The organism is Spirillospora sp. NPDC000708, from assembly GCF_040299565.1.
In the GTDB taxonomy this organism is placed as follows: domain Bacteria; phylum Actinomycetota; class Actinomycetes; order Streptosporangiales; family Streptosporangiaceae; genus Spirillospora.
This window is the reverse complement of sequence record NZ_JBEPCJ010000036.1, coordinates 1-57,671: the sequence shown is the minus strand read 5'-3', so window position 1 is coordinate 57,671 and position 57,671 is coordinate 1. Positions and strand designations below refer to the sequence as shown.

The following is a 57,671-nucleotide window of genomic DNA, read 5'->3' as shown; positions in this document are numbered from 1 at the left end:
ACGGCGATCCTGGCCTCCTGCTTGAACTTGCTGAGCCACACCGGCCCGGCCTCGGCCACGTCCCGCCCCAGGAACTTGATCGCCACTTCCTGGTCTCTCAGCAGGTCGGTGGCCCGCCAAACCTCTCCGAACCCGCCACGCCCCAGCACGCCGACCAGCCGATACCGCCCCGCAACCTCGTCGCCGACCAGCACCGCGCTCCGCCCGTCTCCACGACTCCAGACACCGCCATTCTGACGTCCCCAGCCTGGAACCAGTCCCGAAACAGCGATCAGGCATGCCGGCCCGACCGCCGCGTCAGGTCACCTACGGCCTGCACCCGAGATGGGTCCGGGCTCTCGAATCGAGGTGACCGCCGCCAATCTGGTGGTGGCCACGAGCACTCTTGTGGGCTGGACAACAAGCGGCTCCCTTTACATTGTAGATTTCGAACGCCGGTCTGCGCCGGGCGGTCGTCCGGTACGACCCTGCGGAATAGGGCTGGCATGGAGATGGCAGGCCCCGGACGGGCTTGGCGTCCGGGCCCTGCCACTCGCCGTACCGGATCACCTGCGGGTCAGCAGTTGCCCTGCACTGCCTTGCCGGTGAAGCGGTCGTTGAGGAACTTGGTGACGTCCTGGGCGGCGTTCCAGTCGGTGGACAGGTGCTCGGCGGCGTAGCCGGCGTTCCAGGTGGTGTTGATGCCGGCCTTGCAGTAGGCCGCGCGCGTGTCGTTCTCGGTCTCCTGCGGGATGATCTCCTCGAGCGCTCCGCGGTACTGGAAGACGGGGAAGCCGATCTCGTACTTGGCGCCCGACCCCGCCGGGCCGATGCCGACGCCGAGCTTCTGCCGGTCGACGATGTCGCCCCAGGTCGTGCCGTCCGGCCCCTTCAGCGCGTAGAGCTGGTCCAGGGAGAGCTTGCCGGTGGTGAAGTTCTCGACCTTCGCGCCCAGGAACGAGGCCAGCGTGCCCATCAGGCAGTTGCTCTCGGCCGTCTTGACGGCCTGGCGGCCCTGGTCGTTCATCAGCTCGTCGAAGGGCATCTCGGGATACTGGGCGTTCAGCCCGACGAGGGCGTCGGCCAGGAAGCCGGCGAACAGGCTCCCGTTCAGCGCCTTGGCCGTGACTCTCAGGTCGCCGGGGACGCCGCCCGCCGCCGCCCCGACGACGTTCAACTCAGGAGCGTAGGACTTGGCCAGCTGCGCGCCCCAGAGAGAGGCGGCGCCGCCCTCGGAGTAACCGGAGATGCCGACCTTGCCGTCGTCCTTCAGGCTGCCGCCGGGGATCTGGCGGGACGCGCGCACGACGTCGAGGAGGGCGTGGCCCGCGTCGGCTCCGTTGACGTAGGGGTGGACCTTCCCCGCGATGTAGCCGAGACCGTCGGTGGCGGCGACGGCGTCGCCCGCCTTGAGGAACGTGGCGATGTTGTCGCCCTCGTACATGTCCTGGTACTGGCCGGTGAGCTGCTTGGAGAAGGCGCACTGCGGCCCCGACCCGAGCGTCCCGGGGTTGAACGCGACGGTGGGCCGCGAGCCGCCCTGGGACCACGCGTCGGTGGGCACCGCCACCGTCCCGGTCACCGCCACCTTGGCGCCCTTGGCGTCGGTCGAGACGTAGCGGATCTTCCAGGCCTTGTAGCCGGGCGGGTTGGAGACGCCCGGGAGCTGGACCTGGCGGCAGCCGAGCAGGTCCCCCGGATCGCCCTGGACGTTGCCGTCCGCGGCGTAGATGTCGTTGTCAGAGGAGAGACAGGCGAACGGTGCGGCCGAGGCCGGCTGGCTCGCGATCACGGGTGCCGCCAGCGCGGCTCCCAGTGACGCGGCGGTGAGCATGGAGCGGTATCGCATCGGCGCCTCCCGAGGCAGGGGGTGGACAAGAAGCTGGTGCACCTTGCCAGGCCCGATGCCGCTCCCGACATGAAGTCGAAGACGAAGACGCGCGCGGTGATTGGCAGCCGGGCCACAACGAGACGGCATTCTTGGAGGCCCGTGGCGCCGCGTCACTGCACATGCGCGAGCCCGAGCATCAAGATGCGCGCCGGTACGGAACCGCGTTCGCACCTATGAGTCTGTGCGGTCAGCTTCCAGCAGCCTGCTGGAGACCCTGGGCGATCGCGTCGAGGACGGGTTCGGCCGTCGCGGTCGTCCCGGTCACGGCGAAGTGGCTCATCGGCTGCCAGCCCGCCGTGCAGTAGCCGGGGGCCCAGGGACGCACGCCGGACAGGGGGCCGCCGGCGACGCCGCCCCACGCCACGAAGTCGCGGACGAAGCCGTGGGCGCCCTGCGGCGAGATCAGGTAGCCGGGCAGCGCGCTGTTCCAGGCATAGGGATCGGACAAGGTGGCGGACGGGTAGCCGAGCTCGGCCACGAACACCTTCTTGCCGAAGGTGCTCCGCAGGGAGGTGGTGGCGGCGAGCAGGCGGCCGACGTGGGGCCACAGGTGGGTCCGTAGCCAGGTGATGCGGTCGTCCTCCGCCATGGAGATGAAGCCGTAGAAGTCCATCTCGCCGATGGCCGGGTCGACCGCGTCCGGCGGGCTGTAGGTCCAGCCGCCGGACCGGGTGACCAGGCTCCGGATCGCGACGCCGGCCACCCCGAACTCGACCTCCTTCCCGAGGTCCCACGTGTTGACCTGGGCTCCGGTCAGCAGGTTCTGCGCGGCGACCGGGGCTCCGTAGCGCCGGAGGACCGGAACCATCCGGTCGATTGCCAGGGATGTCCTGGTCGAAGCCATGCTGCGCGTCGCCCGACTGCGCCTGCCGGCGGGTCGCGATGCCGGCGTAGACCTCGGTGGCGCCGTGTGCTTCGAAGAGGCGCTGGACGTCGGTGACGGTGCTCGCGGTCCGTACGCCGTCGGTGAGGGAGACGCTGCCGAGCACCTTCTCGGTGAAGGGGCTGACCGACAGTGCCGTCAGGAAGGGCTGCTCGCGGATGCCGGGCCGGCCGCGGCGCGGGCGGCCGTGAGCGGGACGGCCGCGGCGATCCCGGCGGCGGCCGAGGCCAGGAGGAAGCCGCGGCGGTCCCAGGGACTCTCAGTGCTCGATGTTTCTCATTCGCTGAGCCGAGGGAACTCAGCGGAGAGCGTGCTGCGGATCTCCACAGCACGCTAGTGAGTGGTGAAGCCGCCAATGAAGCCGCCTGTTCCGGCCACGCCGGTTCCGCCCGGCCAGTACGGGTCGGGACGCGCCGGCTCGGACGGCGGGCTGCACGGCATCGGTCGCCCGCCACGCTTGGCGGCGTCCCGAAGCCTCGTGCGCTCGTCGTCGTACGGGCTGAGCCCCGCGACGTGGCCGCGGAGGTGCCGTCCGTCGGGGTCGGCGGCGTCGTACCGATCCCACTGGCCGGTTCGGTACAGGAAGAGTGCCAGGTCGCGGTGATCGTTGGGCACAGGCACCAGGCCGCTCTCGGCGACGACCCGAACGGCGACGTCTACGCCGTCCACAGCCATCGCGCAGAGTCGGTTGCCGGCGGCGCCGGGGCCGATCGCGCGGAGGGCGGCGAGAGCGTGCTCGCGGGCGTTGTGGGGGATGGGGTCGTGTGCGGTGGCGGGGTGCGGATGTGCGTCCAACTCCAGCATCCGGACGAGCCCGTCGAAGCCCGGGTCACTGTCCCCCCGGGCGATGTAGTCCCGCAGGCGGTGTCCGTCCGGATCGGCGGCCGCGAGTCGCTCCCATTGCCGGGTGAGCATCAGGAACAGCGGCACCAGGTCCGGGTCGGTGGGGAGGTAGCCGGCGTCGGTCACGGCCGCGACGGCGTCGTTGTCGGCGTCCTCCATCGCGGCCTCACACAGGATCTCCCGTGCCGGGCCCTCGTCGAGGGCTCGCAGGGCCCGGCGGCAGGCCGCGTCGGCGGGTGTGCCGGGCCGTTCCTCCGTCACCGTCAGCATCTGATGGATCAGCCAGCCCGGCGGGAAGTCCGCGAGGAGGTCGAAGCGGCCGTGCAACGCCGCGAGCACCGCTGAGTAGGAGGTCCCGCCGCCCGACTCGGCGCCGGGTGGCCGAGGGACATGTGGATTGCTGAGCAGCAGGGACAGCAGCGGCGTCGGTGTGCCGTCGTCGCTCCACAATTCTGGTCGCTGCCCGAGGATCAGTTCGCCGCGGAAGGTCCTGCAGTTCACCCAGAAGTCGAACGCCCGGGAGAAGACGTTCTCCAGCGCGTCCAGGACGTGTGGTTCGTCGGTCTCGGCCACGATGGCGGCGCACCGGTCGCGAAGGGCGGGGTCGTCCGCGCGGAGGGCCAGGTCGAGCAGCAGTTCGGCCTCTGCTGCCGTGCCGAGGCCCAGGCCGGTGACCAGCCGGATCCGCGGGACGCGGGGGCAGTCGGGGTCGGGGCCGAAGAGGAAACGCTCGGCTGTCTCGGGAAGGTGTATCCGGTCCCCGGCTCGGGAATCTGACCGCCTGACGCCGGTTCCCGAGACTCGCGATACGCCCGCGGAGCCGTCTGCCACCTTCGTCCATTCAGAGAGGTGGCGGTCGGTGCCGTGAGGCCCGAATGGGGCGGTGATTCGCTCCCGGAGCAGCCACCAGATGACCTCCCGGCGCTCGGGCTCGCCGTCCCAGAGCGCCTCGATCCGCGCTGCCGCTCTCCGCCTGGCTCCGGGGTCGCGTGCGGAGAACGCCACGGCGAGCAGCGCGTCCGGGGCGGCCCCGGTGTCCCAAGGCGGTGGTGCGGCGGACGCCGGGCGCAGGAATGGCAGGGCCAGTCGCCCCAGTGGCCGATGGGCCTTGAGTGCCAGTGCGCGTGCCAAACCCATGCTTCGATGATGCCCGGGGAAGTGACAGAAGACGAGAAGTTAAAAACCCGCCGCGTGGTCTACTCGTAGTCTGCGGTGCCGTTCAGTTCGGTCAACAGGCCATCGGGCGCAGTTCGTAGAGTTCTCCCAACCATCGGTGGGCCTTCGGTGTCCCAGATCCGGTAGCCACCACCTGGCGCTCCCCGAGCACTTACCGTCTCCTATTCATTGACCGCCTCTGAGCCCTCGGAAGGGCGGTGGAGGCGTCCTACTTCCCCCGTCCTGCTCGATATGCCACAGCATCCATGCGTGCCCGTCAGAACCTGTGGTGTGCCAAGGCCCGCTCATCGGCCGTCCGGCCGGCACCTGCTGGACGAGGGGACACGGTAGGGCGGTCCCCGACAGGTTGTGGCGCAGCAGCGCGGCCACTTCCCACTCGTACTCGGCGTCGCGACGCCTCAGGCCGCTCTGCCATCGCGGTCACGATCTGCCGCGAGGACCTGCACGAACCGGTGCGCCCTGCACAGCGTCTCCCGCTCTGCTCGGTCACGCGGTAGAACCTACTGGAAGCCTCCCAGGAAAGGTCGGTGCATGGAGCCGCTGAAGCCCGACGATCCGCGCAGCATCGGCACCTATCAGCTCAAGGCTCGTCTCGGCGCCGGCGGCATGGGCCAGGTCTATTACGCCCACTCGCGGGGAGGACGGCCGGTCGCCGTGAAACTCATCCGCTCCGATCTGGCCGCTGATCCGGGCTTCCGGCGACGGTTCACCGCGGAGGTCGAAGCCACTCGCCGCGTCGGCGGATTCTTCACCGCCCATGTGGTGGACGCCGACCCGGACGCGGACCCGCCCTGGGTCGTCACCGCCTACATCGCGGGGCCATCGTTGGGAGCGGCGGTCGAGGAGAAGGGGCCATTGCCCGTCGAGGCGGTCCTCACCCTCGGAGCCGGGCTCGCCGAAGGGCTGGCCGCGGTGCACCGGGAGAACCTCGTACACCGCGACCTCAAACCGGCCAACATCCTGCTCGCCGATGACGGGCCGCGCATCATCGACTTCGGCATCGCCCGGGCACTCGAGGGCACGACACTGACGGAAAAGGGTGCGATCATCGGCACCCCCGCCTTCATGTCACCCGAACAGGCAATGGGCCACGCCGTCGAGGCACCCAGCGACATCTTCTCTCTCGGATCGGTTCTCGCCTTCGCCGCGACCGGTCACCCGCCTTTCGGAACCGGGCCGCACGCCGCGATCCTTTACCGCATCATCCACGAAGATCCCGACTTGGTGCACGTCCCCACCCCACTTCTGCCACTCATCCAGCAGTGCCTGGCCAAGGACCCCGCCGAACGCCCGACCCTCGGCGCACTGCTCGACCTCCTGGACACCACGACCCGATCAACCGCTCCAGGCCGAGCCGCCCCACCGGAAGCCACCACTCCTCTCCGCTCGCGCGCGCAGAGCGAGGTCGCTTCCACTCGGAAGACTTCCGGGTCGCCGACGGCTCGAATGCCGCCGGCCATCTCCTTCCAGCCACCGCCCGCGAACTACCCCAAAGAAGCCGCCATCGGCGCGGCGGCTTGTATCGTCCCGCCGCTGATCACCTGGTACTTATGGGGTCCCCCGGCCGGCTTCTTCACCTTTCTACTCGCCGGCTTTTTCTGTATTCTCGCCTTCGTTGGACTGATCTGGGGCGCCCGAATGGAACTCGTCATCACCTCGGACGGCATTGAGACGGTGCTGCATAGGAGAGGGCGGGAGGACACGGTCGAGATCTATCCCTGGGATTCGATCCAGCGGCTCACTGTCAAGAATCCGCCGGATCGAACCGGCTTTTTTCTCACGGTGTGGAGCGGAGGCGGCGCCGGGGAACCTCAGGAAGGGAAGGTGCTGTGTCGGCTTGATGGGCCGGGCATGCCCCGCGACAAGATCTACGAGGCGATCGCCGGCCATAACCCGTCCGTTGTGGACCCGAAGGATTGGTGACGCGAACGGTGACCCGGCCGGCGCCGGAACATCCGAACTCGCTGAAGCACCCATACCTGCTGCACCGACCAGCGGCGGCGGACCCGACGATCTCAAGACCAGCCTCCTCGTACATGTTCGCCGCTGTGGTCTTGAGTCCGCAGGAGCCGCTGACCGTAAGCCCGCGCTCACCTGTCATCGCGGTCACCGACCCGGCTTCGATCCGTCGGCCAGCTGGACCGGCGTTGTCAGAGGCGCGGTGAAGTATGTGCCGGGACCGGCATGGCGGACAAAGGAGCGATCGCGGTGGCTGTGACGAACCAGAAGGTGCTCGAACACGCACTCCTCACCGAGATGTACGACGACGGGTACTACCCCGATCACCTCGTCGACAAGGGCAAAGCGATCTTGCTGAGTCTGTGCGAGCGGATCGAGGCCGACCAGCCCGCCGACCTGACCGCGCTCTACACACTGACGCACGCCGCGACGGAGGAGTTCAACGCCCTGCAGACGGAGTTCGAGGCGGCCGGCAGCGAGATCGAGACGGTCGCACGCGACGCGATCGGCGAAGATTTCTGGTTCGTGGCCACCGCCTACGGCTTCGACAAGGCCGACATCGAGGAGCTGATCGCCACCCGCGACTGGTGACACCACACCCCCCAGCTTCGCTCCCGACCGCTGTTGCGGGCGGCTTTGGCTTCTGATCGGCGCGGTGCACAGCAAGTGCGGCTTTCAGCCGCGCGGGTACCTGCCTGGACAGACCTAAACAGGGCCCGCCTTGTTCAGGGCGGTGTTGGGCGGTGAGGGTGGTCCTCCCGGCGGCGCGTTGGACGTCGGCGGCCAGGGCGCCCGCATGCTGAGGCGCCGGGTGCGGTGACCGAAGTGGTCACCGTGGTGATGCGGTCGCGATGGCGCGGCGGTGCGTAGTTGTCGGGCTAGACGGCGGGCGACAGCCTGCTCGGCCGGTTGCTGGGGGCGGTTGCCGGTGATGGCGGTGGGTCCGCAGGGTGGCGGGGGTCGTGCTGGGCGCGAACACCCGTCGCGTCGGAGACGTCACGTGTGCCAGGTGGCGGGGTCCGTGCGGGTTGGTCGGGGCGGGTGTCGATGATTCCGCGCCAGCGCCGCCCGAGTCGCCATGCCTGGCCTCGACACCACAGCCGCACCGGCATCAGTCCCGACCGGACTATGACCGGGTGGTGGGCCGCCGCTGGTGGCAGGCGTACCCGATGCATGGCTTGGAGCGGCGCTGGGCGGAGAGCGAGTGTTGAGGTCCAGGTGGGGGTGAAGAAGTCGGCGAGGACGAGGCTGCTCGCGGCAGCGTGCAGCCAGGGCCGGTCAGCGGGGCGGCGGCAGATCTCTGCCGCCTTGTTCCGCGACTCCTCCAGCGCGAGGCCGCGTCGATCGTGGTGGCGGGCGCGCCGGTCGGCCTGCCAGTGGAGGGAGTCCAGCGGGTGTGGGGGGCGTGCGGTTCCTCGTGTACCAGCACGTCCCACAACACCAGGTGGCGGTCGGCGGTTGAGTGGGGTCGCTGGTCTCGGGTCGCTGGCGGAGGTGGGTGCCGTCGAGTTCGGCCAGCGCTGGCACGAAACCCTGGCGCGCCCTGCCCAAGCGCGGGCGGCCGACTGCGATGACGCGCTGGGGAGGGCGAGCTGCCCGACCCGCGCCCGCACGGGCCGCGGTGACCGCCGCGTCCGCTGAGGCACGTCGAGTGGTATCTGGATCGGCCGCCTCGGCCGCCGTCCGGTGACGAGGAGGACGTCTGGGTGGTGGACCGCTCCCCCCATGCCTGACCGAGGCGGCTGGCCGGGCGGTGGGTCAGGCGGGGGCGTGGCCGCGGGCGTGCAGGGCGTCCTTCTTGGCGCGGTTGCCGCATGTGTTCATGGAGCACCAGCGGCGCGTCCCGGGGCGGGAGGTGTCCAGGAACAGGGCGCCGCAGCGTTCGCCGGCACAGGCGCGGACGCGGTCGAGGGCGGCTGAGGTGACCAGGTCGAGGGCGTCGCGGGCCAGGACGGCGAGCATCGCGGCGGCGGGTTCGGCGGCGTGGTGGCGCAGCCGTCCGGCGGGGTCGAGCGCGGGGACGGGGACGGGCCGGGCGGCGGCGGCGTTGACCAGGTCGCGGGACGCGGGGTCGCAGGCGGCGGGGCCGCCGTCGAGGGCGGCGGTGACGAGCCGGTGGATCGCCTCGCGCAGGGCGCGGGCGGCGAGCAGGTCGACCGTGTCGGCACGCCCGCCGTCCCGGCCGGCGCCGCGAGCCGTCCCGTCGGAGGGCATGTCGTAGGGACCGAACTGGCGGATCCAGGCGTCCAGGGCGGCGGGGTCGTCGAGTTCCTCGACCGCGCCGGGCGTGCCGCGGTGGCGCAGGGTGCGGATGAAGTCCAGGCAGAGCCGTCCGGCGCCCTGGCGGAACGGGGCGGGCGGGGCGGAGGCGGTCATGGCCTCGAGGATAGCCGCGAACCGGTTTAACTGGTACCGTCCTGAACCGCTATAACCGGTTCTCCAGTGAGGTGCATCCGTGCCCCCGACTCCCCCCGGCGGCCTCTCCCCCGCCCCGCCGTCCGGTCCCTCCGCCGCGTCCGATGAGGCGGTCCTCGGGCCGCGGCTGACCTGGTTCCTCGCGCTGACGTGCGGGGTGACGGTCGCCAACATCTACTTCCCCCAGGCGCTGATCCCGCTGATCGCCGCGAGCCTGCGCGTGTCCGAGAGCACGGCGGCGCTGGCGGCGACGTCCGCGCAACTGGGGTACGCGGCGGGGATGTTCCTGCTGGTGCCGCTCGGGGACCGGATGCCGCACCGGCGGCTGATCGCGACGCTGACGGCGCTGACCGGTGCGGGGCTGCTGGCGGCGGGACTGGCGCCGGACGCGCCGGTCCTGATCGCGGCGGGCGCGCTGGTCGGCGCGACGACGTCGGTCCCGCAGATCATCCTGCCGATGGCGGCGGGGTTGGCCGGTGAGCGGCGGCGCGGCGCGGTGACCGGCACGCTGCTGAGCGGGCTGATCGGCGGGATCCTGCTGGCGCGCGCGTTCGGCGGGGTGGCCGGTGCGCAGCTGGGGTGGCGCGCCCCCTACCTGATCGCGGCGGTCGTGGCGCTGCTGCTGGCACCGGTGCTGGCGGTCGTTCTGCCGGTGACGGCGCCGGCGTCGCGGGAGCGGTATCCACGGCTGCTCGGCGAGGCGGTGCGGCTGCTGCGCGAGGAGCCTGATCTGCGGCGGTCCTGCCTGTACCAGGCGGCGATGTTCGGCGGATTCAGCGCGGCGTGGACGGCGGTGGCGCTGCTGATCAGCGGTCCCCCCTACGGGCTGGGCGCGCAGGCGGTGGGGCTGGTGGCGCTGGTGGGCGCGGCGAGCATGCTCTGCACACCGGTGGTGGGGCGCCGGGTGGACCGGGCGGGGCCCGACGCGGTCACCCCGGTGTGCGCGCTGGCGGCGCTCGCCGCAGCGGCGGTGCTGGCGGGCGGATCAGCGGGCGGCGCCGCGGGGCTGGCCGCGCTGGTGGCGGGGATGCTGCTGCTGGACGCGGCGGTGCAGTCGGGGCAGGTCGCCAACCAGTCGCGGATCTTCGCGCTGCGGCCGGACGCCCGCGCGCGCCTCAACACCGCCTACATGACGTGCTCGTTCCTGGGCGGCAGCGCGGGGTCGTGGCTGGGAGTGCGCGCCTACGAGCGGTTCGGATGGGCGGGGGTGTGCGGCCTGGTGGCGGCGCTGGCCGCGCTGGTGCTGGCCCGGCACGTCCTGCGCCGCCCCTCCCCCTCCCCGGCGTCCGCCGCGGTCCCGCCCGGTTCGCCCTCCGCGGCGGGCGGGACGGTCAGCGGCGCGGTGGAGGAGCGGGCTCCCTCGCGGGGGCCGTTGCGGCGTCGGCGGTGACCGGCGCATTCCGGTAGACGGTGCCGTGGGGCCGCGGGCTTCGTGGGGCTCACGTGGACTGTAAGGACGATGTCGTCGACGTCGCGGTGTCGGTGACGTGCCAGGCGTCCAGGGCCCGCGTGGTGAGCGCGTCCAGCATCTCGGCGGTCAGGCTCGGCCTCGGGGTGGCTGATGGCCCCTCAAACGGTGCGCCAACTTCGGGTGATGATCGGCGGCTGAACAGGGAGTATGCGGCGCGGGCGTGAAATGGTGTTCGGCGGGTCGGCGGACTCCCCGGGGGTGGGGGCGGCGGGATCGTTGGGCGGCTGGGGGCCTGGGAATGGGTGGTGCGGGCGAGCGCGGTATGGGGTGGCTGGCGCTGGAGGCCTTCGATCCGGCGCCGGTCGCGGTCGCGTTGACGATCGGGCCGGACCACCGTCTGGTGTACACCAACCTGGCGTTTCGGGCGTTCGTCGGGGACCGTCGGCTCGGCGAGCCGATCGGACGGGCGTTCGGTGCCGCGGCCAAGCAGGACTACGGCGAGCTCTTCGATCGTGTGCTGGCCACCGGTGAACCGGTCAGCCTGGTCGAGGCGCCGGTGAAGCCCGCCGATGCGGACGCCGGCGATGCCGAGCGGTACTTCTCCTTCACTCTCTCGCGGTTCACTCACGAGCGGCCCGGTGTCCTGGTTGTGGCCGCCGACGTGACCGAGCAGGTCGCGGCGGTCCGGCGAGCGGATCGGGCGACCGAGGAGCACAGGCGCTCGCGCCGCCGGTTCGAGAGCATGGTCTGGATCAACGCGCAGGTCGTGTGGGTGACCGATACCGCCGGGAAGGTGATCGAATCGAGCGGGGGCTGGGAGCGGATCACCGGGCAGAGCCGACAGGAGTTCCTCGGCGACGGCTGGACGCAGGCGCTGCACCCCGACGACCGCGAGCCGACGCTGCGGTCATGGGACCGGACGCGCCGGGCGGTCCGCCCGTGGCGCCATGTCTACCGGGTCCGCACCCGCGACGGCGAGTACCGGCACTTCGACGTCCGGGCCGCGCCGGTGGTCGAGGACGGCACCGTGGTCGAATGGATCGGCACCTGCTTCGACATCGAGCTGGAGTGGCAGGCGCGGCAGCGCCGCGAACTGCTCGACCGCGCTGCCGCGGCCGCCGCGGAGCGGCCCGCACTGACCGAGATGTTCGCCGCGCTCGCCGAGGTGCTGGTTCCCGCGCTCGCCGACGGCTGCGGCGTGCACCTGCTCCCCGACCTCGGCGACCGGCCCGCCGGCGCCCCGATCGTCGTCCAGCGTGTCGCCACCGCCGCGAGCAGCGGTATGCCGCGGCGACCGCCCGGCGGCGAAGAGCGGTTCGCCGCGGGCAGCGGGTTCGCCCGTGCGCTTGAGCGCCGCCGCCCGCTGCAGCGCACCTTTCCACCGGGCCGGCCACCGGCCGACCTGCTGCCTAGCAGCACCACCGAATGGCTGACCCAGACCGGCGCCACCAGCGTCGTGCTGATGCCGGTCGTCGTCGACGGCGCCGTGGCCGCCGCGGTCACCGCCGCCCGGCGTCGTGGCCGCGGACCGATGAGCCGCGACGACATCGCCCTGTTGCGGCAGGTCTTCGAGCACACCCACGACGCGCTCAGCGGCGCTGTGCGGCTTCACCGCACACAGCAGGTCGCGCTGGCCCTGCAGCACGGCCTGCTCGCCGAACCCCCCGAGCACACCGAACTGCAGATCGTCGCCCGATACATGGCCAGCCCGACGGCCGCCGAGGTGGGAGGCGACTGGCACGACTCCTTCGTGCTTCCCGACGGCGCGACCGTGGTGGCCATCGGCGACGTCGCCGGGCACGATCTGGCCGCCGCCGTCGAAATGAGCCAGCTCCGCAACATGCTGCGGGTCCTCACGGCCGATCGCCTCGCCCCGCCCGGCGAGATCCTGCGCCGCCTGAACAACGCGATGGAAACGGTGGCGCCCGAGGCGACGGCGACCTGCGTCCTGGCCCGCGTCGAGCAACCAGCCCCCGGCCAGTGGCAGTTCAACTACGCCGTGGCCGGGCACCCGCCGCCGCTCCTGGTGACCCCCACAGGCGACGGCCGTTTCCTGCAAGAAGCCGCCAATCCCCTGCTGGGCTTCCCCTTCGACCAGACCTACCGCAGCTCGACCGAACCGCTCCCGCCCGGCTCCACCCTGCTGCTGTACACCGACGGCCTGGTCGAACACCCCGGCGAGCACCTGGACACCGGCCTGAACCGGCTCCGTCACCACGCCTCCGCACTCGCCCACCAGCCGGTGGAGGACCTATGCGACGGCCTGCTGGACGACCTGCCGACCACCGGCACCGACGACATCGCCATGATCGCCGTCCGAACACCCGACAGCTGACCACCGTGACGCTCCGCCCCTCTAGTCCTCGGGCCGGGCCCGAGGAACAGCCGCCCACCGACCCACTGCTCAAGCCGGGCCATCCCGGCGCGGGGCCCGCAGTCGGCCACGGCCACGCCCACCAGCACGCCAATCGAACTTCTTGCCAGGACTCCGCTTCACTGCGGCCCCCTGCCGGTGCCCAGTGACCCAGCGCAATGCCGACGGCGATGCAGTTCGCCGCGAACCCGCCAGGCCAGAAGGTGTTCCCAAGGGGTCGTGCCAGGCGCAGTTGTGGGTCACACACGCCGCCCTGCCGACGGGCTACCAGAACCGCCACCCCAACGACTGGATCGACATCCCCGCCGCCGATCCGTACCTGCCCGGCAACCTGGCCTGGCTTCTGCCCCAAGCCGATCGCCAAGAGGATCTGGCGCCGCTGCTCATCTGGCTGAGCCGGATGCACCTGCCCATCACCACCGCAGGTCTGCCCGACCTGATCAGCGACTACACCCACGCCAGTCACCCACATGCCCAGGCGATCCGCCGCATCCTGATGAAGTCAACACCCGTGCTCACCAGCCCCGGCCCCACGCTCCCCGCCCCTTGACCAGCCAGGTCTCCGGCCAGCTCATGGGGCATGCCGATCCCGACATCGCCACCTAAACCGCCACCCTGCCCCATGCAGGCCCACGGCTAAAGCCGTCCACCCCGGCGCCCCCGTCCATGCGGATCACCCGCTCGAACTCGTCATCACCCGCTACAACGGCCCGGTGTTCGCGTTCAGCCCGGACGGCACTTGCACCCTGACCAGCAGCGGCAACAACATGGACCGGTGTGGTCCGCTGCGAACGGACGTGAGCCGGCGACCTGCTCGCAGTGGTCGGCGGGGGGCCGATTGCCGAAGCCGACTGACCCCGGGACCAGCCGCCGAGCTTCACGGGCTTGGCGCCTGCGCCCCGGCGCCGATGATGATCCGCCGGGCCGCCGCTTCGTGCCGGACAGGGCGTCCGCCGAACCTTGAAGGCGGCCACCGGGGCTGGGACACTGGACCGAACCGGTCACCGACCATCATCGAGGTCGTTCGATGGCGACTCGAAACCCGCGCCACGGTGGAACGTCGCTCGACGAGCTCATCCCCGCGATCGTGTCCCTCGTCGCCCTGGTGATCTCCATCTGGTCCGAGATCCTGATCTTCACGGACTCCGCCGGGGACGACATCCACAAACGCGTCTACACCGGGATCTTCTACGGCTTCTTCGGCCTGGGCGGACTCGTCGGCCTGGTCAACGCGTTGCTCGGCTCGCCGACTCAGAGTGTCGGCCAGGCCCCGCCCGACGACGGCAAAGAGATCGGCTTCGACCCGGGTGACGTCCACGACACGGACTGACCGCCCCTGGCGGAACGTGCCCGCCCCTACGGCTCCTAGCAAGCGGTTTACTCGCTGTTCCGCCGCTGGCAACGCGACGGCCCCGGTGGCGAACAGCCTGGCCCGGCTGCAAGCACGGGCCGACGTCACCCGGCTGATCGGTCGGCAGGTCGGGGCGGACTCCACTGTCATGCGCGCCCCATCAGCACACGGCCGGAGCCCGTCGCCACAGCGAGAAACAGGCCGAACCGCCCGGCGGGACCGGCAGCGGGGCGACGCACACAGTTCGAGGCCGTCATGGCCGAGATCCGGCTCGTCCGCATCGGCGGCGGGCACCCGAGCACCAGGCCCGAACGGGTGCGCAGGGAAAAGGCGTCACCCTCCAAGGCGATCCGAGCTCACCTGCGGCGGCAGAGCATCGCGGCCACGATCCCCGAACCGGCCGACCAGGCTGGCCACCGGCTGCGCGGCTGGGCCCGCGATGGTCGGCCCGCCCAAGTTCGATCCGGTCGACTACCGACAGCGCCACGCCGTGGAGTGTGGCATCAACCGGCCCAAACACCATCGCGCCGGTCGCCGCCAGGTTCGACCAGCTCACCGTCCGCTACCCGGCCACACTCCACATTGCCGCCATCAACGAATGGCCCTGATCAACTTTGAAACAGGCCCAAGGTTTCGTACTGGCCCGCAGGCTCGCCGGATCCCCGGACGACGACCTGAAACTGAAGGAAGAGCGGCCTTCGTGGCCACTCTCCCACTCGGCTGACCGCCCGGCGAAGATCTTTCGACGCCGTCCCGCTCGGCCTCGCGTCCGGAGCCGGGACGCGGGCCGCATTGAACCTGGCCACCGCGCCGTCGGGATCACACCCCGGCACATCCGCGAGTGTGCGCGCCCTGACGGGCGCCCCTCGAGCCTCTCGCCACACGTTCGGTTAGAGGTCGTGACAAATGGTGAAGACCACCCCGACGTCCTCGACTCGGTCCACGGGGGGTGAGGCATGGCGTCGACCGGCACTCAGAGCACGACCATCGCGCTGCCGGGCAGTGCGGGGCGCCTTGCCGCGGCGTGGCCGGACCTCGTGATTCCGGGGGTGGTCACGCTCTGTACGTGCATGTGGCGGATCGGCGTGCCCTCGTACTGGCGTGACGAGTCGGTCAGCGTGGTCGTCGGGCACAGCGGGCTGGGCACGATAGCGAGCTTCACCTCCCGCATCGATGCGGTCCACGGCCTGTACTACCTGCTGATGCACCTGGTGACCGGGCTGGGGACGAGCGAGGTGATCACCCGGACGCCTTCGGCGGTGGCCTCCGGCCTGGCCGCTCTGGGGATCGCCGCCATCGGCAGGCGGCTGTACTCGCCCAAGGCCGGTCTCTACGGCGGCCTGCTGTACGGGCTGCTGCCGATCACCAGCCGGTACGGTCAGGAGGCCCGCCAGTATGCGCTGGTCAGCGCGGGCGCCGTCCTGGCCGCGTACTTCCTGCTCCGGGCGCTGGAGGATGCGCGTCCCCAGATCAGGTGGTACGCCGCGTACGCCGGGACGATGGGGTTGCTGGGATGGCTTCACCTCTACGCGCTTTTCCTCCTACCCGCCCACGCCGTGACCGCCGGCCTGTGGAGGCATCCCCAGTGGCGGCGTCGCCACCGCGCGAGTTGGGGGTTGGCCGCCCTGGCGGCGATGGTCCTGGTGTCACCGCTCGTAGTGATCGCACACGGTCAAGAGGCCGCCCAGGTGTCCTGGTTGCAGCGCCCCGGACCCAGAGCGCTCTACGACCTCGGCCTGCGGGTCACCGGTGATGGACGTGTGCTGCTGCTCGCGCTGGTGGTGGCCGTCGTGGTGGGGACTGCGCTGCTGCTCGCCCGCGACCACCGCAATGCCGCCGCGCTGACCGTCCCGTGGATGTGCGTACCGTTCACCTTGGCGTGGAGTGTGTCGCAGATCCATCCCGTCTATCACCCTCGCTACATCCTCTACTCAGTCTGCGCCCTGGCGCTGCTGAGCGGGGTAGCGCTGGACACCGCGGCCGTGCGGCTGTCTGCCGGCCGGCCGTGGTTGGCTGTGGCGTCCGCAGTCACCGTCCTGGTGGTTCTGGCGTTGGCGACGCTCCCCGCCCAGCTCGCCGAGCGTGGGCCGCGGAGCCGTCCAGACGACCTCCGCTCCCTGGCCGCCACCTTGCGGCAGCACTCGCACCCGGGGGATGCGGTCCTGTACCTGCCCGCGGACCGGCGGGCCTTCGCGACCGCCTACGCCGGCGCCTTCGCCCGGTTGAACGCGACGGCCCTGCAAGACCACGAGACGAACTTGCAGCCCGGCTCTTTCCGGTCCGCTCTGGCAACCGAGTCCCGGGTCTGGCTCGTCCAAATACCCCCGCACGACCACCGGTACCGCAGCGCCGCGTCTCCGCGCGATCTCGCGATCCTCAAGAACGACAAAGGTTTCCGGGCGACTGACTCAAGGTGGTTCGGGAGCGTCAAGCTCACCCTGTACGTCCGCCGCACGGCCGGAAGCTGACATCCGCGTCCGGTGAGGCGAACTCCTCGGGCCGCCGTGGGACGCCCAGGAGCGGCGTATGGGCGACGGTGCACCCGTCCTCGCTGACGACCGGCTCCAACCGGAACCTATGCCGTTCGTACTAGTCGATGAGTTCGAGCAGGCAGGTGTCGTGGTCGCCCGTTATGGGCTCGACACGCAGACGCAGGTCGAGGCGCAACCGGTCGGCCATCGCGGCGATGTCAGCGAGCGCGGCCTCGGCGAAGCGTTGGCCTCGGTGATCCGGCGTCCTACTCCCCGTAACTGCCTTGAGCCCCAAGGTGGAGTCGTCAGCGCAGGTCACGCCATGTACACAGGGGTAGGGCCCGCCCTCGCCTGACTGCTTGTCGGAGGACCCGGGGCGATTTTGATGCGCCATCCTGTGAGCGACAGTCGGAGCGTGAACGCGATTCGGGCATGCTGGTCACCGTGCGCGGTAATGGCGTGCGGCGGTGTCGGGGCTGAGGTTCAGCACGGCGGCGAGTTCGTCCCAGGTGGAGCCAGCGGCCCGCGTCGGCAGCGGTAGCACGGCGTCGATCGTGGCCGGCGAGCACCACCCGCGCGTAGTGGATCAATACTCAGTGGCGGGTGTGACCGGTGCGCTCTCCGCTCCGGCAGCCGGCGCCGCCGATGTAGTACGCGTTGAGATAGTTCGGACCTGCGCCCGGTAGCTGGGTGCGGCCAGGGCTGACACAGAGGTGATAGTCATTCGCACTACCGCCCCCTCTGACGTCGACGTGTATCCGCACCGTCGTCGGGCCGCAGTGGTTGTACGCCGCGAACTCGGACGCGCGGACGCTGTAGCGGAAGAATCCGCAGGGAGGAGCGGCAAACGCGTCCGCACCCGCCTGACGCACATCCGGGCCGCGCCCGAACTCGGCGTGAGCCGGACCCGAGAAGGCCGTCACGGTCAGGGCAGCACCTGACGCTGCCGCCAAGGCGGCTCGCACTGGGCGAGGAGAGAGCTTCATGAACACTCCTTGAGGTTCGGGCCATGACGATTGAGACCAGATGATCTGCCCTGCCTGTAACTACGACGCCTCTCGTGCACTGCGCCGACCGCGCAAGTGTAACTCTCTGTCCACATATCGTGTCCGCAGGTAACCGGATCGGATAGTGGGTTGGGTTCGGTCGGATATAGCCGCGACCTGCGGTTGATGTCTGTCTAGATGTGGGGCGTTCGCGTGGATCGAATCCGGCTCTCTCACGCTCGTCTTGCTTTCTCGGCGGTGTTTTCCTCTACTTCGACCCGATTGCGTGGCGTGGGTTGGCCCGGCGAGAGTTGACGAGTATGGCCACGATGACCGCCATCGCCAGTAGGGACCCCGGCCGCCCAGGCGCAGGCGACGGTGTTGCCGTGGGCCGTGCCGACGGCATGTCCGGATGGGCGGCGAGGTAGACCCAAGCGGCGCCAGCGGCGGTGGCGTTCGACAGCGCTGTGCCGATCGAGCCGCCGATCTGTTGCGCGGTGTTGACGACGGCAGAGACGATGCCGGCGTCTTCCGATGCAGCTCATCATGGGTAAGACCCGGTGCTAGAACCCCGCACCGCCGTGCGCTACGTCCCGTCCAGGCAGGAAGCCATGGCTGGTCACCTCGCGCCACCCCACCGCAAACACTGACCACTTGCGGATCTCTCTCCACGGTCAAACGCTCCCTACGGAGTCGGTGACCAACGTCTAACCACCCGGAGCCACCGATGGCCGCCGAACTACTTTCCCCCCCGAGCGCACGAAGTCCGAGCCTGATCCACAGGAACAACCAGCGGTGATGGACATCTACGGCAAACCGCGCTGCACCCTCAGGGGCGTCAGCGGTCGTCGGCGTGGTCGGCGCGTAGGCGCTTGCGGTCGAGCTTGCCGACAGCGGTCATGGTGTCGCGGAAAAGCAGGCGCCGGGGTTTCTTATAGGAGACGATCTGGCAGGTGACGTGAGCGGTGAGCTCGGCGCGCGGAGTCCCACAGCGGAACCCACCACTTGCCCTGCGGCCGAGCGTGCGGCCGAGTGGAGATTCACCCAGGCGAGGCATCGGGTCTTTGTTGGTGACGACGACTTGCCGGAACTCAGCCCGCCGATCCGCTCCGCCTCCCGACGCGGCCGTCGGCGTCGACGTCCGGCAAGGTTGCACGCCGAACAGGGGTATGACTATGCCGACCGCGGCACGGCGGTTCCGCATTCGGCCACGATTGTTGCACCCGTCAACAAAATGCCGTCTGAGCTGGGCTGCAGTCCGGCTACCGCTGGTACACCAGCCAGAACGTCGCGCCGCTCTACCCCTTCGGCTACAGGCTCTCCTACACCACGTTCGCCAACTCGGGCCTGCGGACCACCGCCGCCCGCGACGGCGGCCTGGACGTGCGGCTCACCGTCCGCAACACCGGACACCGTGCCGGAGCGGCCGTGCCGCAGGTGTACCTCGGCCCCTCCCCCGGCCTGCCCTCCTCCATCCAGCAGGTCAAGCGGAAGCTGGCCGGGTTCGACCGGATCACCCTGCCGCCCGGCGCCTCCCGGACCGTCACCCTGCACATCACGGCCCGCGACCTGTCCTCCTGGTCCACGGCCAAGCAGAACTGGGTCCGCGGCACCGGTGACCGCACCGTCCAGGCCGGCTCCTCGTCCACCGACCTGCCTCTCACCACCACCGTCCGGATCCCCTGACCATTGACCGCGCTTCGCTGCTCTTGAAGACCACGTGCGCGAGTGGCCGCGGGTCCCGTCAGGGTCCTGCGGCCACTGCCATGCGCCCAAGCAGCCGCAGATGTCATGCAGGTCACCGAGAGAATCGACGCCGCCCGACCACCCCACACGCCGGCGCGATCATTTGTTTGATCGTGACCTATTCGAGGGCGCTTCTTTCCTTTTGAGTGGTGTAGCCGGACTCGAGCGACGGGTACGAGGCGAGAGTGCTTGGGGGTGGTGATCTTGAACACGCCGATGAGCTCCGGCGATGAGCGGGTTCTGGTCGCGGCAGCCAGGTTGTTCTCAATGTTGGGCTACGACGCGACGACCCTGAGCATGGTGAAAGAAGCGGCCGGACACCGCGCGGAAGACTCGATTCTCCTGAAAGCAGGAAAAGGGGAGCTCTATCACTCGGTCCTCCGCCGCCTTCACGCCATGGAGATGGAGCGTCTGGAGCTCGCCGTGAAGGCCGGCGATGGCGGGGTCGCAGGACTGCACAGTCTGGTCGATGCCTTCTTTGACTTCGTCATTGATCACCCAGAATTCGCCTCTATATGGTGGCAGAGAGGACTCAAGGACGCGTCGGAGCTTCCCTTTTCCCCCGAAGAAGAGTTCCCACCTCCACTGATGACCTTCATGACGCCGGATTCTTGGCCGAGGATCACCGGCTCCCTGGATCTCAAGTTCCTCGCCTGGTGCGTCATGTGGACCGTGAGCGGCTTCGTCAACAGCGGTTTTCCGGATGAGACCGGGCGTCGCGTGTATCCGGACCACCAGACCACCGTTGATCTGTTCAGGGTCCGGTTGCACGAACTAGTTGATCGTTGTGTCTGACGTGAAGAAAAGGCGCCACGCGGTCAGCACGTTCCACTTGGGGGACGTGCTGGCCCCGTCCGCTGCCTGGTGCGATGTGTCGACGCATCGGCCGATCCGTCCAACTCCCCCGAACTGAAGTCGCCGTCATCGCGTTTCAAAGACCTGACCATTGGCAGTAATCGAGGGCGATATCGCCAATCGCTCGTGTATCGGCCAGGCGCGACCAGCGGGCGCGTCCTCTCCCGGTTACCTCGGGCCGCTACTTCACCGGGGTCAGTCAGGGGTGGGAGGGCTTCGGGCAGGCGTCGGGCATCGGCTCGTTGGGCACGAACCTCTTCCACGACTTGGCGGGCAGGGGACCGAATCTCGTACAGATGCTGCGGACGGGGTCGACGTGGAGAGCGAGATCCCAGAACCGCACCGTGTGGTCATCACTGGAGCTGGCGAGCGTCCTCGCGTCCGGGCTGATCGCCAGCGCGTCGATCCGGCCGGTGTGGCCGGTGAGCGGCGCGCCGAGCCGGTGGATGGTCCGCGGGTCCCAGAGCCGGATCGCGTTGTCAGGGTCGGCGCCGGCGCTGGCCAGGAGCCGCCCGTCCGGGCTGAAGGCCAGTGCTCGCACGCCCCCGTCGGAGGCGCGGACCGGCGCGGCGACCGGGCGGCGGGTGCGCAGGTTCCAGAACTGCAGGGTGCCGTCGGCCGCGCCGATGACGAGGAGCCGGCCGTCCGGGCTGAACACGGCTGTGTCGGCCCTGCTGCGCGTCCCGGCCGTCAGGGTGCCCGTGGGACGGCCGGTGCGCGGATCCCAGAGCCGGACGGTGCCGTTGCCCTCGGTGCTGACGAGCAGGCGCCCGTCCGGGCTGAGACCGCCCCACGTCGGAGGGTACTTGTGGTCGCGTGGAGGCACCCCGAGCAGGTATTTCGGCGGGTCGACGCTCCACACCCTTGTCTGCCAGCCGTTCGCGACGCTCAGGAACCGGCTGTCGGGGCTGAAGGTCAGCTGGGTGACCGTGTTCTCCGCACCGTTCCATGCGCGGATCCGGTGGCCGGTCCTGCGGTCCCACAGGATCGTCTTGCTGTCGTAGTCGCCGCTGGCGACCTTGGCGCCGTCCGGGCTGACGGCCACGGCGGTGACCATGACCTTGTGGCCGGTCAGCGGTTTTCCGGCACGGTAGCCGGTCCGGCCGTCCCACAGGTTCACGGTGCCGTCGCCGGCCCCGGTGACGAGAGTCCTGCCGTCTGCGGCGAAGGCCAGCCCGCCGACGACGGCGCGGTAGCCGGTGAGCGTCGTGTCGGACGAGCGCCGGGGCAGGGCGTCCAGGAACCGGATCGTCGTGTCGACGCCGCCGGTCGCCAGCCGCCGGCCGTCCGGGCTGAACGCCACCGCCTGGACGAGACCCGGGTAGTAGGACTCGGTGTACCGGTCGCCGGTGTGACCGGTCTGCGAAGTTCCGGTGATGCGCCCGGTGTCCGGGTCCCACAGGCACACCGTGCCGTTGCCGTCCGCGGTGGCGAGGCGGTGGCCGTCCGGGCTGAACGCGACCCCGGTCACCTCGTCGGCATGGCCTGTGAGCGGGCTTCCGGTCGCGCGGCCGGTCCCCGGGTCCCAGAGCCGGACGACGCCGTCATAGCCCGCGGTGGCCAGCCGGCGGCCGTCCGGGCTGAACGCGACCGAGGTGATGGCGGAACCGTGCTTGACTCTTCGGATGAAGCGACCGGTGCCGGTGTCCCACATCCCTGCCGTGCCGTTGTTCGAGCCGGCCGCGACCATTCGGCCGTCCGGGCTGAAGGCCACCGAGCTCAGCCCCTCGGGGAAGCTGTAGGCGAGGATGCCCTGGGAGCGGGCTGCGGGGTCCCGCAACGGTGCGCCGACCACACGGCCGGTCTTGGGGTCCCAGAGCTCGACCATGCCGTCCTGGCTCGCGGTGGCCACGCGCCGGCCGTCGGGGCTGAAGGCCACTCCGGTGACCCATGCGCCGGCCCTGGCCGTCGGCCGGCCGGTCGAGCGGCCGGTCTCCGGATCCCAGAACCGGACCGCGTTCCCCGCTCCTCCGGTGGCGACGACCCGGCCGTCCGGGCTGAACGCGACCCCGTAGATCTGGCCGCCGACGCTCATCGGCCGGCCGACGGGGTCGCCGGTCACCGGGTCCCACAGCCGCAGTGTCGTGTCGGTGCCCGCGCTGGCGAGCAGCCGGCCGTCCGGGCTGAACGCCAGCGCGTGCACCGGTCCGGTGTGGCCGACCAGGGTCGTGCGCTGCTGGCCGAGGAGGGACGTGATGGCCCTGCCGGCCTCGGGCGTGGGGGCCACGCGCCAGGCGGCGGCCGCGAGTTGCCGCGCCACGACGGGCTCGGCGGCGAGGCTTTGGGCGGCGAGCTGGCGGGACAGGGCGATGGAGTGCTGGCGTTCGGCGTTGCGGGAGTTCCGGCCGGCCACACCCGCCGCTCCGATGGCGGTGGCGGCGAGGAGTACGAGGCCGACGGCGGTGCCGCGGCGCAGCCGGGCCGCCCACCGGGCCGCGCGGCCGCTCCTCGCGAGGAACTCCGCGGCGACGGCGGGCAGCGGCGGGTAGCGCTCCTGGTCCTCGGCCCAGCGGGACGCCGCCTGCCGGGCCGTCGCCAGCTGGAGTCCGCGGTACAGGTACGACCCGTTCTCCTCATGGTCGCGCCAGACTCCGGCGTCGTCGAGGAGTTGGCTGCGCAGGGCGTGATCGGTGATGTCCGCGTCCAGCCAATGGCGCAGCCGCGGCCACGCGCGCAGCAGGGCGTCATGGGAGATCTGGACGTTCTCGCTGTCGACGACGATGAGCCGTCGGCGGGCGAAGACCTCCAGAATCCGGTCGATGTCGGCGCCGTCCGATCCGCCGTGCGCGCTCCGGAGGACGGTTCGCGCCAGGGTGCGGCGGCTCAGGTGGCCGTCGGAGGAGACGGCGGTCAGGTTCTGGAACACCTGGCGGGCGAGCGTCCGCTGCTCGCGGGTGAGCTCGGCGAAGGCGGTCTCGGCGCTGGTGGCCACGGCCTGGGACACGCCGCCCGTGCGGGCATGGCCGCGGCTGGTGAGCCGATCGCCCTCGCGGTTCTCCCAGATGGTGAGCATGGTCTGCGAGAGCAGCGGCAGGACGCCCGGGCCGAGGCGCCCCGCGGGCGTGCTCAGTTCGCCGAGGATGGTGTCGACGAGTCCGGCCTCGATGCTCAGACCGGCGGCGTCGGCGGGGCCGTTGATGGCGTGCCGCAGTTCGGCGGCCGACATCGGGCCGACGACGAAAGGACCGGCCTGGATCGCGGCGGCGAGCCGGGGGTCTTCGGAGCATCGGTCGATGAAGTCGCCGCGTACCGCGATCACGACCATGGCGGCGGGGACGCCACCGGCGCGCGGCGGCGCGGTCGCGGCGGTGTGCAGGGCCGTGATGAACGCCGCCCGCTCCGCCTCGGCCCGCTCGCGGCCGCCGTCCCCCGCGTCGAGGCGGAAAAGTTCCTCGAACTGGTCGATGATCAGGATGAGCCTGCGGCCGGCCGCCGCGGAACCGGGCAGGTCGCGGCGGAGCGCGTCGGCCTCGACGGCTTGGCCGACCAGCAAGTGGGCGTGGTCGGGATGGTCGGCGAGGCTGCGCAGCACCGAGGGAGCGCCGAGACCCGCCAGTCCGGCCAGGGCGGTGGCGAGTCTCGCCAGTGGGGAGCCGGCCGGCCCGTCGACGACACGCTGGGGCCAGTCGCGGGCTGTTTCTGAGAGTTCGCCCCTGCTGATCGCCGGAAGCAGTCCCGCGCGCAGCAGGGACGACTTGCCCGCGCCGGACGCGCCGGTCACCACCAGCGGCCCGGCGCCGACCGGCCGCCGCGCCAGGGCGCTGACGAGCCGGGTGGTGAGCATTTCCCGCCCGTAGAAGATCGGGGCGTCGCTCTGGTGAAAGGGCAGCAGCCCCCGGTACGGGGCGCCGCCGCTCCACCCGGGCCATGTGGGAGCGGGGTCGTCTTCCGTGCGGGTGCGCCGCTCGATCACCTCGACCAGCCCCATCAGCCGCCGGGTGTCGACGGCCTGCCGGTATCCGAGGTCCACCGCAGCCTGCAGTTCGGCGCTCTGCTGGTCGAGGCCCTCACGGATCGTCCCCAACTGGACGCGCAGGTCGCCCAGCAGGAAGGTGAACTCGGTGAACTCCTCCCCCAGTGCGGCCAGCCCGGCGGCCAGCCGCCCCTGGAGTTCGTGGTCTCCGGTGCGGATCGCGGCCTCGATCGCGGCACCGACCACGCCGACCTCGCGCAGCACCCGGGCGAGATCGGCCCGGAGTTCCTCCGCCCTCTCCCCGCCGTCCTCAAGGATCTGCTGGATCCGGCGCTCCAGTTCCGTCTCCAGATCCTCGCGCGACGGCTCCCCCTCGGTGTCCGCGAGCCGCGCCAACCCGTCCTTCACCACATCGGTCAGCACGTTCCCGCCGACCGCCGTGACCGCGCCGATCCCCGCGGCCGTCACCGCCGCCGCACCCAGCCCTGAGGTCAGCAGTGGCCCGAACGCACCCGCCGACAGCACCGCCAGCAGTACCGGGGAGGACAAGCGGCGTCCCGTGTCCCCCGTCGTCCGCGCCAGCCGAACGACGCGCGCCCGCACTCCCTCGCGCATCAGATGCCGCTGATCGTCCCCAGGCCCCATGGTCCCCACTTCGCGAGTATCACCCGCCGGTCATGGCAGGGGACGCCCGCATCGAGTGAACGGCTCGATGCGGTCAGGCGAGGTCGCCGGAGGATCTTGCGGACGCCGGCCGTGGGCGAGGACCTCACCGGCGAGCGGGGGCCGGTCGAAAAGTGAGGACGTCGCCCAGGTCTGGTCGTGCGTGAGTCGCCGTTGGTCGCCCAGGGCGGGACGCTGAAATGGGTGCGTCTCTAGTGCACCGTCGAAGCTCCCCAGACGCTGACCCAGATGAGGGCCATCGGATTCAACCGCCGGGCCGCGGCCACAGCAGGAATGGAGCGGACGCGTTCGGCACGGTGCACCGAACCGGCCGTAAGCGGCAAGCATCATAACTCGCATGATCCGGACCAAAATTCGGCGACGGTGGCGGTGGATTGTCGCGCTGGTCTTGTCTCCCGTCCTGGTCGCCTCAGTGGCGGTGGGGATCGCCTACGGGAAGGGAGGCTGGTACGCCGTCAACGTCATGCTGCGGCGCGGCGCCAATGTGTGGGGCGACGTCGCTCCGGACGACTCCCGGCTGTCCCTGGGGATCCGTTTGTCGCTGGCCGGGCAGCGCACGCCGGATGCGCCCGAGCCGGTGCGCTGGCGCCAGGTCGACACCGGGTTCGAGGTCGCCGAGCTGCCCGTCCGGGTCGGCGGGCAATCCGTGGACGCCCTGCTGCTCAGCAGGATCGACCCGACCCGCTACCGGTTCCGTGTGCTCAATCGCCCGGCCGGTGACCGGGACGTCGGTGACTGGATGGCGGCCACCGGGGCGTCGCTGGTCGTCAACGGCAGCTACTACGGCCGTCACGGGACCCCGGATACCCCGGTGATCAGCGATGGCCACCGACTCGGCCCTGCTTCCTACCAGGCCACGCACGGGGCGTTCGTGGCCGACGGGTCCGGTGGCCCGGGCAGCGCCCGGCTGGTCGACCTGGCCGGTCTCGACTGGCGGCGGGTTATCGGCGGCACGAGCCAGGCGATGGTGTCCTACCCGATGCTGCTGGGAGCCGACGGTCATGGCCGGGTCGCGGGCACAGACGAACGATGGCTGGCCAACCGCAGCTTCCTCGGGCAGGACGGCGTGGGACGGATCATCGTCGGCACCACCCGCGATGCCTACTTCTCCCTGCCCTCGCTCGCCGCGTTCCTGCCGCGTACCGGGCTCGACCTGCGCTTGGCCCTGAACCTGGACGGCGGGCCGGTCGCCTGCCAGAAGGTGTCGGCCGGCGGGTACCGGCGGGACTTCTGCGGGCGTTACGAGCTGGCCGTACACGGCGGCAGACTTCAGTTGCTGTGGCCTCTGGTCGACTTCCGGCGTTCAGCCCTGCCGATGGCACTGGTGGCCGTCCCACGCTGAACCACCTGGAGACCATTCTGAAGATCGGGCAGGTGCTGATCCGCAAGGCCGGGCCAGCGCGTTGAACCAGAAACGTCACGCGCATTCCCGAACATGCCGAACCGCAGATCACCGCACCCTTTCTGAGCCCGCACCGACAACGACCGGCTCAGGGAAGATCGCTAGCCGGTCGTACGGTCTCGGCTGGTGGTGAGTCGGGCCGCGATGGCAATTCCCTCCTGTGCCAGCCACGCTTCCGCTCGCGGCATGCGGTCCTTGACGCCTTGTTCCCAGAAGCGCCGAAACACCGGGTCGGCTTCAGCTGCGGCTCGGCTGGTCAGGTGGAAGCGGTGAACCATGCGTCGAGCCAAGGGGACCAGGTCGCGCCGCTGTTGATCGGACATTCCGTAGGCGTCGGCGAACACCGCCGTGCGGTGCGGGATGTCGGCACTGACCAGGGCCGGGGTCCGGTCCTGGGGATGCAGCAGAGGCACCCACCAGTAGAGGGCGTTGGCGATGTCATAAAGCCGTGTGGTCGGCCGGGCGAGGTCGAAGTCGATGAGCGCCGCGGGAAGACCGTTGCGGAACACCACGTTGCCGGGGCAATAGTCGCGGTGACCGACCAACTCGGCGTCGATGTCGACAAGCGGGATGGCCTCTGTTCCGGGCAGTGTCGCCCAGACGGCATCGCGGGGTGGTGTCCAACTCTGTGCGGCGTCGTGGAGCCGCCGGATCAGACCGGCCAGGGCAGCAAGGACATCTTCACCCGTCGCCTCGGGCGGGAGTGGTTCGCGTGGGACGTCACCCTCCACGAACGACAGCACTTCTCGGCCCTGCTCATCGATCCCCAATGGCTTGGGGGCGTCGGAGAATCCAGCCTGGCGCAGGTGGGCGAGGTAGGCCTGGATCGTGGCGGTGAAGGGTCTGACCGGCCGGCGGACGGTGTCCGCCACACGAGTGATGCCAAGAGTCACGCCGTCCCCGATGAGAGGCTCCTCATCCGGCGGCGCCCCTCGATCACCTGGCATGTCGCTCTCCTAGGTTTCGACTGCTCCGGGCAACCCGGCTTGAGCTGCGAGGGTCTGCCGGGCGGCTTCGGCATTTTGGATGGCGCTACTGTCTGAGATCTCGAAGACCCCCAGGCCGAGTTCACCGTAGCAGCGGTGGCGGTTGACCCACTTCGATGGCGCAGGCTCGCGAGATCCCCATCTCTGTCGCGACGTGCGCGATCGGGCGCTGGCTGCAGCGTTCGACGAGTCGCCGGCGCGCCTCCAACGAAAGCGGCGAGTTCCGGTGAGTCACCGGTTTCGGTGGCAGGGTCACTGGTCTGCGGTCCCTGCGCTAAGAAGGGCCGGGTCCACATCCGGGACCGCAAAGCGCGGGTTTGCGCCTGCCGCGACCACCCGCATCACGAAACCGGCGGCTTCCTCGGCTTGCCGAGCAGCAGCGAGCCCACCCAGCACCGCGGTTCGCGCTCCGAGGTCACCGATCAGCGCGGCGGCCCGACCGAGCGCGCCTGCGTCGTCGCCACAGATCGCGACGACAGGCGAGATGCCCACCTCGCCGGCGAACGGCCACGATGCGCCCGCGAACAGATGCAGTGCCTTGACCACGTGGGCACCGGCCGCGACCTCGGCGACCAACTCGGCGGCCGACCCCGTCTCCGGCAGCAAGCGCCCGGTCGCGTAGTCAACGGGATTGGTGCAGTCGATGACTGTCTTTTCAGACAGCATCCCATCGGGGCCGCCGATCAGCCGCAGGGCTTGCTCCAGCCCGTCCCATGCGATCGCGACCACGACGACGTCGGCCTGGTCTGCGAGTCGGCCAGGGTCGACGAGCGTCGCAGCGGCACCGATCTGCTCTGCGGCGGCCTTCGCGCGGTCGGGGTTACGGCCGGTGACCACGATCGAGTGCCCGGCGGTGGCCCACGCGTCCCCCAGCGTCACCGCAAGGTTCCCGGTCCCCAACAGTCCGATCTTCACCTGGATCTCCTTCGTCTCGTGAGGTGTCACAACGACGCTAGGAGACCGTCTCCTACCAATCGGTAGGGGCGAGATGGGAGGCTGGACCGGTGAAGGAAGCGAGCTGCGAGACCTTCGTCTCGGACTGCCACGTACGAGCTGCGGTCGAACTCATCAACCACACGTGGGACCCGGTCGTCGTCTCGGCTCTGCGCATGGGGCCGACCCGACGCAGCGTTCTCTTGGACCGTATCGCCGGGGCGAGCGACAAGGTGTTGACCGAGTCGCTCCGACGCCTGTCCTCGCGCGGCCTGGTCGCGAGGACGCCACGCGAACCGGGGCGTGACGGGGCCGTCTACGAACTCACGGCGTTGGGGGCGTCCTTCGCCAGCGGTCCGTTGGCTCACCTCGCCGAGTGGGCAGCAGAGAACCAGGTCGAACTGTCAACAACGTCATGACCCGCAACACCTAGACCTTCGCCATCCCCGGCGGCCTGCCAAGACGTTGCCGGAATGCGCGCGAGGCCACGCCGACGACTTCCGTCCCCGACGACCCGGGTGCCTTCCACTCCGCTGTACGCCTTTGCCCTCTGCCGTTGCAAGCCTCTGCTGGCAGGCAGGGGTTGGGAAGAGGGTGGTGCAGGGTCGGCAGCCCGCGAGGATCCTCCTCGGTGAGCCTGCCCCGCCAGACGGGATCACGCAGCACGATCCGGACCAAGTGGGTAGGCGATCGTAGCCCGGACAAGGCCGAGACGGCGGCCATGACGCGACGCCGCCGGTGGGTCGCCCCCAGGCGTTACGTGGTTACGACACGGGCGAAATATGCCGGAAACGGTCATCCGATTTCCTCACCGCTCATGATCTACAAGCGGAGGAGGGCCGATGGGCCTACCGTCGGATGACGATCTCGATGCCTTCATCACGGCGCGGCTGGCGCTGGCGGGGGTCGATCTGAACCAGCTTCCCGAGTCGCCCGATGCCACGACCGGCGCGCCATCGCGCGCGCAGGCCATGGAGTACCTGCGGACATTCCTCGCCGGCGCGAAGACCGGCGGCGTGCGGCCCGGCGGACGGCCCGCCGCGATCGGCGGCTGGCGGCCGCCGGCGGAGGGCCCGGACTCCGCCGCGCTGTCGCAGCAGGCCGATCCGCCGTTGGAGTACCCCTCGATCACCACGGCCTGGACGGCGACCCGATGAGCCGCTCGGTCTCCCGCCGGCTGTTCCTGGCGCGCTCGGGCGCGGTGACCGCCGCCGCGGCTCTGGCGACCGCGCCCGGCGCGACGCCGGCCCTGGCCACCACCCGCCGGCTGACGATCCCCGACGTCCCGGTACGTCCGGAGGCGACGGCCGATCCCACCGAGGCGACGCTGGCGGAGGCGGCCACGCTGCTCCGCCACCGCAAGATCAGCGCGGTGCGGCTCGTCCAAGCGCACCTGGACCGCATCGCCGCCCACGACGGCACCTACCAGGCGTTCGTCACCGTGACCGGGGAGCAGGCGCTCGCCGCTGCGAAGAGAGCCGATCGGCAGCGCGGCGGCCCGCTGTCCGGCATCCCCCTGTGCATCAAGGACAACTACTTCACCGCCGGGGTCCGGACGACCGCGAACTCGTTCATCTTCGACCAGTTCGTTCCCGGCTATGACGCGACGGGTGTCGCCCGGCTGAAGAACGCCGGCGGGATCGTCATCGGCAAGGGGCAGATGGGGCCGTTGGCCACCACCCGGGCGACGACCCCCGACGGCCGGATCACGACCGTCAACGCCTGGACGCCCACCGACCCGACGGTCGATCCCGGCGGCTCCTCGACCGGCCCCGCCTGCGCCGTGGCCGCACGGATGGCCACCTCGTCGATCGGCACGCAGACCGGCGGCAGCATCGTGCTGCCATCGAACCAGCAGAACCTGACCGGGCTCAAGCCGACCATGGGCCGCACCTCGATCTACGGCGTCATCCCCCTGTCGTTCACCCGCGACCACAGCGGACCACTCGCCCGCGACGCCCTGGACGCCGCGATCATGATGACGGTGCTCGCCGGGCCCGACCCCCACGACGTGCGAACCCTCGGCCTGCCCGCGGTGCCCGACCTCGTGCGCGCGGCCACGCCCGTGCGCGCCAACGGCAAGGTCCGACTGCGGCGCACCACGCGCATCGGCGTCCCCCCGGACTACCTGACCGGAGTGAGCGCGCCGGTGCTCGCGCTACGCAAGAACTTCCTCGCCGCCCTGGAGGCGATCCCCGGGGCGCGGATCGTCCAGGTCTCCTACCCCGACGACTGGTCCCTGCTGACGGGGGCGTTCAACGACGTGCGCCTGTCCGAGCGGACCGAACCGTTCCGGCCCTGGCTGCAGAAGGACCTCAAACTGTTCGGAGTATCGGTCCTGAGCTGGCTCGGCGGACTGATGCTGTCCGGCGACGAATGGATCACCGGGCAGCGCGCCAAGACCCACCTGCTCCACCAGGTCCTCGACGGGCTGCTGAACGACTGCGATGTCCTCCTGCAGACCGGTCCGGTCCCCTTCGACATCCTCGGGCTGCCCGAGATCGGCTTCCCGATCGGATTCGATTCCGGGGTGCCCGTCGGCACGATCCTCGGTGGCGGCCCGTACGAGGAGGACCGGCTGCTGGAAGTGGTGGCTGCCTATCAGGCCGTCACGGACTGGCACTGGCGCCGGCCCGCCGATCCGCCCCAGTCCAAGCTGAGGACCCTGGCCGCACGGCCCCGGATCGACGCCGTCAGCGCCGCCCGGCAGAGCGCCTGAAACAAGCGCCTCCGTAGGACGAGGCCCGGGACCGGCCACGGTTCCGGGCCTGCGCGCAGCGGACCGCCACCACGGTTCCGGACGCCGCTGTGACCGGCCCCACCCACTCACCCACCTCACACCGGCGAGCTGGTCGGCGGCGGATTAGCCGGCACCCGAGCGACCGGTTCGTGGCAGAGTGGCGGGATGCCTGCCGCGCGGTATGGGATGGATGCGCCCTATGGGTTCGGCTTCGTGGGCCTGGTCGTGCTCGGGTTCTGGGTGACCGGGCTGGTGATGGCGGTCACCGCCGATCTGGCCGCCGCGCTGCCCGCGCTGGTCTCCGGCACCTTGCTGGCGGGATGCCTGACCCTGAGTCTGCACGCCACCCTGCGGGGCAAGTTCCTGGTCTGGCGGGACGTGCTGGACGAGTTGGACCTGCGTGGCGACGAACGGCTGCTCGACCTCGGCTGCGGACGCGGCGCCGTCCTGTTGGCCGCCGCCCGGCGCCTCCCGCAGGGCCGGGCGGTCGGCGTGGACCTGTGGCGCGGGCGAGACCAGTCCGGCAACACCCCGGCGGCGACCCTGCGCAACGCCCGCGCCGAAGGCGTCGCCGACCGCGTCCGCGTGCAAGGGGGTGACCTGCGCAGACTGCCGTACGCGGAGGCGAGCTTCGACCTGGTCGTGTCCAGCCTGACGGTGCACACCATCTTCGGCGCGGACGCGCGCGCCCGAGCGATCGCCGAGGCGTACCGGGTGCTGCGGCCGGGCGGCCGCCTGCTGATCGCCGACCTGGCGCGGACGCCCCGCGAGTACGCCGCGGTGCTGGCCCGGCTGAACGCCCAGGACATCCGCGTGCGCGGCCTCGGCTGGCGCGCGTGGTGGGGCAGTCCGTGGGTCCCGACCCGCCTGCTCACCGCCCGCAAACCGGCCAGCCCCTGAACACCTACCGGCACGATCCAGGCCCCACGGTCACCTGGCACCCCAGTACTCGCCGCGCCAGCCGGCGGCGATGGTGAACGCGTCACCGGGCCCGAAGGTCCAGGTGGTGCCGTCGTCCTGGGTCAGGGTGACGCGGCCTTCGATGATGCGGGTGTACTCGTCGCCGGGGTAGGCCTCGATGTACTCGGCGTACGGCTCGGCGCGCCAGGTGTCGACGGAGAACCTCTCGTCGGCGGAGGCCAGGTGGGTCGCGACGGTCTCGGCCGGTGCGGCGGTGCGGAGGTTCGCGGGGTCGACGTAGTCGGACGGCTTGAGCAGCGAGTCAACGTCCGGGGTGGTCGGGATCAGGGCGACAGAGGTCACGGCGGTTCCTGTCGTGGGGATGTTGGTGGCGAGGGCGGGCCGTCAGCGGGAGGCAAGGATTTCGCGGGCGACGCCGCGGCCAGTGCGCACGGCGCCTTCCATGTGACCGGACAGCCACTGGTCGGACCCGCACCCGTAGAACGGCGGCTCGCTATTGCCGTGCAGGGGCCCGACTCCCATGACGTCGCCGGGACGCCACGCGGTGACGTTTCCCTGGGTCCACGGGTCGGTGCCCCAGCTGCGGGTGCACGGCATGGTCGGCGTCAACCGCGGCGCCGTCTCCGGCCCCTCCGCGCGCTTGATCCGCTCAGGCGCTCTCGGCAGCGCGCGTCCAGTTCGGCCGGGCCGGTCCCGCCCCGGGCCGCCACCACCCCTCTGCGGCCTCGACCCAGGTGCGGTCGGATACACCGAACACCGCCACGTCCAGCACGGTCGACGAAGCAGTCTGCGTCGCGACGCATCAGGTCCCAGGTGTGCAGCCAGCCGTTTTCGAGGGCGTCCGGCAGGCAGTGGTATCCGCCATCAGGCTGGCCCTGCGGGCCAGCAGTTCGCCGACGTCCTCGGCGCCGGTTTCGCCGTCGATGGCCAGGGCTAACGAGGGGAACGGGCGCCCGACCGTCCCGGGGTCGCCGTGGTGAGATGTTCGATCAGCGCGGCGCGGAAGGCGGCGGGCTGGTCCAGGTGCGGTGCGTGCCCGGAGTCCGGGATCACTTTCTCGCGATAGTCGCCGTAGGTGTCGAGCACCGTGCGGGTCTGCGCGACCATCGGCTGGGGCGGGAAGGTCTCCGCGCCCGGCCAGCCCGGTACCGCGCCGATCGATCCCAGGTAGGCCAGGTCGTACAGCGAGGTGTCGGAGACGATCACGTCGTCGGCGCCCCGCAGCCAGAGGATCGGCGGTTTCGGGTCCACCTCGGACAGATCGCTGATCCGCAGGTGAGTGGGTGCCATGGTGTTCAGCACGCCACGCTCCCCCGGTGCGATCCCGGGCCAGTCTCCGGTGGTGGCGGTGGTGCCCGGATAGTGGTCGTCATCGACGCGGGTGGACAGCATGGATTCCACCAGCATGTCCAGGTGCGCCGGCACGCACGGCGGCTTGACGTAGTGCGCCAGCAGCACCTGGCGCGGTGACAACTCGGACTCGTGGCCGGTGTCACCGCCGGCCAGTCGCTGCACGAACTCGGCGTTCGCGCTGCCGGCGCCGGAGCCGGCGGCGCTGGGATGACACAGTCGGCCGTCGGTGCCGCGGGTGCCCCCGAAACCGTACGGGGACACCGGGTTCACTAGCGTCAGGGACGCGATCGCCGCAGGGGCGCCGAGCAGGTACCGCAGCAGTACGCCTCCACCCATGCTCCAGCCGACCAAGTGCAGCGGGGCGAGATCCAGGGCGGACACCAGTGCGGCGAGGTCGTCCGAGTAGTCGTCGAGGCCGCGGGTGGCGTCCACCGGTTCGGGGTCGGTGTCGCCGAAACCGCGCAGGTCCATCGCGAGCGGCCGGAAGCCTTCGGGCAGCGGTAGCATCGTCGTCTGCCAGAACAGGCTCGACGACACGTTGCCGTGGACGAACAGCACCGGCACTCCGGCACGGTTCTCCGCCTCGAGCACGTTGACGGTCAGCCGCCCGGTACCGACGCGGCGTGCGATCACGCCGGGGAGAAGGGTGGTCACGCTGTTCCTTTCCGCCGAGTCAGCCGGCGACCTGCGGCTCGGTCACGGAGCTACCGACGATGCCCGTTGTGCGCAACGCGCTACTTCGGTCCACCACGCCGCCTGGCGCCGCGATCCCCGTCGTAGCAGCGACGACGGTAGGTGATCCACTCGGAGGAAGACATGTGGGTGGCCCACATGTTTTGCCCGCTGGCGACAGGCAACGGCGTTCGCTCGGCAGTCTGGGGAGAATTCAATGATCTTCGAGGTCAGGTCCGTTGGCGAGAGATGAGGAGCCGCTCGTAGGAGACGGTGCGACCCCGAGCATCATCCGCGCGGCGGGCGGGGCGAGAGGTGCTGTCGTTCGTGCCGGGCGCTGTTCCGCGCGAACCGCTCCCACCCGCGGCGGCGGGCGAGGATGCCCTCGCCGCTTCGGCTCGTCCGATCCGGCGGCTCCATGACGTCGCGCAGGGCTGGACACCACCTGCCGACGCCATCTGGGCGACGCTGCTCGGCACACGGAACATCCCGTTCATCGACACCGGCGCCGAACTGTTCGGCCACCGCGACTACTGCCCGGGCAGCGTGGTCTTCCGCGACGGGCTCCCGGCGGCCATCCTCGCCGACGCCTTCGGGATGTCCGCCCGCAGCGCCGTGGCTTTGTCCCTGTGGCCGGGCGAATAATCCATCGCTTCCATCGGACCAGCCGCACCCGCTACCGGCCGCGATGACGCCGATCGCCCCGTTGACCGCCGTGGCGGGCGCGGCCGGATCTGACCCGGCGATGGCGGGTGGTCGGGCGGGGAACGTGGGGTGGTGCCGCGCGGCTCTGGACCCGGGCGGTCGGCCGCCCGGGTCCAGGGCCGCGCGGGGTCAGGCGTCGCGGCGCCTGAGCAGGAACGCCGCGACGGCCATCAGCGCGGCGGTCCAGGCGGCGAACACCCCGTAGCCCTGCCACGGGGTCAGCAGGTCGTCCTTGCCCTGGTGCGCCTGGGCGATCAGGTGGCCCGCCTCGGAGGGCAGGTAGGCGTGCACGTGGTCGCCGATGCTGCCGGGCAGCAGCTGGGCCAGCGGCGCGAGCACCAGCACGAACGCGATCACGCCGGTGATACCGCCGGCGGGGTGCCGGACGATCGCACCGACCGCGAGGGCGAACAGCCCGAGCATCGCCAGGTAGAGGCCGCCGCCGATGACGGCGCGCAGGACGCCGGGGTCGCCGATCGCCACCGGCGCCTTGCCGTGCAGGATCGCCGCGCCGATGAAGAACGACACGAACGACACCACGAGGCCGAAGACCAGCACGATCAGCGCGAACACGGTGGCCTTGGCCCAGAGCATCGGCAGCCGCCGGGGCACCGCGAGCAGGCTGGCGCGGATCATGCCGGTGGAGTACTCGGAGGCGATCACCAGCACGCCGAGGACGCAGACGGTCAGCTGGCTCAGCGAGAAGCCGCTGCCGAGGATGGTGCCGACCGGGTCGGCGACGACCCGCGCGCGGTCGCCGGCGTCGGCCTTGTCCCACTGCCCGACCGTGAGGCCCACGAACAGCGCGGTGAAGCCGAGGTCGAGCACCACCAGCAGGACGAGCGACCACAGCGTGGAGCGCACCGAGCGGATCTTGGTCCATTCGGCGAGCATCAGGCGGCCGAACCCGGGACGGGCGAACGAGCCGGGGTCGCTCGCGGGCTTGCGGGCGGGCGCGTCGGCGGCGGTCATCGCTTCTCCCCCTGCTCTGCGGGCGCGGTGCCCTCCGCGGGCGCGGCGCCGGCGCCGCCCGGCGGCGACGGCGGCGGGACGGCCGGCGCGTCCGGTCCGGCGGCGGCGCCGTACTCGACGCTGTCGCGGGTCAGTTCCATGAACGCCGCCTCGAGGGAGCCGCGGCGCGGCGTCAGCTCGTGCAGGACGGCGCCCTCGGCGGCGGCCAGTTCCCCGACGCGGGGCGCCTCCATGTGGGTGACGGTGAGGACGGTGTCGCCGTCCGGGGCGACCTTGGCGCCCTCGGCGGCGAGCACACCGGCGAGCCGGGCCGCGTCCGGGCTGCGGACGATCACCATCTTCTCGGTGCTGCGCTCGATGAACTCCTCGGTGGAGCAGTCGGCGATGAGCCGGCCGCGGCCGATGACGATGAGGTGGTCGGCGGTGACGGCCATCTCGTTCATCAGGTGGCTGGAGACGAACACGGTGCGGCCCTGCGCGGCGAGCCGCTGCATGAGGGTGCGGATCCAGACGATGCCCTCGGGGTCCAGGCCGTTGACGGGCTCGTCCAGGATCAGCACGGACGGGTCGCCGAGGAGCGCGGCCGCGATCCCGAGCCGCTGCCCCATGCCGAGGGAGAACCCGCCGGCGCGCTTGCGGGCGACGTCGGTGAGGCCGACGAGGTCGGCGACCTCGTCGACGCGGCGGCGCCCGATGCCCTGCGTCTGCGCCAGGCACAGCAGGTGGTTGTAGGCGCTTCGGCCGGTGTGCACGGCGCGGGCCTCCAGCAGCGCGCCGACCACCCGCATCGGGGCGGGGAGGTCGCGGTAGTGGCGGCCGGCGATGCGGGCGTCGCCGCGGGTGGGCCGGTCCAGGCCGAGCAGCAGCCGCATGGTCGTCGACTTCCCGGCGCCGTTGGGGCCGAGGAATCCCGTCACCCGTCCGGGGACGACGGTGAAGGACAGGTCGTCCACGGCGGTCTTGTCGCCGTAGCGCTTGGTGAGGTGCTCCGCCTCGATCATGCGCGCGTCCCGGGGGTCGGTTCCAGTGATCGGGATCACACTAGCGCGGGGGACGGCCCGCGCGGATCCTCCCGTGAGCCGATGCGCCTCCACCCCTGGTAGGGCATCGGGGGCGGCGGGCGGGGCCCGCGTACCGCGCGGGGAGCAGCCGTGGTCACTCCCGGCGCCGGACGCCTGAGCGGGCCCGTTCCGGGGAGGATGATCAGGACCCCCTGGAGGAGTGATGACCGCTGTGACCGATCCGCCCGCGCCGCCGCCCGGCGCGTCCGCCGCGCCGGCGCCGGAGCCCGCCGGGCGCCGCCGTCCGCGGCTGCGCAGGTGGGGGCGGCGGCTGCTGATCGCCGCGGTGGTGCTGCTGGCGGCGGTCACCGTGTTCTCCTTCGCCTACAACGCGGCGACGGCGGGCCGGGCGAAGCCCCCGGCCGGAGCGCTGTTCACCGAGGCGGACGGGGTCCGGACCCGCTACCGGGCATGGGGGACGAGCGGGACGCCGGTGGTGCTGGTGCACGGCGCGTTCGAGTCCGCCGACACGTGGGCGTCGGCCGCGCCGCTGCTGGCCGCCCGGCACCGCGTGTACGCGCTGGACCTGACCGGCTGGGGGTACAGCGAGCGGCGCGGCCCGTTCGACGCCGCGCACCAGGCCGCCCAGCTGCTCGGCTTCCTGGACGCGATGCACCTGGACCGGGCGACGCTGGTGGGGCACTCCAGCGGCGCCGGGGTGATCGTGGCGGCGGCGCTGCGGGAGCCGGGGCGGGTGTCCGGGCTGGTGTTCCTGGACGGCGACGCCCTCGACACCGGTGCCGGCTCCGGCTCCGACAAGCTGCGGTTCGTGCTGCGCGACCCGTACCGGACGACGGTGACCCGGCTGGTCGTCCGGTCGGACTGGGCGATCCGGACGCTCTACCGGGCGCAGTGCGGGCCGTCCTGCCCGCGCCTGGACGAGGCGGGCGTGGAGCAGTGGCGGCGCCCGTTCCAGATGCCGGGCGCGGAGGACGCGCTGTGGAACATGCAGGCGGTGGTGGGGCTTCCCGCGGGCCGGGTGGCGGAACTGAGCCGGGTGCGGGTGCCGAAGGCGGTGGTGTTCGGGGCGGACGACGACGTGTTCTCGCGCCGGTCGCCGTTCGAGACGGCGCGGCGGATCGGCGCCCCCTCCCCCGTGATCATCCCGGGCGCGCACCATCTGTCGCTGGTGTCGCATCCCCGGCAGGTGGCGGACGGGATCCTGGCGACGGCGCCCTGACCCCGGGAACGCCCGAGACGGCATCCGGCACAGCGGGTGTTCGACACGGCGGCGTCCGGCACGTCCCGGCACGGTGGCGTCCCGACACGGCGGCGGGCGCCCCCCCCGGGGGGGGGGGGGTGCCCCCCGGGCCGTGGCGGTCTCGGGGGTCAGGCGGCGACGCCGTCGGCGGCGTTGATGTCCTTGTGGAACCGCTTGTGCACGTAGAGGCGCTCGCCGAGCGAGTCGCAGCGCCACCACAGGCCGGAGGGCGGGCCGATCCGGGTGTGGCGGGGAAGCTCGCGCAGCACCTCGTTGACCGGCGTCATGCGCAGCCGCCCGGACCGGCACACCAGGATGCGCCGGTCGGTGACCACCACGACCCGGTAGGCGTTGGTGAACAGGATGATCCAGTACGACAGCAGGGCGAAGTACTGGCTGGTCGTCTGCGCTCCGAAGACGGCCTGGACGTTCTCGCCCGGCTGCAGGACGTGGGCCGCGTTGGCGCGCATCTTGTCGCGGATGGCCACGGGTGGGGACCTTTCTCGCGGAGCGCGTGGGCGGCCCGGCGGCCGCCGTCACGGCGCCGCACCGGCGGTCCCACTGCCCTCGGGGGTTGTCAGAGGCCTTGATTGTGCCACCACCGCCCCGACGTAGTGCGTCTTTTCGTGTCTTGACGCAATTTGCAGCGACGAATCCATACAGGTCGGGCCGGGCAGACGCGCCGGACCGGCGGCGGCGACCCGCGGCCGCCGCCGCCCGCGCCGCGACCGGGTTTATTGACGCCCTGCCAATAATTGCGGGAGGATGGCGGGAGGAACAGGCCGCCGACCCCGGGAGGCCCCGTGACCACCCCCCGCGCCTCGTCCGCGCCGGTGCCCTCCGGCGGCCTGCTCGCCGAGCGGCTCGCCGACCGGGACGTGCTGCGCACCCTCGCCGCCGAGCCGCTGGTCGGCCTCGGCGCCGGCCGCGCCCTGCTCATGCAGCTGGCGCACCCGGCGGTCGCGCGGGGCGTCGCCGAGCACAGCGACTTCGCCGAGCGGCCCCTCGCCCGGCTGTTCGGCACCCTGGACTTCCTGCTCGTCACCACGTTCGGGACGCCCGAGCAGGTCGGGCGGATCGCCGCGAAGGTCCGCGGCGTCCACACCGCCGTCCGCGGCGAGGGCTACTCGGGCAACGACCCGGACCTGCAGTTGTGGGTGAACGCCACCCTCATCGACTCCGCCCTGTACATCTACGAGCACGTCATGCGGCCCGGCGACGGCGAGCCCGACCTCGCCGAGGAGTACTACCGGCAGGCGCGGATCGTCGCGGAGGTCCTCGGCTGCCCCCTGGACGCCCAGCCGCCCGACCTGGCGGCGTTCCGCGCCTACATGGCCGAGACGGTGGCGTCGCTGGAGGTCACCGACACCGCCCGCGAGGTCGCCGCCGCCGTGCTGTACCCGCGCAAGCTGCGCGCCCTCGCGCCCGCGCTCGCGGTGTTCCGCCTCGTCACGACCGCGCTGCTGCCGGAGGCGCTGCGCGACCAGTACGGGCTGCCCTGGACCCACAACCGGCGCCGCGCCGCCGACCTGGTGCTGCGCACCGCCACCGACCTGCACCACCTCACCCCGGCGTTCCTGCGGCGCCCGCCGCGGCCGCTGCTGGTCCGGCTGGCCCGGCACCGCGTCGACCGCACCCTCGCCAGCCGCCGCGACCGCCGCCGGCGCGGCCGCCCCTGACCCTCCAGAGACCGCCGATGCTGGGCATCTACGCCGACCTGCCCTGGTCCTACGCGGCGGGCGCCGGCATCGCGCTGGCCGCCGCGCACCAGCTCCGCGGCGCCCGCCGCGCGACCGCGGCCGCCGCCCCGGACGCCCCGAACCCACCGGACGCACCGGCCGGGGACGCCGCCGAGCCGGTGCCGGGCCGGGCGCCGCGCGTCGAGGGCGCCACCGGAGGCCGCCACTTCGCCCTCGCGATGGCCTACAGCCTGCTGATCTTCGTCCCGACGAGCCTGTTCGTCACGGCGACGCACCCGCAGTGGGCGACGCTGCAGCAGGCCTCGCACCTCTCGCACGGCGCCCTGACGGCCCTGGCCGCTGGCGAGGCCGCACTGACCGCCGCCGGCTTCCTGATCACCCGCGGCCTCCTGGTCGCCGGGCGGATCCGGTGGGCGGCCTGCCAGGTGATCCTGGCGAACCTGCTGATGTTCCTGGCGGTCGTGCACGGCCCGGACGGCGACGGCTGGAAGCGGTTCCTGTCCACCGACCGGGCCGACTACCGGGCGTTCCCGCCGTTCCTGAACACCCGGGACCTCGGCGCGATCAGCGGCCACGTCGCGGACTTCCTCACCTCCGGCCTCGCCGCCGCCCTCTACGCCACCGGCGCCCTCGCGCTCGGCGCGCTCGGCCTGATCATGGGCGTGCTGCACCAGTTCGGGCTGACCGACGCCGGCGCCGACGGCCCCGGCCCGCTGCGCGCCGCGCTCGTCGCCGGGTTCGTCGGCGCCGGCGCGGCGATCGTCGCGGTGCTGACGTCGGCTCTGGTCGACGGGCTCGGCTGGGTCGCGCTCGCCGCGATCGTCCCCGTCCTCTGGGTCGCGATCATCGCGCGGGGCGCGTTCGCCGCCGTCGTCGCCGCCGACCTCGCGCTCCCCGCCGAGCAGGACGCCTGACCCGCCGCCTCCCGATCAGCCGCCCCCGATCAGCCGCGCCCCGATCAGCCGACGGAGGTGTACGCGACGACCCCGCGGCGCATCGCGTCCATCGCGCGGCGCGCCGTCTTGCGCAGGTGCGAGTTCTCCGGCGCGGCGTCGACGACCTGCCCGAGCAGGTCCAGCAGCTGCTTGACCGCGCGGACGAAGTCGCCGGCGGTCAGGTCGCTCTCCAGCAGCACCTCGTCGAGCTCGTCGCCCTTCGCCCACCGGTACGCCGTCCACGCGAACCCCAGGTCCGGCTCGCGCAGGAACGACACCCGGTTGTCGCGCTCGACGGCCTCCAGCTCGCCCCACAGCCGCACCATCGCCGCCAGCGCGTCCTGCGACGGGCCCGTCGGGGTGCGCGGCGGCGCCGCGTCGTCGGGCTGCCGCGACTCGTACACCAGCGCCGACACGCACGCGGCGAGCTCGGCGTGGTCGAGCTTGTCCCACAGCCCGGCGCGCAGGCTCTCCGCGGTCAGCAGGTCCAGTTCGTTGTAGATCCGGCCGAGGCGGCGGCCCTCGGCGGTGACGTCGTCGCCGTCGAGGTAGCCGAGCTGCTGCAGGACGGCGCAGACCCGGTCGAACGTCCGGGCGATCACCTGGGAGCGGCCTTCGACGCGGCGCCGCAGCTGCTCGGTCTCCCGGTCGAGGCGGTGGTACCGCTCGGCCCAGCGGGCGTGGTCCTCGCGCTTGTCGCAGCCGTGCACGGGATGGGCGCGCAGGTCGGCACGCAGCCGGGCGATCTCGGCGTCGTCGGCGGCGGCGTCACCGCGGGTGCGGCGCCGCTCCCGCACGTCGTCGGGCACCTTGTTGCGCAGCGTGGACGCCAGGTCGCGGCGGTCCTGCGGGTTGCGGGGGCTGAACGACTTCGGGATGCGGATCCGGTCGACGGGCTCCACCGCCCGCGGGAAGTCCTGGATGGACAGCCGCTGCACCGACCGGTTCACCGTCAGCACCAGCGGCGCGGGCCCGTCGGAGCGGCGCCCCACGCCCGGGTCCAGGACGACGGCGAGGCCCGACCGCCGCCCCGACGGCACCAGGATCACGTCGCCGGGCCGCAGGTGCTCCAGCGACTTCGCGGCCTCCGCGCGCCGCGCCGACGACCGCTCCCGGGACAGCTCCGCCTCCCGGTCCGACAGCCGCCGCCGCATCGCCGCGTACTCCATGAAGTCGCCGAGATGGCATTCGGCGGCCTTGGCGTACCCCTCCAGCGCCTCCTCGTTCTTGCGGACCTGCCGCGCCAGGCCCACCACGGCCCGGTCGGCCTGGAACTGCGCGAACGACTCCTCCAGCAGCGTCCGGGCCCGCTCGATCCCGACCGCGCCGACCAGGTTCACCGCCATGTTGTACGACGGCCGGAAGCTGGAGTTCAGCGGGTAGGTGCGGGTGCCGGCGAGGCCCGCGACCGACGCCGGCTCCACGCTCGGGCCCCACACCACCACGGCGTGGCCCTCCACGTCGATGCCGCGGCGCCCGGCCCGGCCCGTCAGCTGCGTGTACTCCCCCGGCGTCAGGTCGACGTGCGCCTCGCCGTTCCACTTGTCGAGCTTCTCGATCACCACGGTGCGGGCCGGCATGTTGATGCCGAGCGCGAGCGTCTCCGTCGCGAACACCGCCTTGATCAGCCCGCGGGTGAACAGCTCCTCGACGATCTCCTTGAACGTCGGCAGCATCCCCGCGTGGTGCGCGGCGACGCCCCGCTGCAGCGCCTCCAGGAAGTCGCCGTAGCCGAGGATCCGCAGGTCCTCCGGCGAGATGTCGGAGGTGCGCAGCTCCACGTGCGCGCGGATCTCCTCGGCCTCCTCCTTGGAGGTCAGCCGGATCCCCGCGTGCAGGCACTGCAGCACCGCCGCGTCGCAGCCGGCGCGGCTGAAGATGAACGTGATCGCCGGCAGCAGCCCCGCCCGGTCCAGCCGCTCGATCACGTCGGGGCGGGCCGGCGGCCGGAACCGCTGCGGGCGCGGCGCCCGGCGGCGGCCGGTGCGGCGCCCCTGGTTGACCTTGGCGCGCCGGACCTCCTCCACCGCCATCCGCGTCAGCTGCGGGTTCAGCCGGGCCTGCCGGTCCTTGCCCTTGCCGGTGTCGACGAACAGGTCGTACAGCCGCGTCCCCACCAGCATGTGCTGGAACAGCGGGACGGGCCGGTGCTCGTCCACGATCACCGCGGTGTCGCCGCGGACCTCGTGCAGCCACTCGCCGAACTCCTCGGCGTTGGACACCGTCGCCGACAGCGCCACGATCCGCACCGAGTCCGGAACGTGGATGATCACCTCTTCCCAGACGGCGCCGCGGAACCGGTCGGCGAGGTAGTGCACCTCGTCCATCACCACGAACGCCAGCCCCGCCAGGGTCGGCGACTGCGCGTACAGCATGTTCCGCAGCACCTCCGTGGTCATCACCACGATCGGCGCCTCGCCGTTGACGCTGTTGTCGCCGGTGAGCAGCCCCACCTTCTCCGGGCCGTAGCGGCGGACGAGGTCGGCGTACTTCTGGTTCGACAGCGCCTTGATCGGCGTGGTGTAGAAGCACTTGGTGCCGCCGGTGAGCGCCAGGTGGACCGCGAACTCCCCGACGACGGTCTTGCCGGAACCGGTGGGCGCCGCGACCAGCACGCCGCTGCCGCCCTCCAGCGCCCGGCACGCCTCGATCTGGAACGCGTCCAGCTCGAAGTCGTACAGGGTGCGGAAGTCCAGCAGGGCAGGGCCGTTCCCTGCGGTGCGCGCGCGGTAGGCCGCGTACCGCCCGGCCGGGCTGTCCGCGGCCTGCGCGGTGTCGGGGGAGGTCATGACATCGAGCCTACGGTTTCGACCGGCCCGTTTCCCAATTCGGGACGCCTTTTCCCACGCGTCCCTCGAAGACGCACGCGCAACGGGCCGCGCAGGGCCGGGAGACGGTCAGCGGGCGCGGCCGCCGCCCTCCAACTCCGCGTCGATCGCCTCCAGGTCCAGGGGCGACGCCTCGTCGTCGGACAGCTCCGCGTCGGGATCGGGCCTGCGGACCTTGCGGCGGTCGTGGAAGAACGCCAGCACCTCGGCGATCTCGAACAGCACCACCGTCGGCACCGCCAGCGCCAGCATCGTGAACGGGTCCTGGCTGGGCGTGGCGACCGCCGCGAACACGAACACCCCGAACACGATCAGCCGCCGCGACTTGCGGATCCGCTCGTGGGTGAGGACCCCGGCCAGGTTCAGCATCACCACGAACAGCGGCAGCTCGAACGTCAGACCGAAGATCAGCAGCATCGCCTGGGCGTACCCCAGGTAGTCCTGGATGCCGACCAGCACCTTGGTGTCGCCCGGCGCGAGCCCGATGAAGATCTTCAGGCCCTTGTCCATCGTCAGGTACGCCAGCGCGGCGCCCGCGAGGAACAGCGGGACCGCCGCGCCCATGAACGTGTACGTCCAGCGGCGCTCCCGCTTGTACAGCCCCGGCGCCACGAACGCCCAGATCTGGTACAGCCAGATCGGCGACGACAGCACCGCGCCGACGATCAGCGCGACCTTCAGGTGCACGAAGAACCCGTCGAAGATCCCGTGGACCACCAGGTCGCACTCGCCGCCCAGGCAGTGCTCCTGCGGGATCCGCGTGTAGGGCTTCTGCAGGAACTTCCAGATCGGGTCGAACAGCAGCCACGCGACGATCCCCCCGGCCACGAGCCCGAGAATCGCCTTGATCAACCGGTTGCGCAGCTCACGCAGGTGTTCCATGAGCGGCATGCGGCCGTCGGGCGCGGTGTTCTGCCTGGGCTTCATGACGGGCTTTCGGGCTCGGTTCGGCTGGGGGTGTGCGACCTGGTCGGGCTGGTCAGCCCTGGCGCATCCGGCCCGGGTCCGACACCGGCACGCCCTCGATCGGCTCACCGGACGCCAGCGCGCCCCGGCTGCGCTGCCCGCCCTCGGCGGCGGCCGCCTCGCGCTCCAGCCGCGCCGCCTCCTCGCGCAGCCGCGCCGCCTTGTCCCGCGCTTCCGACGACGGCTCGGCGGCGGCCGGGGCGTCCTTGGCGTCCTCGGAACCGTCGTCGTGCAGGCCCTTGGTCTCGGCCTTCAGGATCCGCGCCGACTTGCCCAGCGACCGGGCGAGCTGGGGGAGCTTCGCCGATCCGAACAGCAGCAGTACGACCACCAGAATGATCAGAATCTCGGGCGTACCCAGTCCAGCCATGACAATCCTCTTCAGCAGGGGTCCTCAGGACGATCGTACGCCGTCCTGGGGCGCTTGTGGCACTCGTGCGTCCTGGAGTTCGGACAGTTCATCGCGCAACGCCGACTGTTTGGGCGCCAGCCGCCGCCTGGTGCGCTCCAGTTCACGCCCGAACCGCCGAACGCCCAGGTACACGCGGAACGCGCACCAGGCGAGCACGGCCAGGCCGACGAAGCCCAGCGACACCGACACTCCAACCCACGACACGCCCGCCACGGTAGCCGATCTCCCGGCGCGGCGCCCCACCGGCACGGCCCGAGCGCGCCATCGCCCGCACCCGCCGAGGCCCGGGGCTCGCGGAAGCGCGGACGGTCACGCCATCCCGTACAGCGCCAGCGCGCGGGACGCGTCGTCGCGGACGTCCTCGGCCAGCGCCTCCGGCGACACCACCCGGCCCTGGTCGCCCAGCCGCAGCGCAAGACCCCGCACCCACCGCGTGTCCGGCGTGCGCAGCACCACCCGCAGCCGCCCCTCCCCGAGCTCCTCCACGCTCTCGCACGGGTAGTAGTCGGCCACCCACCGGCCGCGCGCCGTCAGCTCCAGCGTCACCGCCACGTCCTGCGGCGACGGCCGGAACAGCCCGGCGTCCACGTCGATCGGCTCCGCCTCCTCGGGCACCTCCGCCGGCACGTCCAGCACCGTCAGATCGAAGATCCGGTCCAGCTTGAACAGCCGCACCGCCTCCGCGCGGCGGCACCACCCCTCCAGGTAGGTGTTGCCCTCCACCACCAGCAGCCGCATCGGGTCCACGTCCCGCTCGGTGTTCTCGTCCCGCGCCGGCACGTAGTACCGCAGATGGACGCGGCGGCCCTGCGCGATCGCGTCCCGCAGCGTCCCGAGGCCCGTGCGCGCCGAGTCCGCCGACCCGCCCCGCGCGTCGACCTCCACGGCCACCTTGCTCGACACCGCCGCCGCGGCGCCCGCCGCCGACTCCAGCTTCGCGATCACCCGCGACAGCGCGTCCCGGTCGTGCAGGTCCGGGATGCCCGCCAGCATCCGCAGCGCCACCAGCAGCGCCGACGCCTCGTCCACCTTCAGCCGCAGCGGCCGCGCGATCGACTCCGCCTCCGCCACCGTGATCTCCCCGCCCTCGTAGGACAGGTCGATCGGGCAGTACGGGTCCGGCGCGCGCAGCTCCACGCACCACAGCAGGTTCAGGTCGTCGATCAGCTGCTTCTCGGTCACCCCGAACGCCGCCGCCGCCTCGCCGAGCAGCACCGAGTCCCGGTTCACCACGTACGGCACCAGCGCCAGCAGCCGCGCCAGCCGGTCCGTCGACGTCGTCGCCGGCGCCTTCGCGGCCTTCACCGGCGCTTTCACCGGCGCCTTGCCCGTCCTCGCGTTCATCGCCCCGCTCACCCCAGCACCGACTTCAGCTGCTGGATGACCGCCTCCCGCAGGTCCGGCGGATCCAGCACCACCACGTCATCGGCGAACCGCGCCAGGTACGGCGCGAACCGCTCCACGTCACGGAAGGTCAGGACGGCCTCGTCCCACTCCCCGTCCCCCACCGGGCGCACGTCCCGCGCCCACCGCCGCGGCCCCTGCGCCGCGCCGGCCCGCAGCCGCACCGTCGCCGGCCGCGGCTCGGTCACCGGGTCGCCCCAGTCGAACGCGATCTTCCGCACGTCCACCCCGTCCGGGACGGTCACCGACCCGTCCGGGCCGTCCGGCGCCACCTCGCCGACGATGCGGCTCAGCCGGAACACCCGCTCCTCGTCGCGGTCCCGGTCGAACCCCACCACGTACCAGCGGCCCCGCCGCGACACCACGCCCCACGGCTCCAGGTGCCGCCGCGCCACCGACGTCCGGCCGATCCCCTGGTAGTCGAACGCCACCGGACGGCCGTCGCGGACCGCCTCCCACAGCGCCGGGAACGCCGGATCGCCGGTGTTCACCCGCGGCTCCACCCCCACCGCCGTGGCCACGTCCGTCTCCACCCCGGCCGCCCGCAGCTTCAGCAGGGCGCCGGAGGCGGCCTCCGCCATGCTCGCGCGCTGCCACACCCGCGCCGCCAGCCCCAGCACCGCCGCCTCGTCCGGCGTCAGATGGATGTCGGGCAGCTCGTAGGCCTGCGGCGGGATCCGGTACCCGATCTCCTCGCCGCCGCCGCCCTGCTGGTCGCTGCCCACCTCCAGCGGCACGCCCAGCTCGCGCAACTCCTCCTTGTCGCGCTCGAACATCCGCTTGAACGCCTCGTCGGAGTCCGGGTAGCCCGGCACCGCCCGCCGGATCTGCTCGGCGGTCAGATAGCGCCGGGTGGCGAGCAGGCAGACCACCAGATTCAGCAGGCGCTCGGTCTTGCGCCGCGACACTTCGCCACCAACCCCTTCCGCGGAGCCTCCGCTCCGCCCCTCCGCTCCGCGACCTCCGGCGGCCCCGGCCGGGCCGACGGCCCGATCACGCCCCCGCCCGTCGCCCAGGACGCTACCGTTTCCCGGTGTGATCCGATGGCGCAAAGGCACAGTAGAGGGCATCCGCCGCGAATGGCCGGGGGCGGTCGAACTCGACGTCGTGATCGGGGACGACGGCGCGCACCGCGCACTGGCCTACCCCGACCTGGTCGGACGCCCCGAACCCGGCGACACCGTCCTGCTCAACACTACGGCCTTGGCGCTGGGCCTCGGCACCGGCGGCTACGCCATGGTCGTCGCCGTCCCCGACCGGCTCCCGCCCGACCCGACCGGCCCCGGCCACCTCGTCAAGGCCCGCTACACGCCCCTGCAGGCCACCGTCCTCGGCGCCGACGAGCAGGACTCCCCGCACCACGAGACGCTCCGCGACGCCGACTCCCTCGGCGGCATGCCCGTCGTCGTCGCCGACCTGCACTCCGCGCTCGCGCCGATCCTCGCCGGCCTGCTCGCCGCGCGCCCCGGCGCCCGGATCGTCTACCTCATGCCGGACGGCGGCGCGCTGCCGTCCTGGTTCTCCATGTCCATCGCCCGCCTCAAGGACGCCGGCGCCCTCGCCGCCACCGTCACCGCGGGGCAGGCGTTCGGCGGCGACCTGGAGGCCGTCACCGTCCACACCGGCCTCCTCGCGGCCCGGCTGGTCCTGGACGCCGACGCCGTCGTCCTCGCCCAGGGCCCCGGCAACCTCGGCACCGGCACGAAATGGGGCTTCTCCGGCGTCTCGGCGGGCGAGGCCGTCAACGCCGCCTCCATCCTGGACGGACGGCCCGTCGCGTCCCTGCGGGTCAGCGAGGGCGACAAGCGGGAACGCCACATCGGCGTCTCCCACCACTCCCTCACCGCCTACGGCCGCGTCGCCCTCGCCCGCGCCGACGTCCCCGTCCCGGAACTCGGCGGCGCGTTCGGCGCCCGCGTCGCGGCCGAGGCCGCCCCGCTCGGCGACCGCCACGCCCTCGTCCCCGTCCCCGTCGACGGCCTCCACGACACGCTCAGGGCCGCGGAGAAGGACTGGGGCGTCCGCCTGTCCACCATGGGCCGCCGCCTCGACGAGGACCTCGCCTACTTCCTCACGGCCGCCGCCGCCGGCCGCCACACCGCCGCCCTCCTCGGCTGACCGCCGCGGGGCCGGCGGACGCCCTCACAGCACCGCCGGCTCCGCGCCCGCGGCCCCCTTCTCCTCAGGGCCCGCCGTCGCCTCAGCGGCCTCGTGCGCCGCGGCCTCCTCGGCCGTGTACGACGACGAGAACGTGAACGCGCGGGGCGACGGCCCCTGCGCGCGCAGCAGGTCCAGCCGCTCCAGCGCCTCCTCCACCGTCGGGACGTACCCCGCCGGGATCCACCACAGCACCATGTGCGCCTCGACGTGGCGCCGGAACCACTCGCGGCGCCGCCGCAGCGTCTCCAGGTGCGCGGTGCGGTAGACGAAGTCCCACAGGGCCTCCTGCGACTCCCACACCGAGTAGTTGATGATCACGTCCTCGCCGGCGGGGCGCATCCCCGTGGCGTCCGCCCGCCCCTCCTCGACCAGCCGCCACACGAACCCCGGGGCGCCGTCGGCGAGCGCGTTCACCGGGTCGAGCATCGCCACGAAGTCCGCGGTCCGCGGGTCGTCGAGCGGGTACCGGAGCGTGCCCACGTTGAACTGGGCGAGGTGGAAGCCGGCGCGAAGATCCTCTTGAGCGGTCATGGCGTCACTCCACCACGCCCGCCGCTTCTATGTCAATCCTCATTGTTTTTAGAGGGTTCGGCCACCACGCAGCACCACCCCGGCCGCGCGTCCATCCGCACCCGCACCCCCTCCGAGCCCTCCACCAGCCCCTCCAGCAGCGCCAGGTTCATCCCGCACACCAGCGGCGGGAACCGCTCCGCCACCGCGTGGAACGGGCAATTGCGCATCCGTAGCACCGCCCCACCGCCCTCACCGCCGCGCTCGGCGGCCCCGCCGTCCTCGGCGTCCTCGGCGTCCTCGAGGACCGGCTCGTACCCGCGCTCCTCCAGCACCTTCGCCAACGCGTCCAGATCACCGCACGGCGCCCCGGCCGCCAGCGCCGCACCCTCACGCCGCGCCGCCTCCCGCACCTCCCGATCCAGCCCCGCCCGCTCCGCCGCCTCCGCCAGCAGACCCGCCGCCGTCCCGTAATCCCGCGCGGGCAACGACACCCCGCGCTCCACCGCCGACCGCCGGTACACCTTCGCCGGACGCCCCGCCCCCGGCCCCGAACGCCCCGACAACCGCCGGCTCCCCGCCTCCAGCAGCCCCCCGTCCACCAGCTTGTCCAGATGGAACGCCGCCAGCGTCCGCCCCACCCCCGCGGCCTCCGCCGCCTCGTTCCGCCCCACCTCGCGGCCCCGGCCCACCACGAACTCGTACAACCGCCGCCGCACCGGATCCTGCAGCAGCGCCACCGCCTCGATGTCCTCCACCCCGCCATTCTAAGAACAGCGCGGATAGACCATAGAAACGCCGACGGCCGCCGCCGGAGAAGACAAGCCCCCGGCGACGGCCGACCAACGAACTCAGATCAATGCGCGCCCAGCAGATCCACCACGAACACCAGCGTGTCCGACCCCCGGATCCCGTACTGCGCCAACCCCTTCGACCCGTACCCCAGCGACGGCGGCACCACCAGCAGCAACCGGCTCCCCACCCGCTGCCCCAGCAACGCCTGATCCCAGCCCTTCATCACCTGACCCGTCCCCACCACCACACCGAACGGATGCCCCGCCGACCACGACGAATTGAACACCCGCCCATCACGCCAGAAATACCCCGCGTACTGCGTCGCCAGCAGCTGCCCCTTCCGCAGCACCGGCCCATCCCCCCGCACCAGCGTCCGCACCTGCAACCTCTTCGGCGCCGCCGCCTTCGGCACCGTCACCACCGGCGCCTGCCCCGCCGGCGCGTCCGACACCCTCGGCAACGACGGATCGTCCAACGGCGCCTGCTTCACCCCGTGCGGCCCCGCCTTCCCCGAATACACCCCCAGCACGTCCAGCACGTACACCAGCGTGTCCCCCGACCCCACCTGATGCCGCGCGTCACCCGCCGCCCCGAACCCGTCCTTCGGCGGAATCCGCGCCACCACCCGCGACCCCGCCCGCGCCCCCTCCAACGCCTTCACCAGACCCGGCACCAGCTGCCACGTCGAGAAGAACCCCGGACGCCCCTCCGCATAACTGCTCGCCAGCAGCTTCTTCCCCGACTTGTTCCAGCGGTACCCCACATAGTCCGCCATCACCAGATCACCCTTGCGGGCCGCCGTCCCCTTCCCCTCCTTCAGCGTCTTCACCGCCAGCGACCCGTCCGGACCGCCCTTCGGGAACGACACCTCCGGCAGACGCCCGAACGCGCCCTTCACCGACACCTTCACGTCCGAACCGGACGAACACCCCGCCACCAGCGGCACGGCCACCACGGCGACAGCGGGCAAAGCGACGACACGACGGAGAACACGACGGCGCATACGGGTCCTTCGAGGGGTGATGAGCGCTGCTGCGCGCTCACCCTACCCCCCAAGTGACCAGCCGGTAGCCCACACCACGCGAGTCGCACCGGCACCACCCGCCCCGGACGCCGCCGCCCCCGCGACGGCCCCCGGAACCGGCGTCACATCCCCGCGATCAGCTTGTCCACCCGCTCGTCCACCGACCGGAACGGATCCTTGCACAGCACCGTCCGCTGCGCCTGATCGTTCAACTTCAGATGCACCCAGTCCACCGTGAAATCACGCCGCTTCTCCTGCGCCTTCCGGATGAACTCCCCCCGCAGCCGCGCCCGCGTCGTCTGCGGCGGCACCGACTTCGCCTCGAAGATGTCCAGATCCCGCGACACCCGCTCCACCGACCCCCGCTTCTCCAGCAGGTAGTACAACCCCCGATCACGATGCACATCGTGATACGTCAGATCCAGCTGAGCCACCCGCGGCGACGACAACGGCAGATCGTACTTCCGCCGGTACCGCTCGATCAGCTTGTACTTCATCACCCAGTCGATCTCCCGCGACACCAGATCCAGATCGCCCGTCTCCACCGCCCGCAGCGTCCGCTCCCACAGATCCAGCACCCGCTTCGCCGTCGCGTCCCCGCCCCGCGAGTCCACGAAGTCCCGCGCCTTCCCGAAGTACTCCTTCTGGATCTCCAGCGAACTCGCCTCGCGCCCGTTCGCCAACCGCACCTTCCGCCGCCCCGTCATGTCGTGACTGACCTCCCGGATCGCCCGGATCGGGTTCTCCAGCGTCAGATCACGCATCACCACCCCCGCCTCCACCATCCGCAGCACCAGGTCGGTCGCCCCGACCTTCAGCAGCATCGTCGCCTCGCTCATGTTCGAGTCACCGACGATCACATGCAGCCGCCGGAACCGCTCCGCGTCCGCATGCGGCTCATCCCGCGTATTGATGATCGGACGCGACCGCGTCGTCGCCGACGACACGCCCTCCCAGATGTGCTCCGCCCGCTGCGACACGCAGTACACCGCACCCCGCGGCGTCTGCAGCACCTTCCCCGCACCACAGATGATCTGCCGCGTCACCAGGTACGGGATCAGCACGTCCGCGAGCCGCCCGAACTCGCCATGCCGCCCCACCAGGTAGTTCTCGTGGCAGCCGTAGGAGTTCCCCGCCGAATCCGTGTTGTTCTTGAACAGGTAGATGTCACCGGCGATGCCCTCCTCGCGCAACCGCCGCTCCGCATCCACCAGCAGACCCTCCAGGATCCGCTCCCCCGCCTTGTCATGCGTCACCAGATCCACGACGCTGTCGCACTCCGGCGTCGCGTACTCCGGATGGCTCCCCACATCCAGATAGAGCCGCGCACCATTGCGCAGGAACACGTTGCTGCTCCGGCCCCAGGACACCACCCTGCGGAACAGATAGCGCGCCACCTCGTCCGGTGACAACCGCCGCTGACCGCGGAAGGTGCAAGTGACGCCGTACTCGTTCTCAAGCCCGAAGATGCGCCTGTCCACACCAAGACCCTATGCGGCCCGGCCCCGACTTGGCAGTCTCAAAAGCCCACCGTTTCCCCCACGAAACAAACCCGCCGCGGCCGGACGGCACCACACCACCCGGCCACGACGGGCCAAACTCACCCCGGCGCCACAATCCCCCGGCGCCGCCGACAGCGCGTCAGTCCTCCCCGCCGTCCTCCACCACATCGTCCACATCGTCCACCGACGGCCCCGCCTTGCCCGCCGACGACACCCCCGGCGACCCCGAACCCGAACCGCCGTCACCCGCCGCCAGCAACTCCTCGATCCGCCGCGCCGGCAACCGCCGGAACAACCGGTGCTCCCGGTTCCGGTCCAGCACCGCCACCTCCAGCGACTTCGCCTCCAGCCGCCGATCCGAGTCCTGCGCCTCCAGAGCCCGCACCGCCGTCCGCAGCGCCACCTCCAGCGACGCCCCCTCCTCGTAGCCGTCCTTCAGCGCCTGCGCGACCGACTCCGTCTGACCCCCCATCGCCACATAACCGTGCTCGTCCGCCACCGACCCGTCGAACGTCAGCCGGTAGATCTGGTCCGTGTCCGCGTCCTCGCCCACCTCCGCGACGACCAACTCCACCTCGTACGGCTTGTTCGTCTCCGTGAAGATCGTCCCCAGCGACTGCGCGTACACGTTCGCCAGACCCCGTGCCGTCACATCACGACGGTCGTACTGGTACCCGTTGATGTCCGCGTACCGGACCCCGCCCAGCCGCAGATTCTCGAACTCGTTGTACTTCCCCACCGCCGCGAACGCGATCCGGTCATAGATCTCACTGATCTTGTGCAGCGCACGCGACGGATTGTCCGCCACGAACAGGATGCCGTCGTCGTACTGCAGCACCACGACACTGCGGCCACGCGCGATCCCCTTGCGCGCATAGTCCGCCTTGTCCTTCATCTGCTGTTCGGGCGACACATAGAACGGCATGGACACCGGTCGGATCCCTTCTATCGCAGCGGGGCGGTCGGACCGCCCGGCGAGTCGTAACGTCCATCCACGACGGCCTGCGCCAACGCGCCCACCTCGTCCTCACCCAGCCGGCGGTACCCCTCCGACGTCACCGACGCCACCACCGGGAAGATCCGACGCGTCAGATCGGGGCCGCCCGTCGCCGAATCGTCGTCGGCCGCGTCGTACAGCGCCTGCACGCACGCCAGCGCCGCGTCCTCCGCCGACAGATCCGCCCGGTACAGCTTCTTCAGCGCACCCCGCGCGAACACCGACCCCGAACCGATCGAGTGGAAGTCCCGCTCCTCGTACCGGCCGCCCGCCGGATCGTAGGAGAAGATCCGCCCCCCGTCCCGCTCCTCGTCATAGCCCGCGAACAGCGGCACCACCGCCAGCCCCTGCATCGCCATCGCCAGGTTCTGCCGCACCATCGTCGCCAGCCGGTTCGCCTTGCCCTCCACCGACAGCGTCCGGCCCTCGCGCTTCTCGTAATGCTCCAGCTCCACCTGGAACAGCCGGACCATCTCGATCCCGATCCCGGCCGTCCCCGCGATCGCGATCGCCGAGAACTCGTCCGCCCGGAACACCTTCTCGATGTCCCGCTGCGCGATCACGTTCCCCGCCGTCGCCCGCCGGTCCCCCGCCATCACCACCCCGCCGGGGAAGCTCACCGCGACGATCGTCGTCCCATGCGGGATCTCATCCCCCACCGGCGACGCCGGCACCGTGCGCCGACCCGGCAGCAACTCCGGCGAGTACACCCCCAGGAACTCCGTGAACGAAGACGTATCCGGGCTCGTGAACAGCCCCGGCAGACGTCCGGTGTGCGAATCGTGGGACGCCACGCGACTCCCTTCCCTCCACCAGGCGCCGGTGACCCTCGCATACCCCACCGGCGCAGACTCCTACGACCCTACTGTTCAACCCTCACCCGGCGCATGCCGCGTGATCCACCACCACGTAAGCCCACGGCGAACCTTCCCCGCGAAAGCCCGTCCACCCGCACATAACGCGCGCGCACGGCAACCCGGCCGTGCGCGCGTGTCGCCCCCGCTCCGTACTCCTGGGGCGACCCCTGGGGCGGTCAGGAGTAGACGAACGCGCCGTCCTCGTCCGACCCGACCCACGTCGGCATGTCGAGCTCCTCGTCGAACGGCAGCGTCTCCTTGCGGAACCTGCCGTCCTCCTCCCAGAGCTCCTTCCAGCCGCCCTTCGGCACCGTCGTGGGATCGACGTCCGGCACCGTCAACGACAACCGCGTCCCGCCGTCCGCCGTGGGAACCGTCCGCACGAGCCGCCCCTCCACATAGTCCGCAGCCCGACGAAGGGCGATGGGGTCGTCGCGCAGCTGCCCCATGCCCGTGTTGCAGCCCGAACACGCGAGCCCACGCACCATCCCCGTGCCGTGGTCATGGTCGACGTGCTTCGCCGGTTGGTCGGCGCAGATGGCGCAGAGGCCGACCTGCAGCTTCAGGAGCCACTTGGCGTCCTCGTCGTTGATCCCGTACTTCTGCCGCAGGTGGTAGTGCCGCGCCGACTGCGAGCTGTCCCCGCGCGTCCGCCAGAAGGGGTCCCACCGGACACGATCAGGCCCTCCGAAGACCGGAGCGCCGATCTCGATCCGCATCCGCCGCGCATGTGAGCCGCGCAACTCGAGGTAGTCCGCCGCCAGGCGGAGCACGGCGGGGTCGTCGTGGAACTGGCCGAGCCCGCCGTTGCACTTGAAGCAGAGGATCCGGCGGACCAGGCCCGTGAGATGGCTGTGGTCGACGTGCTTCGCCGGCGCCCGGAGGCAGATGACGCAGACGCCGCCCTGCTCGGCGACCATCCGCTCCACCTCCTGCTCGGTCACCCCATAGCGGAGCTTGAGCATGTAGTTGCGCTGGCCGCCGTGCTTCTCCCTCTTGTGCTCGGCGATCACCTGATTGTGGCAGGGCTTGCAGTAGGTGGAGAGACCGGACTTTCGAGAGCGGTTGCTCCCGAACTCGTCGACGTCCTTGACCGTTTCGCACCGAGGGCAGTATTTCGTCCCGTCGGGGTCCTTGCGGCGCCTGCGATAAGGCCGCATCGTCTTCCCGAGACGCTCCTGCTTCCTGCGCTTCGAAGCCGCATTTCGCAGGCCGAAGCACTCCCTGCAGTACAGGGCGAGGCCGTCCGCGGACGCGGCCCGCTTGAAGAAGTCCGTGGCGGGCTTTGTCCTGCCGCAGTCGCGACACTTCTTATGAGACATGGGCGAGACATTACCTGCCCGCCCATGCCTTTGAATCGAGTATTCGAATATTTGCTCGTCCGAAGAATTACCGACTTCGCACCGTGGGCGACATGTCCGTTTTATTCACTGACCGCCCTTTTGCACGAAACCCCTTACGAATTCCTCTGCGTTCTCTTCGAGAACTTCGTCAATTTCGTCCAGAATGGAATCGACGTCGTCGGTGAGCTTCTCCTGCCGCTCCTGGACGTCTTCGGTGGTCGTGGCCTCGGTCTCCTCGACCTCTTCCGTGCGCCGGGTGGTCTGCTTCTGACCGCCGGTGTCCTTCGTGGCCATTCCGTACCTCCGCTTCTTGCCGGTACCCCGACCCTATCTCCGATCTTCGTAGACGAGCGGATCTTATGGTCCGTTTCGTCCGATCGCTCTAGGCGTCGGGGGCCTGATCCGGTTATCGCCCGTCCGCAGACCCGTGAAACAGGCAAAGCGGTCACGAAACCGCGACATCGCCCGTCACCGCAGGTCAGCACGGGGACGCCGCTCGATAGTCGCACTATCCAACGGGCGCCGTCCAAGATCCGGACGGCGCCCGCGTGTCAGCCCCTCGGAGGGGCTCTGCTCAGCTCTGGCCGGTCAGCGTGGCCACCAGCTCGGCGGCGGTGCGGCAGCGGTCCAGCAGGGCCCCCACGTGCTGCTTGGTGCCGCGGAGCGGCTCCAGGGTCGGGACGCGCTGGAGCGACTCGCGGCCGGGGACGTCGAAGATGACCGAGTCCCAGGAGGCGGCCGCCACGGAGTCGGCGTACTGCCGCAGGCAGCGGCCGCGGAAGTAGGCGCGGGTGTCCTCGGGCGGGTCGTCGATGGCGTGCTCGACCTCGTCCTCGGTGATGAGGTGCTCGACGCGGTCGCGGGACGCCAGGCGGTTGTAGAGGCCCTTGTCGGGCCGGATGTCGGCGTACTGGAGGTCGACGAGCTGGAGGCGGGGGTGGGACCAGTCGATGCCGTCACGGCTGCGGTAGCCCTCGAGGAGGGCGAGCTTGGCGACCCAGTCGAGCTCGCGGGACAGCTGCATGGGGTCGTCGCCGAGGCGGTGCAGGACGGACTCCCAGCGGTCCAGGACGTCCTTGGTCATCTCGTCGACGTCGGCGCCGTAGCGGTCCTCGACGTACTTGCGGGACTGCTCGAGGTACTCCATCTGGAGCTGGACGGCGGTCATCTTGCGGCCGTCGCGGAGGGTGAGCAGGTGCTTGCAGGACGGGTCGTGGGAGACGGCGCGCAGGGCGGCGACGGGCATGTCGACGGACAGGTCGACGGTGAGGAAGCCGTCCTCGATCATGGCGAGGACGAGGGAGGTGGTGCCGAGCTTGAGGTAGGTGGACAGCTCGGCCATGTTGGCGTCGCCGATGATGACGTGCAGGCGCCGGTACTTCTCGGGGTCGGCGTGGGGTTCGTCCCGGGTGTTGATGATGGGGCGCTTGAGGGTGGTCTCGAGGCCGACCTCGACTTCGAAGAAGTCGGCGCGCTGGCTGATCTGGAAGCCGTCGCCGCGTCCGTCGACGCCGATGCCGACGCGGCCGGCGCCGCAGACGACCTGGCGGGAGACGAAGAAGGGGGTGAGGTGCCGGACGATGTCGGCGAAGGGGGTCTCGCGGCGCATGAGGTAGTTCTCATGGCAGCCGTAGGAGGCGCCCTTGTTGTCGGTGTTGTTCTTGTAGAGCTGGATGGGGTGGGTGCCGGGGACCATGGCGGCGCGGGCGGCGGCGTCGGCCATGACGCGTTCGCCGGCCTTGTCCCAGATGACGGCGTCCCGGGGGTTGGTGCATTCGGGCGCGGAGTACTCGGGGTGGGCGTGGTCGACGTAGAGCCGGGCGCCGTTGGTGAGGATGATGTTGGCGAGGCCGAGGTCCTCGTCGGTGAGCTGGGTGGGGTCGGCGACCTCGCGGGCGAGGTCGAAGCCGCGGGCGTCGCGGAGGGGGTTCTCCTCTTCGAAGTCCCAGCGGGCCCTGCGGGCCCGTGCGGCCGATGCCGCGAGGTAGGCGTTGACGACCTGGCTGGAGGTCACCATCGCGTTGGCCCCTGGCTGCCCGGGTACGGAGATGCCGTACTCGGTCTCGATGCCCATCACCCGCCGAACACTCATATCGTCGAGCCTATCGGGGCCGGGAGGGTGGAGCCATGGGGCCGGTCTTTCCCGGGGCGTGTCGGGGTGGTTGGCGGGGTGTGGAACGGCAGGCGGCGGCCGCCCCGGGGGGGGGGGGGCCCCCCCGGGCCCGGCGGGCCCCCCCCCCCCCGGCGCCCCCCGGGGCGGCCCCCCCCCCGGGCGCCCCCCCGCCCCCCCGGGCCCCCCCACGAAGCTGCCGCCGCCGCGGCCGCGCCGGGTCTCGATCAGCCCCTGCTGACGCA

Annotated in this window: 50 protein-coding genes and 1 pseudogene (1 of these 51 running past the window's edge); 19 read left to right on the top strand and 32 right to left on the bottom strand. The window is 71.4% G+C overall.

Going from position 1 to position 57,671, the window contains the following annotated elements; all coding sequences use genetic code 11:
- From ABT299_RS24905 to ABT299_RS24890, 4 genes are all read right to left on the bottom strand, one after another.
- Positions 1-194, bottom strand: partial view of a serine/threonine-protein kinase gene (locus ABT299_RS24905; protein WP_500252153.1) — the beginning only. The gene continues 1,720 nt to the left of window position 1, outside the view; 194 of the gene's 1,914 nt are visible here — the first part of the coding sequence; it begins with the start codon at positions 192-194; its stop codon lies off the left edge, out of view.
- A gap of 362 nt (positions 195-556) precedes the next feature.
- Positions 557-1,828, bottom strand: a complete 1,272-nt coding sequence (locus ABT299_RS24900; protein WP_433154449.1) for a lipase family protein — start codon at positions 1,826-1,828, stop codon at positions 557-559.
- Positions 1,829-2,057: 229 nt separating this feature from the next.
- The gene (locus tag ABT299_RS24895) at positions 2,058-2,678 is read right to left on the bottom strand and encodes a hypothetical protein (RefSeq protein WP_500252152.1); all 621 of its coding nucleotides are present in this window, start codon (positions 2,676-2,678) and stop codon (positions 2,058-2,060) included.
- 408 nt (positions 2,679-3,086) lie between these two features.
- The gene (locus tag ABT299_RS24890) at positions 3,087-4,733 is read right to left on the bottom strand and encodes a hypothetical protein (RefSeq protein ID WP_500252151.1); all 1,647 of its coding nucleotides are present in this window, start codon (positions 4,731-4,733) and stop codon (positions 3,087-3,089) included.
- Between the two features lie 570 nt (positions 4,734-5,303).
- Between ABT299_RS24890 and ABT299_RS24885 the strand changes: the two genes are divergently transcribed.
- Both ABT299_RS24885 and ABT299_RS24880 read left to right on the top strand, forming a co-directional pair.
- A complete protein-coding gene (locus tag ABT299_RS24885; RefSeq protein WP_500252150.1) occupies positions 5,304-6,695 on the top strand; it encodes a serine/threonine-protein kinase in 1,392 nt (463 codons plus the stop codon).
- 261 nt (positions 6,696-6,956) lie between these two features.
- A complete protein-coding gene (locus ABT299_RS24880) occupies positions 6,957-7,322 on the top strand; it encodes a DUF5713 family protein (protein ID WP_500252149.1) in 366 nt (121 codons plus the stop codon).
- Between the two features lie 1,167 nt (positions 7,323-8,489).
- On the opposite strand, the gene ABT299_RS24875 is transcribed toward ABT299_RS24880, so the two are convergent.
- A complete protein-coding gene (locus ABT299_RS24875) occupies positions 8,490-9,107 on the bottom strand; it encodes a CGNR zinc finger domain-containing protein (RefSeq protein ID WP_500252148.1) in 618 nt (205 codons plus the stop codon).
- Between the two features lie 79 nt (positions 9,108-9,186).
- Here ABT299_RS24875 and ABT299_RS24870 point away from each other — a divergent pair, with 79 nt between their 5' ends.
- The 5 genes from ABT299_RS24870 to ABT299_RS24850 all read left to right on the top strand — a co-directional run bounded on the left by ABT299_RS24870 (position 9,187) and on the right by ABT299_RS24850 (position 16,750).
- Entirely contained in the window at positions 9,187-10,536 is a 1,350-nt protein-coding gene (locus tag ABT299_RS24870) for an MFS transporter (protein WP_500252147.1), read from the top strand.
- A 343-nt stretch (positions 10,537-10,879) separates the two neighbouring features.
- Positions 10,880-12,892, top strand: a complete 2,013-nt coding sequence (locus tag ABT299_RS24865; protein WP_500252146.1) for a SpoIIE family protein phosphatase — start codon at positions 10,880-10,882, stop codon at positions 12,890-12,892.
- Positions 12,893-13,076: 184 nt separating this feature from the next.
- Positions 13,077-13,481 carry a hypothetical protein gene (locus ABT299_RS24860; RefSeq protein WP_500252145.1) on the top strand — a complete coding sequence of 135 codons (405 nt, stop codon included), beginning with the start codon at positions 13,077-13,079 and terminating at the stop codon, positions 13,479-13,481.
- 477 nt (positions 13,482-13,958) lie between these two features.
- On the top strand, positions 13,959-14,261 hold the full coding sequence (locus ABT299_RS24855; RefSeq protein WP_500252144.1) for a hypothetical protein: 303 nt from the start codon (positions 13,959-13,961) through the stop codon (positions 14,259-14,261).
- Positions 14,262-15,238: 977 nt separating this feature from the next.
- Entirely contained in the window at positions 15,239-16,750 is a 1,512-nt protein-coding gene (locus tag ABT299_RS24850) for a glycosyltransferase family 39 protein (RefSeq protein WP_500252143.1), read from the top strand.
- 596 nt (positions 16,751-17,346) lie between these two features.
- Here ABT299_RS24850 and ABT299_RS24845 read toward each other — a convergent pair.
- A complete protein-coding gene (locus ABT299_RS24845; protein WP_387018233.1) occupies positions 17,347-17,739 on the bottom strand; it encodes a DUF6355 family natural product biosynthesis protein in 393 nt (130 codons plus the stop codon).
- An 838-nt stretch (positions 17,740-18,577) separates the two neighbouring features.
- Positions 18,578-18,943 (bottom strand): hypothetical protein, encoded by a 366-nt coding sequence (locus ABT299_RS24840; RefSeq protein WP_500252142.1) that lies wholly within the window; start codon positions 18,941-18,943, stop codon positions 18,578-18,580.
- 224 nt (positions 18,944-19,167) lie between these two features.
- Between ABT299_RS24840 and ABT299_RS24835 the strand changes: the two genes are divergently transcribed.
- On the top strand, positions 19,168-19,425 hold the full coding sequence (locus ABT299_RS24835) for a fibronectin type III-like domain-contianing protein (protein ID WP_500252141.1): 258 nt from the start codon (positions 19,168-19,170) through the stop codon (positions 19,423-19,425).
- A 255-nt stretch (positions 19,426-19,680) separates the two neighbouring features.
- Complete coding sequence (locus ABT299_RS24830; RefSeq protein ID WP_387018227.1) at positions 19,681-20,280, top strand: TetR/AcrR family transcriptional regulator; 600 nt, start codon at positions 19,681-19,683, stop codon at positions 20,278-20,280.
- A gap of 259 nt (positions 20,281-20,539) precedes the next feature.
- On the opposite strand, the gene ABT299_RS24825 is transcribed toward ABT299_RS24830, so the two are convergent.
- Entirely contained in the window at positions 20,540-24,802 is a 4,263-nt protein-coding gene (locus ABT299_RS24825; RefSeq protein WP_500252140.1) for an NACHT and WD repeat domain-containing protein, read from the bottom strand.
- Positions 24,803-25,325: 523 nt separating this feature from the next.
- Between ABT299_RS24825 and ABT299_RS24820 the strand changes: the two genes are divergently transcribed.
- Entirely contained in the window at positions 25,326-26,279 is a 954-nt protein-coding gene (locus ABT299_RS24820) for a phosphodiester glycosidase family protein (RefSeq protein WP_500252139.1), read from the top strand.
- 161 nt (positions 26,280-26,440) lie between these two features.
- Here ABT299_RS24820 and ABT299_RS24815 read toward each other — a convergent pair whose 3' ends face one another.
- The 3 genes and pseudogenes from ABT299_RS24815 to ABT299_RS24805 form a co-directional block, all read right to left on the bottom strand.
- Complete coding sequence (locus ABT299_RS24815; RefSeq protein WP_500252138.1) at positions 26,441-27,211, bottom strand: phosphotransferase enzyme family protein; 771 nt, start codon at positions 27,209-27,211, stop codon at positions 26,441-26,443.
- Positions 27,212-27,397: 186 nt separating this feature from the next.
- Positions 27,398-27,560 (bottom strand): annotated as a pseudogene (locus ABT299_RS24810) (helix-turn-helix domain-containing protein); the annotation flags it as partial.
- Positions 27,561-27,577: 17 nt separating this feature from the next.
- The gene (locus tag ABT299_RS24805; protein ID WP_500252137.1) at positions 27,578-28,240 is read right to left on the bottom strand and encodes an NADPH-dependent F420 reductase; all 663 of its coding nucleotides are present in this window, start codon (positions 28,238-28,240) and stop codon (positions 27,578-27,580) included.
- Positions 28,241-28,329: 89 nt separating this feature from the next.
- On the opposite strand from ABT299_RS24805, the gene ABT299_RS24800 reads away from it, so the two are divergent.
- From ABT299_RS24800 to ABT299_RS24785, 4 genes are all read left to right on the top strand, one after another.
- The gene (locus ABT299_RS24800) at positions 28,330-28,677 is read left to right on the top strand and encodes a winged helix-turn-helix transcriptional regulator (RefSeq protein ID WP_500252136.1); all 348 of its coding nucleotides are present in this window, start codon (positions 28,330-28,332) and stop codon (positions 28,675-28,677) included.
- A 423-nt stretch (positions 28,678-29,100) separates the two neighbouring features.
- Positions 29,101-29,415: a hypothetical protein gene (locus ABT299_RS24795; RefSeq protein ID WP_500252135.1), complete on the top strand. Its 315-nt coding sequence runs from the start codon at positions 29,101-29,103 to the stop codon at positions 29,413-29,415.
- Positions 29,412-30,977: an amidase gene (locus tag ABT299_RS24790; RefSeq protein ID WP_500252134.1), complete on the top strand. Its 1,566-nt coding sequence runs from the start codon at positions 29,412-29,414 to the stop codon at positions 30,975-30,977. Before ABT299_RS24795 ends, ABT299_RS24790 begins: the two co-directional genes overlap by 4 nt.
- Before the next feature lie 186 nt (positions 30,978-31,163).
- Positions 31,164-31,898 (top strand): class I SAM-dependent methyltransferase, encoded by a 735-nt coding sequence (locus ABT299_RS24785; protein ID WP_500252133.1) that lies wholly within the window; start codon positions 31,164-31,166, stop codon positions 31,896-31,898.
- Between the two features lie 30 nt (positions 31,899-31,928).
- On the opposite strand, the gene ABT299_RS24780 is transcribed toward ABT299_RS24785, so the two are convergent.
- The 3 genes from ABT299_RS24780 to ABT299_RS24770 all read right to left on the bottom strand — a co-directional run bounded on the left by ABT299_RS24780 (position 31,929) and on the right by ABT299_RS24770 (position 33,926).
- Entirely contained in the window at positions 31,929-32,261 is a 333-nt protein-coding gene (locus ABT299_RS24780) for a cupin domain-containing protein (RefSeq protein ID WP_500252132.1), read from the bottom strand.
- Between the two features lie 42 nt (positions 32,262-32,303).
- On the bottom strand, positions 32,304-32,516 hold the full coding sequence (locus ABT299_RS24775; RefSeq protein WP_500252174.1) for an FAD-dependent oxidoreductase: 213 nt from the start codon (positions 32,514-32,516) through the stop codon (positions 32,304-32,306).
- A gap of 336 nt (positions 32,517-32,852) precedes the next feature.
- Complete coding sequence (locus tag ABT299_RS24770; RefSeq protein WP_500252131.1) at positions 32,853-33,926, bottom strand: alpha/beta fold hydrolase; 1,074 nt, start codon at positions 33,924-33,926, stop codon at positions 32,853-32,855.
- Positions 33,927-34,271: 345 nt separating this feature from the next.
- On the opposite strand from ABT299_RS24770, the gene ABT299_RS24765 reads away from it, so the two are divergent.
- The gene (locus ABT299_RS24765; protein WP_500252130.1) at positions 34,272-34,589 is read left to right on the top strand and encodes a hypothetical protein; all 318 of its coding nucleotides are present in this window, start codon (positions 34,272-34,274) and stop codon (positions 34,587-34,589) included.
- A gap of 189 nt (positions 34,590-34,778) precedes the next feature.
- On the opposite strand, the gene ABT299_RS24760 is transcribed toward ABT299_RS24765, so the two are convergent.
- Both ABT299_RS24760 and ABT299_RS24755 read right to left on the bottom strand, forming a co-directional pair.
- A complete protein-coding gene (locus tag ABT299_RS24760) occupies positions 34,779-35,621 on the bottom strand; it encodes an ABC transporter permease family protein (RefSeq protein ID WP_190857151.1) in 843 nt (280 codons plus the stop codon).
- Positions 35,618-36,622 carry an ABC transporter ATP-binding protein gene (locus ABT299_RS24755; protein ID WP_387018192.1) on the bottom strand — a complete coding sequence of 335 codons (1,005 nt, stop codon included), beginning with the start codon at positions 36,620-36,622 and terminating at the stop codon, positions 35,618-35,620. The genes ABT299_RS24760 and ABT299_RS24755 overlap by 4 nt, the downstream gene beginning before the upstream one ends.
- A 223-nt stretch (positions 36,623-36,845) precedes the next feature.
- Between ABT299_RS24755 and ABT299_RS24750 the strand changes: the two genes are divergently transcribed.
- The gene (locus ABT299_RS24750; protein WP_500252129.1) at positions 36,846-37,862 is read left to right on the top strand and encodes an alpha/beta fold hydrolase; all 1,017 of its coding nucleotides are present in this window, start codon (positions 36,846-36,848) and stop codon (positions 37,860-37,862) included.
- A 149-nt stretch (positions 37,863-38,011) separates the two neighbouring features.
- Here ABT299_RS24750 and ABT299_RS24745 read toward each other — a convergent pair whose 3' ends face one another.
- Entirely contained in the window at positions 38,012-38,371 is a 360-nt protein-coding gene (locus ABT299_RS24745; protein WP_190857158.1) for a hypothetical protein, read from the bottom strand.
- A gap of 315 nt (positions 38,372-38,686) precedes the next feature.
- Between ABT299_RS24745 and ABT299_RS24740 the strand changes: the two genes are divergently transcribed.
- Together ABT299_RS24740 and ABT299_RS24735 are read left to right on the top strand one after the other, a co-directional pair.
- Positions 38,687-39,562 (top strand): oxygenase MpaB family protein, encoded by an 876-nt coding sequence (locus ABT299_RS24740; RefSeq protein ID WP_500252128.1) that lies wholly within the window; start codon positions 38,687-38,689, stop codon positions 39,560-39,562.
- 17 nt (positions 39,563-39,579) lie between these two features.
- Positions 39,580-40,497 (top strand): hypothetical protein, encoded by a 918-nt coding sequence (locus ABT299_RS24735; RefSeq protein ID WP_500252127.1) that lies wholly within the window; start codon positions 39,580-39,582, stop codon positions 40,495-40,497.
- 44 nt (positions 40,498-40,541) lie between these two features.
- On the opposite strand, the gene ABT299_RS24730 is transcribed toward ABT299_RS24735, so the two are convergent.
- From ABT299_RS24730 to ABT299_RS24705, 6 genes are all read right to left on the bottom strand, one after another.
- The gene (locus tag ABT299_RS24730; RefSeq protein ID WP_190857162.1) at positions 40,542-43,307 is read right to left on the bottom strand and encodes a DEAD/DEAH box helicase; all 2,766 of its coding nucleotides are present in this window, start codon (positions 43,305-43,307) and stop codon (positions 40,542-40,544) included.
- A gap of 108 nt (positions 43,308-43,415) precedes the next feature.
- Positions 43,416-44,237, bottom strand: coding sequence for a twin-arginine translocase subunit TatC (gene tatC / locus ABT299_RS24725; RefSeq protein ID WP_206699992.1), 822 nt, complete (start codon positions 44,235-44,237; stop codon positions 43,416-43,418).
- 88 nt (positions 44,238-44,325) lie between these two features.
- A complete protein-coding gene (gene tatA / locus ABT299_RS24720) occupies positions 44,326-44,682 on the bottom strand; it encodes a Sec-independent protein translocase subunit TatA (RefSeq protein ID WP_190857166.1) in 357 nt (118 codons plus the stop codon).
- A gap of 24 nt (positions 44,683-44,706) precedes the next feature.
- Positions 44,707-44,928, bottom strand: a complete 222-nt coding sequence (locus tag ABT299_RS24715) for a hypothetical protein (protein ID WP_347256729.1) — start codon at positions 44,926-44,928, stop codon at positions 44,707-44,709.
- Between the two features lie 105 nt (positions 44,929-45,033).
- Positions 45,034-46,068, bottom strand: a complete 1,035-nt coding sequence (locus ABT299_RS24710) for a helix-turn-helix transcriptional regulator (RefSeq protein WP_500252126.1) — start codon at positions 46,066-46,068, stop codon at positions 45,034-45,036.
- Between the two features lie 8 nt (positions 46,069-46,076).
- Positions 46,077-47,036 carry a WYL domain-containing protein gene (locus ABT299_RS24705; protein ID WP_190857172.1) on the bottom strand — a complete coding sequence of 320 codons (960 nt, stop codon included), beginning with the start codon at positions 47,034-47,036 and terminating at the stop codon, positions 46,077-46,079.
- Between the two features lie 127 nt (positions 47,037-47,163).
- Between ABT299_RS24705 and ABT299_RS24700 the strand changes: the two genes are divergently transcribed.
- Complete coding sequence (locus tag ABT299_RS24700; RefSeq protein ID WP_190857174.1) at positions 47,164-48,246, top strand: DUF3866 family protein; 1,083 nt, start codon at positions 47,164-47,166, stop codon at positions 48,244-48,246.
- Positions 48,247-48,270: 24 nt separating this feature from the next.
- Here the strand turns inward: ABT299_RS24700 and ABT299_RS24695 are convergent, their stop codons facing one another.
- From ABT299_RS24695 to dop, 9 genes are all read right to left on the bottom strand, one after another.
- Positions 48,271-48,819, bottom strand: coding sequence for a DUF3291 domain-containing protein (locus ABT299_RS24695; RefSeq protein WP_500252125.1), 549 nt, complete (start codon positions 48,817-48,819; stop codon positions 48,271-48,273).
- Between the two features lie 32 nt (positions 48,820-48,851).
- On the bottom strand, positions 48,852-49,556 hold the full coding sequence (locus ABT299_RS24690; protein WP_500252124.1) for a helix-turn-helix transcriptional regulator: 705 nt from the start codon (positions 49,554-49,556) through the stop codon (positions 48,852-48,854).
- A gap of 98 nt (positions 49,557-49,654) precedes the next feature.
- The gene (locus ABT299_RS24685; RefSeq protein ID WP_500252123.1) at positions 49,655-50,563 is read right to left on the bottom strand and encodes an FKBP-type peptidyl-prolyl cis-trans isomerase; all 909 of its coding nucleotides are present in this window, start codon (positions 50,561-50,563) and stop codon (positions 49,655-49,657) included.
- A 176-nt stretch (positions 50,564-50,739) separates the two neighbouring features.
- A complete protein-coding gene (gene pafA, locus ABT299_RS24680) occupies positions 50,740-52,098 on the bottom strand; it encodes a Pup--protein ligase (RefSeq protein WP_151592999.1) in 1,359 nt (452 codons plus the stop codon).
- Positions 52,099-52,258: 160 nt separating this feature from the next.
- A complete protein-coding gene (gene prcA / locus ABT299_RS24675; protein ID WP_241755663.1) occupies positions 52,259-53,044 on the bottom strand; it encodes a proteasome subunit alpha in 786 nt (261 codons plus the stop codon).
- A 20-nt stretch (positions 53,045-53,064) separates the two neighbouring features.
- A complete protein-coding gene (gene prcB, locus ABT299_RS24670; RefSeq protein ID WP_190857182.1) occupies positions 53,065-53,910 on the bottom strand; it encodes a proteasome subunit beta in 846 nt (281 codons plus the stop codon).
- A 239-nt stretch (positions 53,911-54,149) separates the two neighbouring features.
- Positions 54,150-55,295 carry an endonuclease VII domain-containing protein gene (locus ABT299_RS24665; RefSeq protein WP_500252122.1) on the bottom strand — a complete coding sequence of 382 codons (1,146 nt, stop codon included), beginning with the start codon at positions 55,293-55,295 and terminating at the stop codon, positions 54,150-54,152.
- A 105-nt stretch (positions 55,296-55,400) separates the two neighbouring features.
- Positions 55,401-55,610 carry a ubiquitin-like protein Pup gene (locus ABT299_RS24660; RefSeq protein WP_067638008.1) on the bottom strand — a complete coding sequence of 70 codons (210 nt, stop codon included), beginning with the start codon at positions 55,608-55,610 and terminating at the stop codon, positions 55,401-55,403.
- 280 nt (positions 55,611-55,890) lie between these two features.
- A complete protein-coding gene (dop, locus tag ABT299_RS24655) occupies positions 55,891-57,408 on the bottom strand; it encodes a depupylase/deamidase Dop (protein WP_387018158.1) in 1,518 nt (505 codons plus the stop codon).
- Positions 57,409-57,671: the final 263 nt, after the last annotated feature.

Coding starts and splice junctions, on each gene's coding strand:
- ABT299_RS24850 (WP_500252143.1), top strand. CDS start 15,239: ATGGCGTCGACCGGCACTCAGAGCACGACCATCGCGCTGCCGGGCAGT.
- ABT299_RS24890 (WP_500252151.1), bottom strand. CDS start 4,733: ATGGGTTTGGCACGCGCACTGGCACTCAAGGCCCATCGGCCACTGGGG.
- prcA (WP_241755663.1), bottom strand. CDS start 53,044: ATGCCGTTCTATGTGTCGCCCGAACAGCAGATGAAGGACAAGGCGGAC.
- ABT299_RS24855 (WP_500252144.1), top strand. CDS start 13,959: ATGGCGACTCGAAACCCGCGCCACGGTGGAACGTCGCTCGACGAGCTC.
- ABT299_RS24710 (WP_500252126.1), bottom strand. CDS start 46,068: ATGAACGCGAGGACGGGCAAGGCGCCGGTGAAAGCGCCGGTGAAGGCC.
- ABT299_RS24900 (WP_433154449.1), bottom strand. CDS start 1,828: ATGCGATACCGCTCCATGCTCACCGCCGCGTCACTGGGAGCCGCGCTG.
- ABT299_RS24795 (WP_500252135.1), top strand. CDS start 29,101: ATGGGCCTACCGTCGGATGACGATCTCGATGCCTTCATCACGGCGCGG.
- ABT299_RS24695 (WP_500252125.1), bottom strand. CDS start 48,819: ATGACCGCTCAAGAGGATCTTCGCGCCGGCTTCCACCTCGCCCAGTTC.
- ABT299_RS24750 (WP_500252129.1), top strand. CDS start 36,846: ATGACCGCTGTGACCGATCCGCCCGCGCCGCCGCCCGGCGCGTCCGCC.
- ABT299_RS24665 (WP_500252122.1), bottom strand. CDS start 55,295: ATGTCTCATAAGAAGTGTCGCGACTGCGGCAGGACAAAGCCCGCCACG.
- ABT299_RS24735 (WP_500252127.1), top strand. CDS start 39,580: ATGCTGGGCATCTACGCCGACCTGCCCTGGTCCTACGCGGCGGGCGCC.
- ABT299_RS24895 (WP_500252152.1), bottom strand. CDS start 2,678: ATGGTTCCGGTCCTCCGGCGCTACGGAGCCCCGGTCGCCGCGCAGAAC.
- ABT299_RS24790 (WP_500252134.1), top strand. CDS start 29,412: ATGAGCCGCTCGGTCTCCCGCCGGCTGTTCCTGGCGCGCTCGGGCGCG.
- ABT299_RS24845 (WP_387018233.1), bottom strand. CDS start 17,739: ATGAAGCTCTCTCCTCGCCCAGTGCGAGCCGCCTTGGCGGCAGCGTCA.
- dop (WP_387018158.1), bottom strand. CDS start 57,408: ATGAGTGTTCGGCGGGTGATGGGCATCGAGACCGAGTACGGCATCTCC.
- ABT299_RS24875 (WP_500252148.1), bottom strand. CDS start 9,107: ATGACCGCCTCCGCCCCGCCCGCCCCGTTCCGCCAGGGCGCCGGACGG.
- ABT299_RS24730 (WP_190857162.1), bottom strand. CDS start 43,307: ATGACCTCCCCCGACACCGCGCAGGCCGCGGACAGCCCGGCCGGGCGG.
- ABT299_RS24760 (WP_190857151.1), bottom strand. CDS start 35,621: ATGACCGCCGCCGACGCGCCCGCCCGCAAGCCCGCGAGCGACCCCGGC.
- ABT299_RS24840 (WP_500252142.1), bottom strand. CDS start 18,943: ATGCGGAACCGCCGTGCCGCGGTCGGCATAGTCATACCCCTGTTCGGC.
- ABT299_RS24660 (WP_067638008.1), bottom strand. CDS start 55,610: ATGGCCACGAAGGACACCGGCGGTCAGAAGCAGACCACCCGGCGCACG.
- ABT299_RS24865 (WP_500252146.1), top strand. CDS start 10,880: ATGGGGTGGCTGGCGCTGGAGGCCTTCGATCCGGCGCCGGTCGCGGTC.
- ABT299_RS24785 (WP_500252133.1), top strand. CDS start 31,164: ATGCCTGCCGCGCGGTATGGGATGGATGCGCCCTATGGGTTCGGCTTC.
- ABT299_RS24880 (WP_500252149.1), top strand. CDS start 6,957: ATGGCGGACAAAGGAGCGATCGCGGTGGCTGTGACGAACCAGAAGGTG.
- ABT299_RS24775 (WP_500252174.1), bottom strand. CDS start 32,516: ATGCCGTGCACCCGCAGCTGGGGCACCGACCCGTGGACCCAGGGAAAC.
- ABT299_RS24755 (WP_387018192.1), bottom strand. CDS start 36,622: ATGATCGAGGCGGAGCACCTCACCAAGCGCTACGGCGACAAGACCGCC.
- tatA (WP_190857166.1), bottom strand. CDS start 44,682: ATGGCTGGACTGGGTACGCCCGAGATTCTGATCATTCTGGTGGTCGTA.
- tatC (WP_206699992.1), bottom strand. CDS start 44,237: ATGCCGCTCATGGAACACCTGCGTGAGCTGCGCAACCGGTTGATCAAG.
- ABT299_RS24885 (WP_500252150.1), top strand. CDS start 5,304: ATGGAGCCGCTGAAGCCCGACGATCCGCGCAGCATCGGCACCTATCAG.